General features: G+C 70.3%; 54 protein-coding genes and 1 pseudogene. 36 read left to right on the top strand and 19 right to left on the bottom strand.

Annotated elements, in window-relative coordinates; translation table 11 throughout:
- From TSO221_RS21830 to TSO221_RS21855, 7 genes and pseudogenes are all read left to right on the top strand, one after another.
- Window positions 1-328: pseudogene (locus TSO221_RS21830) on the top strand (hypothetical protein); the annotation flags it as partial.
- Window positions 319-477, top strand: a complete 159-nt coding sequence (locus TSO221_RS36030) for a TOBE domain-containing protein (protein ID WP_247878177.1) — start codon at window positions 319-321, stop codon at window positions 475-477. The pseudogene TSO221_RS21830 and the gene TSO221_RS36030, both read left to right, overlap by 10 nt.
- Window positions 478-511: 34 nt before the next feature.
- On the top strand, window positions 512-1,267 hold the full coding sequence (modA, locus tag TSO221_RS21835; protein ID WP_109120637.1) for a molybdate ABC transporter substrate-binding protein: 756 nt from the start codon (window positions 512-514) through the stop codon (window positions 1,265-1,267).
- Between the two features lie 8 nt (window positions 1,268-1,275).
- Window positions 1,276-2,079, top strand: a complete 804-nt coding sequence (locus TSO221_RS21840) for an ABC transporter permease (protein WP_247878178.1) — start codon at window positions 1,276-1,278, stop codon at window positions 2,077-2,079.
- Between the two features lie 201 nt (window positions 2,080-2,280).
- Complete coding sequence (locus TSO221_RS21845) at window positions 2,281-3,153, top strand: xanthine dehydrogenase (RefSeq protein WP_109120638.1); 873 nt, start codon at window positions 2,281-2,283, stop codon at window positions 3,151-3,153.
- A gap of 8 nt (window positions 3,154-3,161) precedes the next feature.
- Complete coding sequence (locus tag TSO221_RS21850) at window positions 3,162-3,707, top strand: DUF2478 domain-containing protein (protein WP_109120639.1); 546 nt, start codon at window positions 3,162-3,164, stop codon at window positions 3,705-3,707.
- Window positions 3,708-3,730: 23 nt separating this feature from the next.
- Window positions 3,731-4,177 (top strand): LysR family transcriptional regulator, encoded by a 447-nt coding sequence (locus tag TSO221_RS21855; RefSeq protein ID WP_109120640.1) that lies wholly within the window; start codon window positions 3,731-3,733, stop codon window positions 4,175-4,177.
- On the opposite strand, the gene TSO221_RS21860 is transcribed toward TSO221_RS21855, so the two are convergent.
- Window positions 4,080-4,568, bottom strand: a complete 489-nt coding sequence (locus TSO221_RS21860; protein ID WP_109120641.1) for a TOBE domain-containing protein — start codon at window positions 4,566-4,568, stop codon at window positions 4,080-4,082. The genes TSO221_RS21855 and TSO221_RS21860 overlap by 98 nt on opposite strands.
- A gap of 607 nt (window positions 4,569-5,175) precedes the next feature.
- Between TSO221_RS21860 and TSO221_RS21865 the strand changes: the two genes are divergently transcribed.
- Together TSO221_RS21865 and TSO221_RS21870 are read left to right on the top strand one after the other, a co-directional pair.
- Window positions 5,176-6,486 (top strand): sigma-54 dependent transcriptional regulator, encoded by a 1,311-nt coding sequence (locus TSO221_RS21865; protein ID WP_247878179.1) that lies wholly within the window; start codon window positions 5,176-5,178, stop codon window positions 6,484-6,486.
- Complete coding sequence (locus TSO221_RS21870) at window positions 6,474-8,546, top strand: HAMP domain-containing sensor histidine kinase (RefSeq protein WP_109120642.1); 2,073 nt, start codon at window positions 6,474-6,476, stop codon at window positions 8,544-8,546. Before TSO221_RS21865 ends, TSO221_RS21870 begins: the two co-directional genes overlap by 13 nt.
- Here the strand turns inward: TSO221_RS21870 and TSO221_RS21875 are convergent.
- On the bottom strand, window positions 8,534-9,409 hold the full coding sequence (locus TSO221_RS21875) for a formate dehydrogenase accessory protein FdhE (protein WP_109120643.1): 876 nt from the start codon (window positions 9,407-9,409) through the stop codon (window positions 8,534-8,536). The genes TSO221_RS21870 and TSO221_RS21875 overlap by 13 nt on opposite strands.
- A gap of 278 nt (window positions 9,410-9,687) precedes the next feature.
- On the opposite strand from TSO221_RS21875, the gene fdnG reads away from it, so the two are divergent.
- Genes fdnG through fdhD form a run of 4 tightly spaced genes read left to right on the top strand, consistent with a single transcriptional unit; the run spans window position 9,688 to window position 15,097 of the window.
- On the top strand, window positions 9,688-12,750 hold the full coding sequence (gene fdnG / locus TSO221_RS21880; RefSeq protein WP_109120644.1) for a formate dehydrogenase-N subunit alpha: 3,063 nt from the start codon (window positions 9,688-9,690) through the stop codon (window positions 12,748-12,750).
- Between the two features lie 4 nt (window positions 12,751-12,754).
- Complete coding sequence (fdxH, locus tag TSO221_RS21885) at window positions 12,755-13,639, top strand: formate dehydrogenase subunit beta (protein ID WP_109120645.1); 885 nt, start codon at window positions 12,755-12,757, stop codon at window positions 13,637-13,639.
- Window positions 13,636-14,256: a formate dehydrogenase subunit gamma gene (locus TSO221_RS21890; protein WP_109120646.1), complete on the top strand. Its 621-nt coding sequence runs from the start codon at window positions 13,636-13,638 to the stop codon at window positions 14,254-14,256. The genes fdxH and TSO221_RS21890 overlap by 4 nt, the downstream gene beginning before the upstream one ends.
- Before the next feature lie 16 nt (window positions 14,257-14,272).
- Window positions 14,273-15,097: a formate dehydrogenase accessory sulfurtransferase FdhD gene (gene fdhD, locus TSO221_RS21895; RefSeq protein ID WP_109120647.1), complete on the top strand. Its 825-nt coding sequence runs from the start codon at window positions 14,273-14,275 to the stop codon at window positions 15,095-15,097.
- A gap of 214 nt (window positions 15,098-15,311) precedes the next feature.
- On the opposite strand, the gene TSO221_RS35090 is transcribed toward fdhD, so the two are convergent.
- Window positions 15,312-15,614 (bottom strand): hypothetical protein, encoded by a 303-nt coding sequence (locus TSO221_RS35090; RefSeq protein ID WP_146208870.1) that lies wholly within the window; start codon window positions 15,612-15,614, stop codon window positions 15,312-15,314.
- A 339-nt stretch (window positions 15,615-15,953) separates the two neighbouring features.
- Between TSO221_RS35090 and TSO221_RS21900 the strand changes: the two genes are divergently transcribed.
- Window positions 15,954-16,730 carry a uridine kinase gene (locus TSO221_RS21900; RefSeq protein WP_247878180.1) on the top strand — a complete coding sequence of 259 codons (777 nt, stop codon included), beginning with the start codon at window positions 15,954-15,956 and terminating at the stop codon, window positions 16,728-16,730.
- Window positions 16,731-16,742: 12 nt separating this feature from the next.
- Window positions 16,743-17,576, top strand: a complete 834-nt coding sequence (locus TSO221_RS21905) for a molybdenum storage protein subunit alpha (RefSeq protein ID WP_109120649.1) — start codon at window positions 16,743-16,745, stop codon at window positions 17,574-17,576.
- 53 nt (window positions 17,577-17,629) lie between these two features.
- Here TSO221_RS21905 and TSO221_RS21910 read toward each other — a convergent pair whose 3' ends face one another.
- The 6 genes from TSO221_RS21910 to TSO221_RS21935 all read right to left on the bottom strand — a co-directional run bounded on the left by TSO221_RS21910 (window position 17,630) and on the right by TSO221_RS21935 (window position 20,956).
- Window positions 17,630-18,448 carry a molybdate ABC transporter substrate-binding protein gene (locus tag TSO221_RS21910; protein WP_247878181.1) on the bottom strand — a complete coding sequence of 273 codons (819 nt, stop codon included), beginning with the start codon at window positions 18,446-18,448 and terminating at the stop codon, window positions 17,630-17,632.
- Between the two features lie 104 nt (window positions 18,449-18,552).
- Window positions 18,553-18,900: a gamma-glutamylcyclotransferase family protein gene (locus TSO221_RS21915; RefSeq protein WP_109120651.1), complete on the bottom strand. Its 348-nt coding sequence runs from the start codon at window positions 18,898-18,900 to the stop codon at window positions 18,553-18,555.
- A 106-nt stretch (window positions 18,901-19,006) separates the two neighbouring features.
- Window positions 19,007-19,684, bottom strand: coding sequence for a nitrogen fixation protein NifQ (locus TSO221_RS21920; RefSeq protein WP_109120652.1), 678 nt, complete (start codon window positions 19,682-19,684; stop codon window positions 19,007-19,009).
- Between the two features lie 228 nt (window positions 19,685-19,912).
- Window positions 19,913-20,356: a GNAT family N-acetyltransferase gene (locus TSO221_RS21925; protein ID WP_199229573.1), complete on the bottom strand. Its 444-nt coding sequence runs from the start codon at window positions 20,354-20,356 to the stop codon at window positions 19,913-19,915.
- Between the two features lie 13 nt (window positions 20,357-20,369).
- Window positions 20,370-20,564, bottom strand: a complete 195-nt coding sequence (locus tag TSO221_RS21930; RefSeq protein ID WP_109120653.1) for a Nif11-like leader peptide family natural product precursor — start codon at window positions 20,562-20,564, stop codon at window positions 20,370-20,372.
- 23 nt (window positions 20,565-20,587) lie between these two features.
- Complete coding sequence (locus TSO221_RS21935) at window positions 20,588-20,956, bottom strand: NifB/NifX family molybdenum-iron cluster-binding protein (RefSeq protein WP_109120654.1); 369 nt, start codon at window positions 20,954-20,956, stop codon at window positions 20,588-20,590.
- Window positions 20,957-21,198: 242 nt separating this feature from the next.
- Between TSO221_RS21935 and TSO221_RS21940 the strand changes: the two genes are divergently transcribed.
- The 10 genes from TSO221_RS21940 (at window position 21,199) to TSO221_RS36850 (ending at window position 28,840) form a co-directional block, all read left to right on the top strand.
- Window positions 21,199-21,585, top strand: a complete 387-nt coding sequence (locus tag TSO221_RS21940; RefSeq protein WP_109120655.1) for a hypothetical protein — start codon at window positions 21,199-21,201, stop codon at window positions 21,583-21,585.
- Window positions 21,586-21,639: 54 nt separating this feature from the next.
- On the top strand, window positions 21,640-23,049 hold the full coding sequence (gene nifE, locus TSO221_RS21945; RefSeq protein WP_109120656.1) for a nitrogenase iron-molybdenum cofactor biosynthesis protein NifE: 1,410 nt from the start codon (window positions 21,640-21,642) through the stop codon (window positions 23,047-23,049).
- 11 nt (window positions 23,050-23,060) lie between these two features.
- Window positions 23,061-24,449, top strand: coding sequence for a nitrogenase iron-molybdenum cofactor biosynthesis protein NifN (gene nifN, locus TSO221_RS21950; RefSeq protein ID WP_109120657.1), 1,389 nt, complete (start codon window positions 23,061-23,063; stop codon window positions 24,447-24,449).
- Window positions 24,446-24,943: a NifB/NifX family molybdenum-iron cluster-binding protein gene (locus TSO221_RS21955; RefSeq protein ID WP_109120658.1), complete on the top strand. Its 498-nt coding sequence runs from the start codon at window positions 24,446-24,448 to the stop codon at window positions 24,941-24,943. The genes nifN and TSO221_RS21955 overlap by 4 nt, the downstream gene beginning before the upstream one ends.
- Before the next feature lie 6 nt (window positions 24,944-24,949).
- Window positions 24,950-25,819, top strand: a complete 870-nt coding sequence (locus TSO221_RS21960) for a sugar phosphate isomerase/epimerase (RefSeq protein WP_109120659.1) — start codon at window positions 24,950-24,952, stop codon at window positions 25,817-25,819.
- 79 nt (window positions 25,820-25,898) lie between these two features.
- Window positions 25,899-26,165, top strand: a complete 267-nt coding sequence (locus TSO221_RS21965; protein ID WP_109120660.1) for a NifU family protein — start codon at window positions 25,899-25,901, stop codon at window positions 26,163-26,165.
- A gap of 11 nt (window positions 26,166-26,176) precedes the next feature.
- On the top strand, window positions 26,177-27,760 hold the full coding sequence (locus tag TSO221_RS21970; RefSeq protein ID WP_247878182.1) for a sigma 54-interacting transcriptional regulator: 1,584 nt from the start codon (window positions 26,177-26,179) through the stop codon (window positions 27,758-27,760).
- A 40-nt stretch (window positions 27,761-27,800) separates the two neighbouring features.
- A complete protein-coding gene (locus TSO221_RS21975) occupies window positions 27,801-28,172 on the top strand; it encodes a hypothetical protein (protein ID WP_109120662.1) in 372 nt (123 codons plus the stop codon).
- A 70-nt stretch (window positions 28,173-28,242) separates the two neighbouring features.
- A complete protein-coding gene (locus TSO221_RS21980; protein ID WP_146208871.1) occupies window positions 28,243-28,605 on the top strand; it encodes a hypothetical protein in 363 nt (120 codons plus the stop codon).
- Window positions 28,606-28,717: 112 nt separating this feature from the next.
- Window positions 28,718-28,840, top strand: a complete 123-nt coding sequence (locus TSO221_RS36850; RefSeq protein ID WP_282187814.1) for a hypothetical protein — start codon at window positions 28,718-28,720, stop codon at window positions 28,838-28,840.
- A gap of 25 nt (window positions 28,841-28,865) precedes the next feature.
- Here TSO221_RS36850 and TSO221_RS21985 read toward each other — a convergent pair whose 3' ends face one another.
- Genes TSO221_RS21985 through gloA form a run of 3 tightly spaced genes read right to left on the bottom strand, consistent with a single transcriptional unit; the run spans window position 28,866 to window position 30,640 of the window.
- On the bottom strand, window positions 28,866-29,912 hold the full coding sequence (locus TSO221_RS21985; RefSeq protein ID WP_109120664.1) for a bacteriohemerythrin: 1,047 nt from the start codon (window positions 29,910-29,912) through the stop codon (window positions 28,866-28,868).
- A 3-nt stretch (window positions 29,913-29,915) separates the two neighbouring features.
- Window positions 29,916-30,218 carry a hypothetical protein gene (locus TSO221_RS21990; RefSeq protein WP_109120665.1) on the bottom strand — a complete coding sequence of 101 codons (303 nt, stop codon included), beginning with the start codon at window positions 30,216-30,218 and terminating at the stop codon, window positions 29,916-29,918.
- On the bottom strand, window positions 30,215-30,640 hold the full coding sequence (gene gloA, locus TSO221_RS21995) for a lactoylglutathione lyase (RefSeq protein WP_109120666.1): 426 nt from the start codon (window positions 30,638-30,640) through the stop codon (window positions 30,215-30,217). The genes TSO221_RS21990 and gloA overlap by 4 nt, the downstream gene beginning before the upstream one ends.
- A gap of 318 nt (window positions 30,641-30,958) precedes the next feature.
- Between gloA and vnfD the strand changes: the two genes are divergently transcribed.
- From vnfD to phnD, 9 genes are all read left to right on the top strand, one after another.
- On the top strand, window positions 30,959-32,380 hold the full coding sequence (gene vnfD, locus TSO221_RS22000; protein WP_109120667.1) for a nitrogenase vanadium-iron protein, alpha chain: 1,422 nt from the start codon (window positions 30,959-30,961) through the stop codon (window positions 32,378-32,380).
- Entirely contained in the window at window positions 32,377-32,721 is a 345-nt protein-coding gene (vnfG, locus tag TSO221_RS22005) for a V-containing nitrogenase subunit delta (RefSeq protein ID WP_109120668.1), read from the top strand. Before vnfD ends, vnfG begins: the two co-directional genes overlap by 4 nt.
- Window positions 32,722-32,744: 23 nt before the next feature.
- The gene (vnfK, locus tag TSO221_RS22010; RefSeq protein ID WP_109120669.1) at window positions 32,745-34,133 is read left to right on the top strand and encodes a V-containing nitrogenase subunit beta; all 1,389 of its coding nucleotides are present in this window, start codon (window positions 32,745-32,747) and stop codon (window positions 34,131-34,133) included.
- A gap of 86 nt (window positions 34,134-34,219) precedes the next feature.
- On the top strand, window positions 34,220-35,068 hold the full coding sequence (locus TSO221_RS22015; RefSeq protein WP_109120670.1) for a hypothetical protein: 849 nt from the start codon (window positions 34,220-34,222) through the stop codon (window positions 35,066-35,068).
- A gap of 38 nt (window positions 35,069-35,106) precedes the next feature.
- Window positions 35,107-35,577: a NifB/NifX family molybdenum-iron cluster-binding protein gene (locus TSO221_RS22020; protein ID WP_109120671.1), complete on the top strand. Its 471-nt coding sequence runs from the start codon at window positions 35,107-35,109 to the stop codon at window positions 35,575-35,577.
- Between the two features lie 16 nt (window positions 35,578-35,593).
- The gene (locus TSO221_RS22025) at window positions 35,594-36,397 is read left to right on the top strand and encodes an ATP-binding cassette domain-containing protein (RefSeq protein WP_247878183.1); all 804 of its coding nucleotides are present in this window, start codon (window positions 35,594-35,596) and stop codon (window positions 36,395-36,397) included.
- Window positions 36,398-36,407: 10 nt separating this feature from the next.
- On the top strand, window positions 36,408-37,238 hold the full coding sequence (gene phnE, locus TSO221_RS22030; RefSeq protein WP_109120672.1) for a phosphonate ABC transporter, permease protein PhnE: 831 nt from the start codon (window positions 36,408-36,410) through the stop codon (window positions 37,236-37,238).
- On the top strand, window positions 37,235-38,455 hold the full coding sequence (locus tag TSO221_RS22035; RefSeq protein WP_109120673.1) for a DUF364 domain-containing protein: 1,221 nt from the start codon (window positions 37,235-37,237) through the stop codon (window positions 38,453-38,455). Before phnE ends, TSO221_RS22035 begins: the two co-directional genes overlap by 4 nt.
- A 17-nt stretch (window positions 38,456-38,472) precedes the next feature.
- On the top strand, window positions 38,473-39,363 hold the full coding sequence (phnD, locus tag TSO221_RS22040; RefSeq protein WP_109120674.1) for a phosphate/phosphite/phosphonate ABC transporter substrate-binding protein: 891 nt from the start codon (window positions 38,473-38,475) through the stop codon (window positions 39,361-39,363).
- A 144-nt stretch (window positions 39,364-39,507) separates the two neighbouring features.
- On the opposite strand, the gene TSO221_RS22045 is transcribed toward phnD, so the two are convergent.
- Both TSO221_RS22045 and TSO221_RS22050 read right to left on the bottom strand, forming a co-directional pair.
- Window positions 39,508-39,978 (bottom strand): YbaK/EbsC family protein, encoded by a 471-nt coding sequence (locus TSO221_RS22045; RefSeq protein WP_109120675.1) that lies wholly within the window; start codon window positions 39,976-39,978, stop codon window positions 39,508-39,510.
- Window positions 39,979-40,061: 83 nt separating this feature from the next.
- On the bottom strand, window positions 40,062-40,664 hold the full coding sequence (locus TSO221_RS22050) for an ATP-dependent Clp protease proteolytic subunit (RefSeq protein WP_109120676.1): 603 nt from the start codon (window positions 40,662-40,664) through the stop codon (window positions 40,062-40,064).
- A 193-nt stretch (window positions 40,665-40,857) separates the two neighbouring features.
- On the opposite strand from TSO221_RS22050, the gene TSO221_RS22055 reads away from it, so the two are divergent.
- A complete protein-coding gene (locus tag TSO221_RS22055; RefSeq protein WP_109120677.1) occupies window positions 40,858-41,568 on the top strand; it encodes a Crp/Fnr family transcriptional regulator in 711 nt (236 codons plus the stop codon).
- A gap of 83 nt (window positions 41,569-41,651) precedes the next feature.
- A complete protein-coding gene (locus tag TSO221_RS22060) occupies window positions 41,652-42,332 on the top strand; it encodes a hypothetical protein (protein ID WP_109120678.1) in 681 nt (226 codons plus the stop codon).
- A gap of 39 nt (window positions 42,333-42,371) precedes the next feature.
- Here the strand turns inward: TSO221_RS22060 and TSO221_RS22065 are convergent, their stop codons facing one another.
- From TSO221_RS22065 to TSO221_RS22085, 5 genes are all read right to left on the bottom strand, one after another.
- Complete coding sequence (locus tag TSO221_RS22065) at window positions 42,372-45,194, bottom strand: SUMF1/EgtB/PvdO family nonheme iron enzyme (protein ID WP_109120679.1); 2,823 nt, start codon at window positions 45,192-45,194, stop codon at window positions 42,372-42,374.
- Between the two features lie 198 nt (window positions 45,195-45,392).
- Window positions 45,393-47,210, bottom strand: a complete 1,818-nt coding sequence (locus TSO221_RS22070) for an adenylate/guanylate cyclase domain-containing protein (protein ID WP_158284170.1) — start codon at window positions 47,208-47,210, stop codon at window positions 45,393-45,395.
- 119 nt (window positions 47,211-47,329) lie between these two features.
- Window positions 47,330-48,487, bottom strand: coding sequence for a DUF4384 domain-containing protein (locus tag TSO221_RS22075; RefSeq protein WP_109120681.1), 1,158 nt, complete (start codon window positions 48,485-48,487; stop codon window positions 47,330-47,332).
- Window positions 48,488-48,778: 291 nt separating this feature from the next.
- A complete protein-coding gene (locus tag TSO221_RS22080; RefSeq protein ID WP_109120682.1) occupies window positions 48,779-49,102 on the bottom strand; it encodes a hypothetical protein in 324 nt (107 codons plus the stop codon).
- Between the two features lie 17 nt (window positions 49,103-49,119).
- Window positions 49,120-49,535 (bottom strand): OmpA family protein (locus TSO221_RS22085; RefSeq protein ID WP_146208872.1); only part of this gene is annotated, 416 nt, incomplete at its 5' end.

Below are 49,535 nucleotides of genomic sequence, written 5' to 3' on the forward strand. Positions count from 1 at the left end.
GACCACGGTGCTGCGCTGCGTCGCCGGGCTGCAGCGCCTGGACGGCCGCTTCGCGCTGGACGGCGAGGTCTGGCAGGACGACACCTCCTTCCGCCCGACGCACGCGCGCCCCATCGGCTACGTCTTCCAGGAGGCCAGCCTGTTCCCGCACCTCGGCGTGCGCGCCAACCTGCTGTACGGCCAGCGCCGCACGGTGGGGCGCCGCGCCGGGTGCGCATCGCCGCCTCCGACGTCAGCTTGGCGCGGCATCCGCCCCAGGACAGCACGATCCTCAACGCGCTGCCCGGCCGGATCGCCGCCACCGAACCGCAGGACGGCGTGCAGGTGATGGCGCTGGGCGAGGACGGTGGAGGCGCGCGTCTGCTGGCGCGCGTCACCCGCAAGTCATGGGACGCCCTCGGCCTCGCACCGGGCCAGCCGGTGTCCGTGCAGATCAAGGGCGTCGCCCTGGTCAACCGGGAGGCGTCGGCCGCATAGCCATTCCTTTCCGCCCGTCCTCCAGGAGTGCCGCATGACCCTGAGATCCCTCGTGTTCGCCCTCGCCGTCCTCGTTGCACAGGCCGGCAACGCCGCTGCGCAGGACCTGTACGCCTATGTGGGCGCCGGCCTGCGCCCGCCGGTGGACGCGCTCATCGACGCGTTCGCGGCGGAAACCGGCATCACCGTGCGCGCGGAGTACGGCGGCTCCGGCCAGTTGCTGGCCCGCTTCGAAGAGACCGGCAAGGGCGATCTCTTCATCCCCGGCACCATGTTCTACACCGACAAGCTGGCGGAGAAGGGGGCGGTGGCCGCGGTCACCCGCCTCGTCGTGCATGGCCCGGTGCTGGCGGTGGCCCCCGGCAAGGCCGACCGCATCCGGAGCGTCGCCGACCTTGCCCAGCCCGGCGTGCGAGTCGGCCTGGGGGATCCGCAGGCGATGGCGCTCGGCCGCACGGCGGAGCAGATCCTCGACAAGTCCGGCCTCGGCGAGGCGGTGCGCAGGAACATCGCGGTGCGCGCCGCCACGGTGAAGCAACTCGCCCTCTATGTCCTCGACGGCAACGTCGACGCGGCGATCATCGGCAATTCGGAACTGGCGCAGAACCCCGGCAAGCTGGTGGCCATCGCCATCCCGCCCGAATGGTACGAGGCCGAATACGCCGCGGCGGCCGTGCTGAACACCGCCGCCCAGCCGGAGGCGGCCCGCCGCTTCGCCGCCTTCCTGGCGTCGGACAAGGGGCTCGCGACCTTCCAGCGTTTCGGCTTCCCGCCGGCGCCGCGGAACTGACGTGCGCCGTGCGCGGCCCCCGCACCCTCGACCTGCTGTTCGCGCCGCCGCTCGCGGTCGTCGTCATCCTGGTTCTGGGCGTGCTGCTGGCGTTGGGGGCTCGGCTGTCGCCGGAGGAGCTGTGGGCGGCGCTGCTGGCGCCGGAGACGCTGTTCGCGCTGCGGCTGTCGCTGCTCACCTCGCTGGCGGCGCTGGGCATGGCGGCGGCGCTCGGCGTGCCGGCGGGATGGCTGCTGGCACGGCGTTCCTTTCCGGGCAAGGCGGCGGTGGACACGCTGCTCGACCTGCCGCTGGTGATGCCGCCACTGGTCGCCGGCCTCGGGCTGCTGTTCCTGTTCGGCCGGCGCCTGCTGGGCGAGCCGCTGGTGCAGCTGGGACTAGAGATCCTGTTCTCGCCGCTGGGCGTGGTCGTCGCACAGGGCTTCGTCGCCACGTTGGTGCTGCTGCGCGCCGCCAAGGCGGCCTTCCTGGCGGTCGATCCGCGGATGGTCGAGGTCGCGGGAACGTTGCGGGCGGCCCCGTGGGACGTGTTCCGCTCGGTCGAACTGCCGCTGGCCGCCCCTGGCCTCGCCGCCGGCGCGGTGCTCGCCTGGGCTCGGGCGGTGGGCGAGTTCGGCGCCACGCTGATGCTGGCCGGCGCCACGCGCTTCCACACCGAGACGCTGCCGGTCGCCGTCTTCCTCAACATCGCCACGGGGGAGACCGGCGTGGCGGTGGCCTGCGCCCTGGTGCTGCTCGCGGTGGCGTTCGTGCTGCTGCTGGCGATCCGGTCCCTGGGCGCAAAGCCGCCCGGTCCGGCTCCGCGCACGTAGAGAGGCGGTCCCGTTGACGGGCTCCCCGGCCTGCCGGGGGAACGACCATGTTGTATCCGCGACAATACAGGATCACAAAGCCGACACTGGCCTGCGCACGCCGATCCTCCCACCGCCAACGCATTGATAATGATGGACGACCCCGGCTGGTCCGAGATTTGCTTGAGGACGCGGTGATCTTTATTTTGGCGGATTCCGACCATGCGCAACAGCTTGATCCCCGACTTCTACGGCTCCCCATCGACGCCGCTCGCTGTGGTCCTCGGGACCAACGAGATCGCCTCCGCCGTCACCGTCCATCTCACGTCCGCCGGGTATCCGGTCATTCTGAGCCACGACCCCTTCCCGCCGGTCATCCGGCGGGCGATGGCTTTCCACGACGCCCTGTTCGGTGAACGGCCCGTCGTCGAGGATGTCGCCGGCGAGCGGGCGGAAACGGCCTGGGAGATCGCGTCCGTGCTGGCGAAGCCCCATCATGTCGCGGTCACGCCGCTCCATCTGACCGATCTGATCGCGCTGCGGCCCCCCGAGATCCTGATCGACGCCCGCATGCAGAAGCACCGGGTCACACCGGATTACCGGCGTGTCGTCAACCTGACGATCGGGTTGGGTCCGAACTTCGCCGTGGACGTGAATTGCGACATCGCCATCGAGACGCGGCCAGCCAAGAACGGCAGCATCGTCCGGCGCGGCCGGACCGACGAGGCCGACGGCGTGGCCCGTTCACTCGGCGGGGTCGGCAAGGAGCGGTTCGTCTACTCCAGCCATGAGGGCCATTGGCACACGCCGTTCGAGATCGGGATGGGGACGACCAAGGGGGCCGTGCTCGGCCATCTGGACGGTCACCCGGTGGTGGCGCCCATCGATGGGGTGTTGCGCGGGCTCGCCCGCGACTCGTCGCTGGTCCCTGCCGGCGTGAAGCTGCTGGAGATCGACGCGCGCGGGGCTGCCGCCACATGGACGGGCATCGACGACCGCGGCCGCGCCATCGCCGAGGCCACCCTGCAGGCGATCGACCTGCATGCGCCCCACATCGACGGCGGGCATCGTGCGGCGGGCGCGTGCGTGATGTGAGAGGACACATGGACATGCGACAGGAACGGTGCCGTATCGCCGCCCTGCAGGGCGCATCGAGCGCGACCATCCAGGGCTTTCTGTCCGATTTCGCGGCACGACTGGCGGGGGAAGGCCGCAAGGTCGCCGGCGTGGTCGAGATCGCTGCGGCAGACGGACCGGCCTGCGGACAGCTTGCCCTGCGCGATCTTTCAACCGGATCCGTCTTTTCCATTTCACAGGATCTCGGCAGCGGTTCGAGTTCCTGCAACATGGACCCATCCGGGATCGCGGAGGCCTGCGCCGCGGTCGAGCGGTCGATCGCCGCGGGCGCCGACCTCATCATCATCAGCAAGTTCGGCAAGCTCGAAGCGGAGCGGGGCGGCATGCGGGACGCCTTTGCCGCCGCCGTCGCCGCGGGGTTGCCGATCCTGACCGCGGTATCGCCCGCCGTGGCGGAGGCGTGGAGCGTCTTCGCCGGGCCGCTGTCCCGGTTTCTGCCGGTCGATTCCACGTTGGTCCACGCCTGGTGGTCGGACATCCGTACGGCCCCCGACTTGCCCGCGGCCGGATGAGGGGCCACCAGGAGACGTCCACAATGCCGAAAGCTGGAAATGCGGCGGTGGCCCCGCCGGCGTCGTCGGTCGAGGTCGTCGTCCGGCTCGCCAACGGCGGTCGGGTGACTCCCGAAGATCTGGCCCTGATCGACGCCATCCGCACCGAACGGTCCATTCTCGCCGCGAGCCGGGCGACCGGCGTCTCCTACCGGAAATGCTGGCTGATGGTCGATGCGCTCAACCGGACCTTCGAGGTGCCGGTCTTTGCCACCTTTCCCGGCCGCCGTGGCGGTGGCGCGGAACTGACGGCGTTCGGCGAGCGGCTGGTCGCCCTGTACCGGTCGATTGAAAGACGCATGAGGACAGCCGCGGCGCCGTCCCTCGCCGAACTCACGGCGTCTCTCGATCCGGGCTATGAACCACGCGGCGTCGTGGTTTCGGAAGATCCGCCGTCTCGATCAGTTCCTTTCCGATCGCAACGGTCTTGATCATCACCCAGGCGCGGAGACCGACCTCCAGTCCCAACCGTTCCACCGATTCCGTGGTCACCAGGGCGTCGAGCCGCGTTGAGCCGAGATCGAAGGTGACGCGCACGAAGGGCAGGGTCAGCGATTCGATCGTGACGATGGTTCCCGGCAAGCGGTTGGTGATCGATACGTCCATCGGGCGCGACAAGGCGATCGACACGTCGCGCGCGTCGATGGTCACCCGCACCCCGGTGTCGACCGCTGCGGCGATCAGCGGCACGCGCAGTTCGCCATCGCCGAAGAACAGCGTCGACAGGCCGTAGCCCGGATCGTGCCTGAGCACCCGCGCCTCGAGCGTCGTTGCAACCGTCGGGGTTCGGGATTTCGGCCGCAAGGCACGCTGCAAGCTCATGGCTCCCCCCAACCGGGCGTCGGGCCAACGATCCCGGTCAACGCCAGCGAGGGCGGACGATGTCCGTCCGGCGCGCGGCGGAGAGCGAGCCGATTTCTTGGATTTTCCCCAGCAGTTGGATCTTGCCGGGGCCGGTCGAGCCCTTGCGGCTGAAGCCGGTGCAGCCGTCGTTTGGTCATGATCCGGGTGGTCCGCGGTTCCCTTGTCGGTTCACCGCGCATCCTACCATCGTCCATCGTTTCCCGCCGCCGATCCGTGATACCGACGGCGCTTGAAGGCTTCCATTGAGGTGCCGCCATTCCACCTGTCCGAGAATGGGAAGCAAGGTTCCACGGAACCCGATCCACCTGAGCATCCTGGCTCATCCTTGGTCGCCTTGTGAACATACGCCTCTCCGGATCGGCAGAGGCGACGTTCACGAGCGTCGGATGGTGTGCGCAAAACTCTGGAAACAGCGGACGCGATCGTTATGATCGCTTAGTCATAACCCTTTTGTCACACCCGCTTGATAGGTCCGGGCCGATCCATGATGTCAGCCGACCTTCCACTCGCAGAAGATGAGCGTGCACCTGCCGAGCAGGCCGCCACAGGCCCGGTCACGCTGGTCGTGGACGACGAGGAAGGAATCCGCAACTTCCTGTCGCGCAGCCTGGAGCGGCGCGGCTGGCGCGTTACGGCAGTAAGCAGCGCGGAAGAAGGCGCGCACCACCTGGAGCGGCATTGCGTCGACCTGATCATTCTCGACATCGCGCTGCCCGGTCGGTCGGGGCTGGAGTGGCTGAAGGATCTGCACGGCGCCGGTTTTGGCGGCGACGTCATCCTGATCACTGCCTTCGCCGATCTCGACACCGCTATCGAGGCGCTGCGTGCCGGGGCCGCCGACCTGATCCTGAAGCCGTTCCGCATCGAGCAGATCGTCACCGCCATCGGCCGCTGCGTCGAGCGGACGCGGCTCCAGCGCGAGAACTTCGTGCTGCGTCGCCAACTGGCCAAACGGCGCGGGTCCGGTGACGAGATCGTCGGTCGCTCGCCCGCCATCCTGCGTCTGCAGGCGCTCATCGAGCGGGTGGCGCCGTCGCCGTCCACCGTGCTGATCGAGGGCGAGTCCGGCGTCGGCAAGGAGCTGGTGGCGCGCGCGCTGCACACCCGCTCGCATCGGACAGAACGGCCGTTCGTGGCGCTCAACTGCGCCGCCGTGTCGGCCGACCTGATCGAGGCCGAGCTGTTCGGCCATCTGCGCGGCGCCTTCACCGGGGCCAAGGAGGCGCGCAAGGGCCTGTTCTATTACGCCCACGGCGGCACCCTCTTCCTCGACGAGATCGGCGAGCTGCCGCTGGCGCTGCAGTCGAAGCTGCTGCGCGTGCTGGAGGAGCGCCGCATCCGCCCGGTCGGCGGCGAGCAGGAGCTTCCCGTCGACGTCCGCGTGGTCGCCGCCACCAACCGCGACCTGAAGGCCGAGGTCGCCGCCGGACGCTTCCGGCAGGATCTGTTCTACCGCCTCGCCGTCATGACGCTCAGGGTGCCGCCGCTGCGCGAGCGCGGCGACGACGTGGTCGAGCTGGCGCGGCGCTTCATGGGCGTGCTGTCGCTGCGCCTCGGCGTGCCGCCGCTGGACATCGACCCGGAGCTGGAAGCGGCGCTGGTCGCGCACCCCTGGCCGGGCAACGTGCGTGAGCTGCGCAACCTCGTCGAGCGCGCGCTGCTGTTCGGCGAGTTCCCGTTGGAGGACCTCGGGCTGCCGGCCGGCGGCATCGAGACCGCGGGCGGCGGCGCGGACGGCCGGATGCTGGCTGAGGTGGAGAAGCGTCACATCCTCGCCGTGCTGGCGGAGAGCGGCGGGAACCGGGCGCGCGCCGCCCTGGCACTCGGCGTGTCGCGCAAGACGCTCGACCGGAAGTGCACGGAATGGGGCGTCTGACCACCCTGCGCGCGGTCCTTGCCGGGCATCTGACGCCGGTCACCGGGTCGGTGCGCCACAAGCTGCTGACGCTGGTCCTGGCGCCGCTGCTGCTCGGCGTGCCGGCGCTGCTGCTGATCGTCTGGGTCTGGGGCACGCACGGCTACAACCAGCTGCTGATCAACAAGGTGAGCGCCGACCTCGGCACCGCCCGACAATTCTTCGACCGGGTGCAGACCGGCGTCAGCGGCGGGCTGGAGGCGCTCGCCTCCTCGCACCGGCTGGCGCTGGCCCTCGACCGGCCGGGCGAACAGCCGGCAGACCGCGGGCTGGCGGCGCTGCTGGACGGCGCGGCCCTCCAGCAGGGGCTCGACTTCCTGCTGCTGCTCGACCCGCAGGGGCGCGTGCTGGCCGGCGGCGGCGCGGTGCGCGGCGGCGACCGCTCCGGCTGGGCGGTGGTCCGCTGGGCGCTGAACGGCGTCGGCACCCGCGGGCTGGAGGTGTTCGGACCGGAACAGCTGACGGCGGTCCACCCGGCGCTGCCGGCGCGCGCGCGCCTTCCGCTGGTGCCGACCCGCAACGCCGCCCCCACCGACCGCCGCGTCGAGGAGCGCGCGCTGGTCATCCATGCCGCGGTGCCGGTCGTCGGGCTCGACGGCGCACCGCTCGGCGTGCTGGAGGGCGGCGTGCTGCTCAACGGCAGCCAGAGCATCGTCGACCGCATCAACACGGCCGTCTACCAGGATGCGTCGCTGCCGCTCGGCAGCCAGGGCACCGCCACCCTGTTCCTCGACGATACCCGCATCGCCACCAACGTCCGTCTGTTCGAGGGGGAGCGCGCGCTCGGAACGCGCGCCTCGGCGGCGGTGCACCGGCAGGTGATCGGCGAGGGGCGGGTGTGGCTGGGCTCGGCCTTCGTGGTCGACGACACCTATGTCTCGGGCTATGAGCCGCTGGTCGACACCGAGGGGCGGCGCGTCGGCATGCTGTACGTCGGCTTCCTCGAAGCGCCGCTGCAGCAGGCGCTGTACCGCGCCATGGCGGTGCTCTTTCTGGCCTTCCTCGCGGTGTCGGGGCTCGGCACCCTGGCCGACCTGCGCTTCGCCCGCGCGATCTTCCGCCCGCTGGAGCGGATGAACCGGGTGATCGCCACCATCGAGGCCGGCGACGAGACGGCGCGCGCCGGCCCGACCGCGAGTCACGACGAACTGGGGCGGCTGTCACGGGCCTTCGACCATCTGCTGGACTCCCTGGCGGCGCGCCGGCAGGAGCTGGAACGCGCGGCCGAGAACCTCGACCGCAAGGTCGCCGAACGGACGGCCGAGCTGGAGGACGCCAACGCGACGCTCCGTCAGGCCCACCGCACCCTGATGATGAGCGAGAAGCTGGCGGCCATCGGCGAGCTGACCGCCGGCGTGGCGCACGAGATCAACAACCCGGTCGCGGTGATCCAGGGCAACCTCGACCTGCTGCGCGAAGTGCTGGGCGAGGCCGCCGATCCGGTGCGCGACGAAATCCGCCTGATCGACGAGCAGACCCACCGCATCCAGGCGCTCATCGCCAAGCTGTTGCAGTTCGCCCGGCCGGGCGACTTCGCCGGGCAGGCGGAACCCATCGACGTCAACGGTGTGGTCGTCGACGGACTCGTGCTCACCCGCCACACGCTGCGCCGCGGCCACATCCATGTGGAGACCCACCTGACCGCGACCCGCCGGGTCGAGATCAGCCGCGGCGAGCTGCAGCAGGTGCTGATCAACCTCGTGGTCAACGCCGCCCAGTCAATGCCGGATGGCGGCGCCCTGACGCTGGAGACCCGCGACGCGGAGGTGGAGGGTGAAGAGGGGATCGTGCTGTGCGTCCGCGACACCGGGCACGGCATCGCGGCGGACGTCCTGCACCGCATCTTCGATCCCTTCTTCACCACCAAGAAGACGGAAGGGACCGGCCTCGGGCTGTCGATCAGCTTCGCCATCGTCCAGCGCCAGGGCGGACGCATCACCGTCGACAGCGCCCCCGACACGGGCGCCACCTTCCGCGTCTGGCTGCGCCGGACCGCGTGCTTCGCCGATCAGCCGGCCTGAGCAAGGAAGGGATTCCGGCCGATCGGCGCGTAGCCGCCGTCGCCGACCAGCACGTCGAGCGCGAAGGACGCGAGGTCGTCGGCGATCGGATCGAGGTCGGGCGCCTTCTCGGCCAGCAGGAGCTTCAGGTGGCTCCCGCAGGCGTCGCAGGTCTCGGCGCGGGCGGGACCGTCCATGCCCTCGACGGTGCGCAGACCGATGCGGTTACCTTCGCCGCAGGCCACGCAGGCGCTGCGGACGTGGTGCCACGCCGTGTGGCACAGGCCGCAGTGCAGGTAACGCAAGCCGCTGACGTCCGATCCGGCGTGGATCACCCCGGCGACGGGAGCGCCGCCGCACACCGGGCAGGTCACGGCCGTCGCCGGTGCGGCGATGTCGGACGCTTTCAGCCCGCCGGCGTGCCGGGTCCAGGCGACCTGCAGCGCGCCGGCGACGAACGGCGCCGCCGTGAGGTCGTCCGGCAGCAGGGTGCCGGTGGTCAGGCGCGCGGCGAGCCCGTCCAGGGCGTCGGCGTCGGTCCAGGGCAAGCTGTCCAGCGCCTCCGCCGCAGGCGTGGGGAGTGCGCCGCGCAGACGGTCGCGCAACGAGTCCAGGTCGCGCCGCCATTGCGCCTCGGGCGTCGCCGGGGCGGACAGGGGAGCGGCCGCCAGCGCGTGCTGGGCCTCGCTCAGCAGCGCCACGAACTCCAGCCAGGCGGACAGCGGGTGACCGGGGGCGAGGCGGCGCAGCCGGTCGGCACGGCGCCGGAACAGGATGGCCGGATCAGGCAGGCGCACCGGGGCGGGCGAGCGGCCAGGCTGCAGCCCGGCGGCGGTGATGGCGTCGGCGATGTCGGTAGCGGGGGCAAAGGCGGGCTGGGTCATGCGGGAAAGTCTCTGGCTGGCTGGGTGCACAGCCGGATTGCAAGATCCGTACAAGAACTCTTTCCCCTTGCAGGAGTGGGAAAGGGACCTTTTGAGGATGCGGGCCATGGACAATCTGTCCCCCGGCCTCGGACAAAATGTCCACATTTATTGTCTGGCTATCCGAAATTCCTCAAGAATACGGACCCTCCTGGGCTGGCACGAAACCTGCCATGGGGCGGCGCGGCGCCCGGCTCCGCACCGGGCGCGCTCAGAACAGCGCTTCCCCGGGAGGAACCATGCAACTCAGTCGGCGGCAGTTCATGAAGGTCGGTGCTGGAGGGCTCGCCGCCTCCAGCGTGGCGGCGCTGGGCTTCCTGCCCGCGACCGCACTGGCGGAGGTGCGGCAGTTCAAGCTGGCCCACGCCAAGGAGATCCGCAACACCTGCCCCTACTGCTCGGTCGGCTGCGGCCTGCTGATGTACAGCCTGGGCGACGGCGCCAAGAACGCCAAGGCGGAGATCGTCCACATCGAGGGCGACCCCGACCATCCGGTCAGCCGCGGCTCGCTGTGCCCGAAGGGGGCCGGCCTGCTGGACTTCGTGCACAGCCCGAACCGCCTCAAGTACCCCGAGGTGCGCGAGGCCGGCAGCTCGCAGTGGAAGCGCATCTCCTGGCACGAGGCGGTCGCGCGCATCGCCCGCCACGTCAAGGACGACCGCGACGCCAACGTCGTCGCGAAGAACGACCAGGGCGTGACGGTCAACCGCTGGACGTCCACGGCGATGCTCACCGCCTCGGCCTCGTCGAACGAGACCGGCATCCTGACGCAGAAGTTCATGCGCTCGCTGGGCATCGTCGGCACCGACGCGCAGGCCCGCGTCTGCCACGGCCCCACCGTGTCGGCGCTCGCCTCGACCTTCGGGCGCGGCGCCATGACCAACACCTGGGTGGACATCTCCAACGCCGACTTCGTCCTGGTCATGGGCGGCAACCCGGCCGAGGCGCACCCGGTCGGCTTCAAGTGGGCGGTCGAGGCGAAGAAGCGCGGCGCCCGGCTGGTGGTGGTCGATCCGCGCTTCAACCGCTCGGCCGCCGTCGCCGACGAGTACGTGCCGATCCGCGCCGGCTCCGACATCGTGTTCCTCGGCGGCATCATCAACTGGCTGATCGCCAACGACAGGATCCAGTGGGAGTACGTCAAGGCGTACACCAACGCCAGCTATCTCGTGGACGAAGGCTTCGGCTTCGAGGACGGGCTGTTCTCCGGCTTCGACCAGGGCAAGGGCCAGTACGACCGCAAGACCTGGAACTACCAGTTCGACGAGGCCGGCAACGCCAGGACCGACCCGACGCTCCAGCATCCGCGCTGCGTGTGGAACCTGATGAAGGCCCATTACGCGCGCTACACGCCGGACGTCGTCACCGACCTGACCGGCAGCCCGAAGGACGGATTCCTGACGGTCTGCCGCTACCTCGGCGAGACCTCGGCGCGCGACAAGGTCGGCACCATCCTCTACGCGCTGGGCTGGACGCAGCACACGGTGGGCGCCCAGAACATCCGCACCATGGCGATGATCCAGCTTCTGCTGGGCAACATCGGCATGCCGGGCGGCGGCGTCAACGCGCTGCGCGGGCATTCCAACATCCAGGGCCTGTCCGACCTCGGCCTGCTGTCCACCAGCCTGCCCGGCTACCTGACGCTGCCCAACGAGAAGGCGCACCCGACCTTCGCCGAGTACGTCGCCAAGACGACGCCGAAGGCGCAGCAGCCGGGGCAGCTCAATTTCTGGGGCAACACGCCGAAGTTCTTCGTCAGCCTGCTGAAATGGTTCTGGGGCGACGCCGCCACCAAGGCCAACGACTGGGGCTACGACTGGCTGCCCAAGTGGGACAAGATGTACGACGTGCTGCAGGTCATGGACCTGATGCACAACGGCAAGGTCAACGGGATGATCGTCCAGGGCTTCAACCCGCTGACCTCGTTCCCCGACGCGCGCAAGACCGTCGCCTCCTTCTCCAAGCTCAAGTACATGGTGGTGATCGACCCGATCGCCACCGAGACGGCGTCGTTCTGGCGCAACCACGGCGAGTTCAACGACGTCGATCCGGCCGCCATCAAGACCGAGGTGTTCCGCCTGCCGTCCACCTGCTTCGCCGAGGAGGACGGAGCCATCGTCAACTCGGCGCGTTGGCTGCAGTGGCACTACAAGGGCGCGCAGGCGCCGGGCGAGGCCAAGACCGACCAGGAGATCATCGCCGAGCTGTTCCTGGCGATCCGCGACCTCTACCGCAAGGAGGGCGGCAAGGCGCCGGAACCGATCCTCAACCTGTCCTGGCCCTACAGGAAGCCGGAGGAGCCGACCCCGGAGGAACTGGCGAAGGAGCTGAACGGCCGCGCGCTGGCCGACATCCCCGACCCCAAGGACCCGACCAAGTTCCTGATCCGCAAGGGCGAGCAGATTCCGGGCTTCGCGCTGCTCCAGGACGACGGCTCGACCATGTCGGCGTGCTGGATCTTCGCCGGTTGCTGGACGCAGGCCGGCAACCAGATGGCGCGGCGCGACAACACCGACGCCGGCCTCGGCAACACGCCGGGCTGGGCGTGGGCGTGGCCGGCCAACCGCCGCATCATCTACAACCGCGCCTCCTGCGACCCCGCGGGCAAGCCGTGGGACCCGAAGCGCGCGCTGATCGCCTGGAACGGCGAGCGCTGGGGCGGCGCCGACGTGCCCGACTTCAAGATCGACGCCGCACCGTCGAGCGGCATGAACCCCTTCATCATGAACCCGGAGGGCGTCGGCCGGCTGTTCGCCACCGACAAGCTGGTGGACGGCCCCTTCCCCGAGCACTACGAGCCGATGGAAAGCCCGCTCGGCACCAACCCGCTGCACCCCAAGGTGGTCACCAGCCCGGCGGTGCGCATCTTCAAGGCGGATCGGGAGCGGCTGGGGACGCGCGACCAGTTCCCCTACGTCGGCACCACCTACCGCCTGACCGAGCACTTCCAGTTCTGGACCAAGAGCGTGGCGCTCAACGCCATCGCCCAGCCGGAGCAGTTCGTCGAGATCGGCGAGGCGCTGGCCGCCGAGAAGGGCATCCGCACCGGCGACAGCGTGCGGGTCAGCTCAAAGCGCGGCTTCATCAAGGCCAAGGCGGTGGTCACCAAGCGGGTCAAGGCGCTGAAGGTCAGCGGCCAGACCGTCCATCAGGTCGGCATCCCGCTGCACTGGGGCTGGGAGACGGTGGCGCGCAAGGGCTTCCTGTCCAACACCCTGCCGCCGGCGGTGGGCGACTGCAACACCCAGACGCCGGAATACAAGGCGTTCCTCGTGAACGTCGAGAAGATCGTCGGAGCCTGACGCCATGACCCTGCAATCCCTGGACATCAAACAGCGTTCGGCCAGCCCGACCACGGCCCCGGAAGCGCGCAACCCCACCGAGATCGCCCAGCTCATCGACGTGTCGGTGTGCATCGGCTGCAAGGCCTGCCAGGTCGCCTGCTCGGAGTGGAACGAGCTGCGCGCCGACGTCGGCACCTGCGTCGGCGTCTACGACAACCCCACCGACCTGTCGTCGCAGGCGTGGACCGTCATGCGCTTCGCCGAGGTGGAGGAGAACGGCAAGCTGGAGTGGCTGATCCGCAAGGACGGCTGCATGCACTGCACCGAGCCGGGCTGCCTGAAGGCCTGCCCGTCGCCGGGCGCCATCGTGCAGTTCAAGAACGGCATCGTCGATTTCCATCAGGAGAACTGCATCGGCTGCGGCTACTGCGTCTCCGGCTGCCCGTTCAACGTGCCGCGCCTCAGCCCGAAGGACGGCAAGGCGTACAAGTGCAACATGTGCTCCGACCGCGTGGCGGTCGGGCTGGAGCCGGCCTGCGTCAAGACCTGCCCGACCGGCGCCATCCAGTTCGGCTCGAAGGAGGACATGAAGGAGGTGGCCGCCGCCCGCGTCGCCGACCTGAAGAGCCGCGGCTACAGGAACGCCGGCCTCTACGACCCGCCGGGGGTGGGCGGCACGCACACCATGTACGTGCTGCACCACGCCGACACGCCCGAGCAGTATTCCGGCCTGCCCGCCGACCCGGCGATCAGCACCGCCGTCGGCCTGTGGAAGGGGCCGCTGAAGCCGCTCGCCACCGTCGGGCTGGCCGCCGCCGGCCTGTTCGGCTTCTTCCACTACACCACCGTCGGCCCGAACCGGGCGGACGGGGACACCCATGAGACCCATGAGGAGGACCGGTCATGACGGAAAAGCTGATCCAGCGCTACAGCGCCGCCGAGCGGATCAACCACTGGGTCGTCGCGGTGTGCTTCGTGCTGCTGGCGATCTCCGGGCTGGCGTTCTTCTACCCGGCCTTCTTCTGGCTGACCGGCGTGTTCGGCACGCCGGAGCTGGCGCGCATCGTCCACCCCTTCGTCGGGGTGGTGATGTTCGTCGCCTTCGCCCGCCAGTTCTTCCGCTACTGGCACCACAACCTGCTGAACCGCGAGGACGTCAAATGGATGGTCGCGGTGAAGGAGGTGCTGAAGGGCAACGAGGTCGGCGACATCGGCCGCTACAACGGCGGGCAGAAGGCGATGTTCTGGGTGATGGTGCTGTGCCTGCTGTTGCTGCTGGGCTCCGGCATCATCGCCTGGCGGCCATACTTCGCCGCCTCCTTCCCGATCCCGCTGATCCGCATCGCGCTGCTGGTCCACGCGGCGAGCGCCCTGGTGCTGATCTCCTCCATCGTCGTGCACGTCTACGCGGCGCTGTGGGTGCAGGGCACGATCCGCGCCATGGTCGAGGGCGTGGTCACCCACGGCTGGGCGAGGAAGCACCACCCGCGCTGGTTCCGCGAGAGCACCCGCGGCAAGGCCTGACCGGGAGGAGGATGCCATGCCGTTGGACATGATTGCCGAACCCGCCTTCCCGGCCGTCCACCGCACGACCGTGCTGCGCCTGGAGCACGGCCGCGCCGAATCCGCCGACGACCATCTGGTCGAGGAGGTGCCGGTGGCGCTGGTCTACAACCGCATCTCGCACGCGGTGATGCTGGCCTCGCCGGAGAACCTGGAGGACCTGGCGCTCGGCTTCAGCCTGTCGGAGGGCATCCTGGCCGACCGCGACGAGCTGTTCGGCGTCGCCGTCCGCGCGGGCTGCGACGGGCTGGAGGTCCACATGGACATCCCGTTCGAGCGGTTCGTCGCGCTGAAGGACCGCCGGCGCAGCATGACCGCCCGCACCGGCTGCGGCCTGTGCGGGGTGGAGAAGCTGGACTCGGTGGCGCGGGTCAAGGGCACGGTGGCGCGCGGCGCCCCCGTGCCCGTCGCGGCGGTCGCCCGGGCGCTCGACGCCTTCGCCGGGCAGCAGCGCCTGCACCGCCTGACCGGGGCGGTGCACGGCGTCGCCTGGGTCGACCGGACCGGCACCATCCGGGCGGTCCGCGAGGACGTCGGCCGGCACAACGCGCTCGACAAGCTGATCGGCTGGCTCGCCGCCACGGGGACCGACGTGACCGACGGCTTCGTCCTGACCTCCAGCCGCGCCAGCTTCGAGATGGTGCAGAAGGCAGCAGCGGTGGGCATCGGCTGCCTGGTGGCGATCTCCGCGCCCACCGCGCTGGCGGTGCGGCTGGCCGAGGGCTGCGGCCTGACGTTGGCCGGCTTCGCCCGCGGCCAGCGCCTCGTGGTCTACAGCCAAGCCGGCTTTCTTGTGGTTTGACGGACACGCCGATCAAGGAGGCGCCCGAAGCCGTCTGCTGCCCGGGTTCGGCCATGGCGATGCCGTTCCCCGGGGAAACTGCGCGGCCGCAAAGCCGCCGCGCTGGTGGACGAGGCGATGAAGATGACCGGTGTCCGGCGTACGGTCGGCACCGCCGTGCTCAACGCGCCTGCGCAGGCTGCGGCGGTACGGCAGTCCTGAGGTCCTGCCGCCATCAGCCATTGGCATTGACGACTGGGCGTAGCGGCGCAACCAGCGCTACGGAACGCTCATCTGCAACCTCGATCGCCACCGCACGATCGCGCCGCTCCCCAACCGCGAGCCGGCGACGCAGGACATGCTGCCCCTCACGCAACATCCCTTCTTTTTGGAAGGCCTTTGCAACCCACTTGCGCCCAATACAAATAATCAGGCCCATGTTCTTTTGACAAAAGCCGTTATAGACTATCTCACCATAACGCTTTAGAAGACAATGCTGTTTCATTTTATAATTGACGCGCGATCGCGAGGCGATCACAGTCCTGTCGGTTCATAACACTATGCAGTCCCCGATGACGCCCAACTGAGCCGATACGGTGGGAAGGCGCCCGCAGCGCTCGGCTGCCTCCCAATCCATTGGCTTTGGGAACAGTCCACCCTCAGGACCGGCGGTGGCACCAAGTACGGAGCGGCATGCGTGACTCCTCCAGTCGGCGTTCGGTGGAACCGACAAGCGAGGCACAGATGCCGGTCGGCGTTCCGGTGGGGTTATAGGCCCCGCGGGCCTGCCGATACGTCAGGGCATGTCGACATGCGTTGAAACAGCGAAAGGCAGGCACTCATGGCCAACACGACAGCGGAGCTCGAGGCGCTCCTCATGCAGCGATCGCTGACCGACGCGCAGCTTCTGGAGGCCGCCGAGGCGGCGGCGGACTTCCGGATCCTGCCGGATGCGACGGTGATCAAGATCGGCGGGCAGAGCGTCATCGACCGTGGCCGGGCCGCCGTCTATCCGCTGGTGGACGAGATCGTCGCCGCCCGCAAGGCCCACCAGCTGCTCATCGGGACCGGCGCCGGCACCCGGGCCCGGCACCTCTACTCGATCGCGGCGGGACTGAGCCTGCCGGCGGGCGTGCTCTCGCAGCTCGGCGCGTCGGTCGCCGACCAGAACGCCGTGATGCTGGGGCAGCTCCTCGCCAAGCACGGCATCTCCGCGGTCGGCGGCGCCGGGCTCTCGGCGGTGCCGCTCTACCTCGCCGAAGTGAACGCCGTCGTCTTCAGCGGCATGCCGCCCTACGCGCTGTGGATGCGCCCCGCACCCGAGGGCGTCATCCCGCCCTACCGCACCGACGCCGGGTGCTTCCTCGTCGCCGAACAGTTCGGCTGCAAGGCGATGATCTACGTGAAGGACGAGGACGGCCTCTACACCGCGAACCCGAAGACATCGAAGGACGCCACCTTCATCCCGAAGATCTCGGTCGACGAGATGAAGGCGAAGGGGCTGCACGATTCGATCCTCGAGTTCCCGGTGCTCGACCTGCTCAAGGACGCCCGCCACATCCGCCAGGTGCAGGTCGTGAACGGCCTCGTCCCCGGCAACCTGACCCGCGCGCTCGCCGGCGAGCATGTCGGCACGATCATCACCGCGAGCTGAAGGACCACCGCCATGTCTGAATCCACCACCAGCATCAAGCACGTGGCCTCTCCGCTCGCGCGTCAGACCCTGCTCGACGGCGACCTCACCCGCCCGGTCGCCGGCCGGCGCCCGATCCGGCTCCTGCCCTGGCTGCAGGTCGTGAAGATCGGCGGACGCGCCATCATGGATCGCGGCCACGAGGCGATCCTGCCGATCGTCGAGGAACTCCGGAAGCTCCTGCCCGAGCATCGCCTGCTTATCCTGACCGGTGCCGGCGTCCGCGCCCGGCACCTCTACGGCGTCGGCCTCGACCTCGGCCTGCCGGTCGGGTCGCTGGCTCCGCTCGCCGCCAGCGAGGCCGGCCAGAACGGCCACATCCTGGCCTCGTTGCTGGCGCCGGAAGGCGTCTCCTACATCGAGCACCCCACCATCGCGAGCCAGCTCGCCATCCACCTCTCCGCCGCCCGCGCGGTGGTGGGGAGCGCCTTCCCTCCGTATCACCACCACGAGTTCCCGACCTCGCGCATCCCGCTGCACCGGGCCGATACCGGCGCGTTCCTGCTCGCCGACGCCCTCGGCGCGGCCGGCCTCACCATCGTGGAGGACGTGGACGGGGTGTACACCGCCGACCCCAAGGGCCCCGGCGGGGAGCAGGCGAAGTTGCTCCGCGAGACGACCGCCGCCGACCTCGCCAAGCTCGAGGGCACGCTGCCGTTCGACCGCGCGCTCCTCGAGGTCATGGCGAACGCACGCCACCTCGAGCGCGTGCAGGTGGTGAACGGACTCGTGCCGGGCCGGCTCACCGCCGCGCTGCGCGGCGAGCACGTCGGGACGATCATCCACACCGGCGCGCGTCCAGCCTGAGCGCACGCCCTGCCCCCCTGGCCGCGCCAACCGGCCGCCAGGGGACGCAGCGGCTAACGCGTCTTCGCCGGCAGGCCGACCGGGTCGAAGCCGTAGCGCGCCAGGATGGCCTGCCCCTCGGGAGAGAGGATGTAGAAAGCGAGTCCCACGGCCGCCGGTCCGGCGTCCTTTATCACCGCCAGCCCGTACTCCGGGCCGACCCGCATGGCGGTCGGAACCTCGACGACCTGAAGCTCCGGCATCTGCGCGACGCGCAGGCGGGCGCTGGTGCAGTAGCCGATTACGAGATCGACGCGGCCGTCCGCGAGGGCCGCCACCGCCGGATCCCTGCCACCGACGTCCGCATTGCTGGTCGCACCGCCGACGATCTGCTGGGCCTTGCCCTCCAGCGTGGCGAAGCTGCCCGGCTTGAGGGCGTCGGCGATGCGGAACATCGCCCAGGTATAGTCTCCCGCCGGATCGGCCTTCGGCGTCGACGTCCCCAGCTTGACCGCCGGGTCGAGCAGGGTTTCGAGAAAGTTGCCGGGGGACAGCCCGATGGCGGGCTTCGCCACCGCGCACAAGGCGTTGCGGGTGAACATCGCGACGTGGGACGCCCGTCCCTGGTCGCGCAGGGTCAGCGGATGCCCCATGTCGGCCGAGGCGAAGACATGGACGGTCTCGCCCTTCTCGATGCGTTCGCGCATCAGCCCGGAGGGCCCGAACGCCGTCTTCACCAAAACGCCGTTGGCCTCGCCAAAGCGCCGGGTGATCTCCGTCATGACCTCCTTGAGGCTGCCCGCACCGGTCAGCACGAGATCCTCCGCGTGAGCCGGCAGGCTTGCCAGAGCGGCGACGGCGAGGGAGGAAAGGGCACGGATCAAGCGAGGCACGGGGCGTTCCATTGCAGAGCATCGATATATATGATTGGATACAGCGATACCCGTCACCGGTCAACCGTGGCCATGGAGCGCCGCCCGCCTTTGCCGGGTGTCGCTTACGCCTTCACGTAGACCCAGGCTTCGGCACCGGATTTCAGACGCACGGCAACGCGCTTGTAGTCGGAGACCTCGTAGGCGTCGGCCGCCGCAAGTTCGGCCGGCGTGATCTCGAACAGCGTGCCGGGCACCTCGTCCTGCGGATCGCCACTGGCGCTGACGACCGGATGAAAACGCTTGCCGCTGGTGCGGATCACCTCCGGGTCGGTGATCTCCAGCATCGACCGCCGGTAGCCCGGCATGGCGTCGCTCCGGCCGGACAGCCGGCGCCCGAAGGACGCCATCTGGACATCCTCCTGCTGGAGCGTCCCGTAGGAGAAGAGGAAAACGGTGCCCGCATCGCTCATGACCGTGTGAACCTCCTGGCTGCAAAGGGCGGGGTTCCGGACGTCCCGGTCCGGTGCATCCTGCCCTGAGCCGGCCCGACGATCAACCGGAGGTTTTAGGATCCGGTCAGCAGCCGGCGCCGGGCCCGTCGGCCGGGAGCGATGGCGGCCCGAGGGCGTCGCCGTAGCACTCGGCATGATGAGAACAGGCGTCGCAGATCCTGGCCCGGCCGGCGGGTCGCCCCTCGGCGTGCAGGCGCTCGTAGAAGAAGCGCTTCCAGCGCAGCTTGCGGGTGTTGGCGGCGGCCAGCGGGTGGAAGTGGCGCGCCAGCAGCTCCGCCAGGGCGCTGCGCCCCGTCAACCCCAGGGAGCGCCAGAGGTGGTCGTTCTCGACGCAGGCCCGGGCGATTATGGCGGCGAGTGCGGATGTCACCGGATGCGTCCCGCTGCGGTGGCGCAGAAGCAGATCGTGAAAGTCACGCTCCTCCCGGGCCAGCCGCTCGACGTCGCGCGCGGCCGTCTCCGCATCGGGAACGGGTATGGGGCGGCACTCGGTCTCCGCCCCGGCCAAACGATGGACGTGGCGGGAAAAGCAGCTCTCCGGGTCCCAGCCGGCCGCCGCCGCCGGGAAGTGGGTGGTCACCAGGGCGGCCAGGGCGTCCGTGGGCAGGCCCAGCGCGCGCGTGTACGCCGCACCGCCGCCGCTGCACCGGCGCAGCAAAATCCAGCCCAGGACCTGCGCATCGGCGGTGTCGCCGGAGCGCGCGCACGTCATCAGGCATTCATAGGCCGCGACCGCCGCCATTTCCGCCCCATCCGCAGTGTCATGGTGTTCCAGATACACTGGGGGCCGATCCGAGGGAAGCCGGCCGGGAGAACGCCCGGCTTCGATCGGGTTGGTTTCGATGGTCAGGCGTCGGCCTTGCCGGCGCTTTTCAGCGACAGGAGCACCGATGCCGGCGGCGGCTGCCGGACAGCGTGGCGCATCCGTCCTTGGCGCGGACCCGGCCATTTCGGCTTCCGATCTGGACGGTCACGGCAAGGCCAGGGCGTAGCGCACGAAGCCGTCCGCCGCCGCGAAGCGGTCGTACAGGCGCCGCGCCGCCGCGTTGTCGGCGCGGGTGTGCCAGTAGACCCCGCTCCAGCCGCAGGAGCGGCCCAGGTCCAGGAGATCGCGGATCATGGCCTCTCCCGCCCCCGTACGGCGCCGGACCGGATCGACGAACAGATCCTCCAGATAGCACAGCGGGGCGAGCGACCAGGTGCCGGGATGCAGGACGCAGACCGCGAACCCGATCACGCGCTCGTCCAGCATGGCAAGCCGCGCGAAGACCGGCGACGCCGGATCGAGAATGCGCCGCCAGGTGGCGGTGGTGACCTCCTCGGGCACCACCGCCTCGTAGAAGGCGTTGTAACCGCTCCACAGGACGCGCCAGACGGCCTCGTCGCCGGGCAAGGGGTCGCGGATCCGGATCATGGCCAGCGACCGGTCACAGCGGGGTGATGCCGTGTTCCTGGTAGATCGCCTCCACCGCCTGCTTGAACTCGGCCGGCGAGAAGTCGTAGCCGGCGCTGCGGACGAAGGCCCAGTTGGCGGCCTCATCCTCGGTGTCATTGACAGCGCGGCGGAACGGCTCGTCCGAGCGCATGCGCTTGATATAGGCGATGGCGGATTCGACGGACATGGGTGGGCTCCTTCGCGGCCGGGTCAGGCGGTGGCGGCCAGTTCGGCCAGCGCGGCATCAACGGGTTTCCCGGCGTAGCGGTCGCTGGCCTCGATCCCGGCCTCGGCCAGCATCTGCCGCGGCGCCGCGCCGACCTTGGCCACCAGCAGCGTCCGGCAATCCTTCAGCATGCGGATGATGGTGGCCCGGCGGTCCTCCCCGTCCTCCGCGTGGGCGTCGATCCGCCGCCGCTCCAGCAGGCGGGCACTGGCGGTGTCCACGCCGTAGATGAGGAACTCCTCGGCCTGACCGAAATGCTGGTCGATCAGTCCGCCTTCGGTGCCGCCGACCGCGACGCGAAAGCGTTCTTCCGCGCCCGCAGGCGCCGTGGTGTTTCCGGTGTCGATGGGCATGGCCGCTCCGTTCCTGTTCGCATGGATGCGCGTCTCCGGGCAGCAAGCGGCATGCCATTCCCCGCACCGGCCGACAGCGTGCGGAGCCGCCCGTGCGCCGTACGAAAACGTACGATCCCGGTCCGGTGCGACGTTTCGGTACGAAATGCCGTGCTCCAACGGGGGCCGGTCCGGCAGGCGGCAGCGGCCGGCACGCTGGCCCGCTTCTTGCGCCCGGATCCGCACCACAGCGGAGAAGTATCATGGTCGATCAACCGCCCAACCCTTCCTTGGCGACCTGCGGCATCTGCACGATCCGCCTCGAACAGCTCTGCACCCGGCGGGCTTGGTGGTTCCGCGTCTTCCGCGAGGCGCTGGCCAGCGGAATCCGCCTGTTCGCCATCGCCTACCGGATCCCGCGCGACGCCTGCACGGCACGGTCGCCGATGTGCCGGCGCTGCCTGCGCTTCCGCAAGAACGCCCTGAAGGAGCGGTCGCGGCTGTTCACCTGGCTGGACGGCCATCTCAACCCGCTGTTCAACCGCGTGCGCGACTCCCTGCTGACGCCCGCGGAGCTGGAGCAGGCGCGGACGCTGGCCCGGCGCGCCGCCGACCGGGATTTCGCGGGGGAGGACGTGCGGCGGCCTTGAGCGGCCCTGGCATGCCCCTTGCTCTGCCATCCCGGCGCAACACGGAGGCTCCGCATGAAGCCGAACGAGATCCAGGCCCTGCTGACCGAGCCGGCCTGCGCCCACAGCCGGCCGAACAAGGCGAAGGGCGGCTGCCCGAAGCCGCAGCCGGGGTCCACCCAGGGCGGCTGCGCCTTCGACGGCGCGCGCAACGCCCTGCTGCCGATCGCCGACGCCGCCCACATCGTGCACGGGCCGATCGGCTGCGCCGGCAGTTCGTGGGACGGCCGTGGCACCCGCTCCAGCGGGGCGGCGCTGTTCCGCATCGGCATGACCACCGACCTCACCGACATCGACGTCATCCTCGGACGCGGCGAGAAGCGGCTGTTCGAGGCCATCCGCCAGACCGTCGAGACGCACCGGCCGGCCGCGGTCTTCCTCTACGCCACCTGCGTGCCGGCGCTGTCCGGCGACGACCTCGCCACCGTCGCCAGGGCGGCGCAGGCGCGCTTCGGCGTGCCGGTGATCCCGGTCGACTGCGCCGGCTTCTACGGCAACAAGAACCTCGGCAACCGCATCGCCGGCGATGCGGTCATCAAGCACGTCATCGGCACCCGCGAGCCCGACCCGGTGCCCGAGGCCGCGCAGCGCCCCGGCGTCCGCACCCGCGACGTCACCCTGATCGGCGAGTGGAACGTCGGCGGCGAGTTCTGGAACGTCGCCCCGCTGTTCGACGAGCTGGGCCTGCGCGTCCTGTGCACGCTGTCCGGCGACAGCCGGTTCCGCGAGGTGCAGACCATGCACCGCGCCGAGGCCAGCATGGTGGTCTGCTCCAAGGCGATGCTGGGCGTCGCCCGCCACCTGCACGAGCGCCACGGCATCCCCTTCTTCGAAGGCAGCTTCTATGGCGTCGAGGACACCTCGGAGGCGTTGCGCGGCTTCGCCCGCCTGCTCGGCGACGACGACCTGAGCGCCCGCACCGAAGCGCTGATCGCCCGCGAGAAGGCAACGGTCGAAGCGGCCCTGGAGCCCCTGCGCGAGCGGTTGCGCGGCACGCGCGTGCTGATCTTCACCGGCGGCTACAAATCGTGGTCGGTGGTCTCGGCCATGCAGGATCTCGGCATGACCGTAGTCGCCACCGGCACCGAGAAGTCCACCGAGGAGGACAAGGCCCGCATCCGCGCCCTGATGGGGCCGGACGCGCTGATGATCTCCGACAACGACCAGATCACGCTGCTGAAGACCTTCGCCGAGTGCCGGGCCGACATCCTGATCGCCGGCGACCGCTACATCTACCCAGCGTTGAAGACGCGCGTGCCGTTCCTCGACATCGACCACGTGCGCCGCATCGGCTACGCCGGCTACACCGGCATGGTCGAGCTGGCCCGGCAGCTCGTGGCGTCGGTCGAGAACCCGGTGTGGGCGCAGGTCCGCAAGCCCGCCCCGTGGGCCGGCCGGCGCGCCGCCCCGGCGCTGTACGCGTGAGGGCCGCCCGCATGACCGACGTCCTCACCCCCGCCAAGCCGCTCAGCGTCAGCCCGCTCAAGGTCAGCCAGCCGGTCGGCGCCTCGCTGGCCTTCCTCGGGCTGGCGCGCACCATGCCGCTGGAGCACGGCGCCCGCGGCTGCACCTCGTTCAACAAGCTTTTCTTCATGCGCCACTTCCGCGAGCCGATCGCGCTGCAGACCACGGCCATGGAGCAGACCACCACCGTGCTCGGCGCCGACGGCAACGTGGTCGAGGCGCTGCGCACCATCGCCGAACGCACCCGGCCGGAGATCGTCGGCCTGATCTCCACCGGCCTGTCGGAGATGCAGGGCGCCGACATCCCGCGCACCGTCAAGGCGTTCTGCGCCGAGCACCCGCAGCACGTCGGCATGGCGGTGGTGCCGGTGGGCGCCACCGACACGCTGGGCTGCCTGGAGACCGGCTTCGCGCTCGCGGTCGAGGCGATCGTCGAGGCCCTGGTGCCGGAGGGGCGCGAATCCGGCCACCGGCCGCGGCAGGTCAACGTGCTGGCGCCCGCCATGCTCACCCCCGGCGACGTCGAGGCGCTGAAGGAGTGGGTCGAGGCGTTCGGCCTGGAGCCCATCGTCCTGCCCGACCTCGCGGATTCGCTGGACGGGCACCTGACGCCGGAAGGCTATTCGCCGCTGACCTACGGCGGCACCACCCGAGCCGCCATCGCCCGCATGGGCCAGTCGGCCGCCACGCTGGTGATCGGCCGCTCGCTGGGGCGCGCCGCCGACCGGCTGAAGGAACGCACCGGCGTGCCGGATCACCGCTTTGACGGCCTGATGGGGCTGGACGCCTGCGACGCCTTCACCGACACGCTCGCCACGCTGTCCGGCCGGCCGGTGCCGGCCCGCGTCGAGCGCTGGCGCGACCAGCTGCGCGACGCCATGGTCGATTGCCAGTTCCAGCTCGGCGCCGCCCGCGCCGCCATCGCCGCCGACGCCGATTTGCTGGCCTCGCTGGCCGCGGCGCTGGCGGCGGCGGGGGTGCAGGTGACGGCCGCCGTCGCCACGGCGCGCGCCCCGGTGCTGGACACCCTGCCCACCGACGTGGCGGTGGTCGGCGACCTGGAAGACCTGGAGACGCTGGCGCGCGAGCACGGCGCCGACGTCCTGATCGCCAACGCGCACGGGGTCGAGACGGCGGCGCGGCTGGGGGTGCCGCTGGTGCGCGCCGGCTTCCCGCTCTACGACAGCTTCGGCGCCGCCGCCCGCTGCTGGATCGGCTATCGCGGCAGCCGGAACACGCTGTTCGACCTCGCCAACACGCTGGCCGCGGCGTGGCGCGAGATCCCGCCCTACCGCTCGGTCTACTGGCAGGGCACGCCGCGCGCGGCCGAGGTGCCGAACGAAGGAGGACACCAGCGATGATCCGAGTGGCCTTCGCCTCCGACGACCAGGCGCACGTCAACCTGCACTTCGGCGGCGGCGAGCGCTTCGTCGTCTACGACGTCCGCCCCGGCGAGGCCGACCTCGTCACCGTCGCCGAGTTCGTCCGGGCCCAGCAGAAGGGCGTCAACGCCGAGCGCGCGCCCGGCGAGCCGCCGCCTTCCGCCCCCGATCCGGATGCGCCGGTGGAGGACAAGGTGGCGGTCAAGCTCGCTTTCCTGGAGGGCTGCTCGGCGGTCTACGCCGCCTCCATCGGTGCCTCGGCGATCAAGCGGCTGATGGCGGCGGGCATCCAGCCGATCATCGTCGACAAGGGCCACGACATCCTCGACCTGCTGAACGAGGTCAGCCTCGCCCAGGTGCACGGCGGCCTGCCCTGGGTGACGCGCGCCCTGCGCGCCGCGGGCGCCCCCGCCGCACCGGCCCGCGGCGCCACCGTCCACCGCCTCATCACCTCCATCGACGACATGGATTGACCCGTCATGAAACCCGCCCTCTGCGACATCGCCCTGCCCGCCGCCGACTACCGCCGGCTCCTGCCCGAGGTCCGTACCCTCGGCTTCCTCGGCCTGGAGGTGGCGCCGCAGCGCATCGCTCCCGATGGCCCGCCCACGGCGGCGCAGGTCACCGCCCATCGCCGCACAGTCGAAGGGGCTGGACTGCGGGTCGTGGGACTCAACGCCCTGCTCGCCGGCCAACCCAACCTCGGCATCTTCACCACCGGCGAGGCGCTGCGGCGGACACGCGACCATCTGGTTGGCCTCTCGGCGGTGTGCCGCGATCTGGGCGGGCGCACGCTGATCCTCGGCGCCGGCGGCCGGCAGCGCGGGGCGCTGCCGCTGAAGGACGCGTGGCTGGCCTGCCGCGCCTTCCTGGAGGATCTCCTGCCACGCATCGAGGAGCACGGCACCGTGCTGTGCTTCGCGCCGCTCGGCCGCTCGGGCGGGGACTTCGGCACCACCGCCACCGACTGCCGCATCCTCGCCGACGCGCTGGACCACAGCTCGCTCGGCCTGCAACTGAACAGCGCCGCCCAGGTCGAGAACGGCGATACCGGCCATGTGCCCTTCAACGCCTCCCGCGGGCGGCTCGACCAGTTCTGCGTCTGCGAACCGGGGCTGGCGGTGCCGGAGGCCGAAGGGGCGGGTCGCCACGCCGATTTCCGCCGCCACCTCGCCTCCATCGCCTACGCGGGCTGGCTGACGTTGCGGCAGCGGCCGACGGCGCACCCCGAGGACGGCCTTCGGCAGGGCTGGGCCCTGCTGAAGGAGGTCTACCTGCGCAGCGACAGCCGCACCTTCATGCCGCCGATCCGTCCCACCCTGCACCTGCAGCGGATCGCCGCTCCCTGAACCCGGCCGGCCGCCGTTTTGCGTTGCAATGGGTCTATCGTTGTATTTGAATGAACATAACGTCGGGAGCGACCTCACCATGACCGCACCCCCTGATACGCCCACCGACCAGGATGCGGTGCGCCGCCGCCTCATCGCCGCCGTCATCGAGGAACTGCGGCCGATGCTGCAGTACGACAGCGGCGACATCGAGCTGGCGGAGATCGTCGGCGACGTGGTGCGCGTCCGCCTGAAGGGGGCCTGCGTCGGCTGCGGCCTCGCCGGCCAGACGCTGGGCACGGTGCGCCGCCGGCTCATGGAGGTTCTGGGCGCTCCCATCCGGGTCCTGCCGGCGCCCCTGCCATGACGGTGGTTGCCATGAAGCCACGGACGTTCAAGAAGCTCTACGAGTTCACGGACTGCGAAAGCGGCGAGTGCCGGATCAACGTCCTGCCCTTCCTCTACGAGATCAGCCGCATCCTCACCGACAGCGAGGACCTGCCCGGCTCGCTGGGCGTGCTGCTGCGGCTGATGCAGGAGCGCATGCACATCCTGCGCGGCATGGTCAACCTGCACGACCGCGAGACCGGCAGCATCTTCATCCACGAGAGCTTCGGCCTGACCGGGGAGCAGAAGGCGCTCGGCCTCTACGTGCCGGGCGAGGGCATCGTCGGCCGCGTCGTGCAGACCGGCGAGGCCATCGTCGTGCCCCGGCTGGGCGACGAGCCGGCCTTCCTCAACCGCACCGGCAGCCGGCGCGAGGGGCCGGACATGGACCTCTCCTTCCTGTGCGTGCCGATCCTGCACGGACGGCGGGTGCTGGGCACCATCACGGCGGAGCGCGCCTACGCCAACCGCCGACTGCTCCAGCAGGACGCCGAGCTGCTGGCGACCATCGCCGCGATGATCGCCCCGGCGGTCGGGCTGTACCTGATGGAGAACATCGACAAGGTCCGGCTGGAGGCGGAGAACCAGCGCCTGACCAGCGCGCTGAAGGCGAAGTTCCGGCCCTCCAACATCATCGGCTCCTCCAAGCCGATGCAGGAGGTCTTCGACCTCATCCAGAAGGTGGCGGGCACCAAGGCGACGGTGCTGGTGCTGGGCGAGAGCGGCGTCGGCAAGGAGCTGATCGCCAACGCCATCCACTACCAGAGCCCGTGGGCGGACGGCCCCTTCGTCAAGTTCAACTGCGCCTCGCTGCCCGAGACCATCGTCGAGAGCGAGCTGTTCGGCCACGAGAAGGGTTCCTTCACCGGCGCCCAAGCGCAGCGCAAGGGCCGCTTCGAGCTGGCCGACGGCGGCACCGTGTTCCTCGACGAGGTGGGCGAGCTGACGCTGCCGGTGCAGGCCAAGCTGCTGCGCGTGCTGCAGGAGAAGACCTTCGAGCGGGTCGGCGGCGCGAAGCCGGTAAAGGTCGACCTGCGGGTCATCGCCGCGACCAACCGCGACCTGCGCGACATGGTGGAGAAGGGCACCTTCCGCGAGGATCTCTACTACCGACTGAACGTCTTCCCGCTGACGGTGCCGCCGCTGCGCGACCGCGGCAGCGACGTGGTGACGCTGGCCGATCACTTCGCCGCGGAGTTCTCGCACGAGGCCGGCAAGCCGGTGAAGCGCATCTCGACGCCGGCGCTCAACATGCTGATGAGCTATCACTGGCCGGGCAACGTGCGCGAGTTGGAGAACGTCATCGAACGCGCCGTCATCCTCTCCGACGACGAGGTCATCCACGGCTACAACCTGCCGCCGTCGCTGCAGACCTCGGTGGAGACCGGGACGGCCTTCGGCTGCGGGCTGGAGGCGAAGCTGCAGGCGGTCGAATACGAGATGATCGTCGAGGCCCTGAAGACCCACAAGGGCAACATGACCGAGGCCGCCAGGGAGCTGACCCTGACGCGGCGCATGCTGGGGCTGCGGATGGAGAAGTACGGGATCAGCTACAAGACCTTCCGCAAGGGGTGATCCCGGCGGGCGGCCTTTTCAACGATGCTGGAGGATGAGGATGGACAAGCTGGCGCGCCGGATCACCCCATTGACCATTCTGCCCGACATCGGGGCGATGGCGCAGCAGTACCGGGACCTCGGTTTCGAAGCCGTCGAGACGGGCGAACCGGACTGTGTCGGCATGCTCGCCGGCGAGACCGGCGTCATCCTCGCCACGGTCGACCACATGGCCGCCGACTTCGGGGCGGCGGCGGTCGCCCCGCTCGCCGGGCGGACCATTCCCTACATCTACGTGCGCTCCGTCGCCGAGGCGGCGGCAGGCTTTACGCCCCCGGCCTCCGTTCTGGCCCAGGTCACGACGCGCGGTGGAACCTTCGAAGCGCTCATCGAGCGGGAGGGCCAGCACTTCATTCTGGCCGAGAAGCGCTGATGCGACCTGGATAGGGCGGTGAACTCCGACGGTGGGAAAGGAGTGCATCGATGAGGACGGGAGCGCCGTCGTGAAGGGGCTGGCCGGGATCGCCCTGTGCGCGCTGACGTCGCTGCTGCCGTTTCGCGTCGCGCACGCGGATGGACACCGTCTGCAAGGACACTGGCGAACCGACTGCCTGCCGATGGGAGCCGGCGGCCGCCACGGCGCCATCACGACGGTGACCTTCCGGGGCGACGAGATCCGCGCCGTGCTGGTGATGCACACCGGGGCCGGCTGCGAACTCCCGAGCGTCACCGCCGAATACACGGGGCGCTTCCGGATCGTGGGCGAGCCGGAGGGCGCACTGGCCATCGATCATGTCGTCTCCTCCCTGACCATGACCGTCGGACGGGCCGACGTCGCCGAACATTACAACCGCGGCCGGAGGTGACGGTTGCGGCTTCAGCGCGTGGCAGGCCGGGGTGGCGGTCGATGTCGCCGGACGGCACTGCCGGCCGGTGTCTTTTCCCTATCGTGGGGCAACCCTCTACGACCGCATTGAGATGAGCGGCGACGGCCTGTCTTTCGGCAGCCTGCCGATGTCCTGGACCAACGCGGTACCGACGCTCCGGCCGGCGGTGTCGAACGCCATCCGCTTCCACAGGGTGACTCCGTTCCCGGAGTGATCGCCGGGCGCGGGTGGGCGGACTTTCATCCCCCGTGCTCAGCCAGCAGATACGGCACGTAGGTCTGATCCTCGCCGAGGATGTGGCTGGTCAGCCAGTGGCCGAGGAAGCGGTGCAGTTCGTTTCCGAGCCCGGGCGTAAAGGCGACCATCCGGCGCTGCAGATCGCGGGTCTCCTCCAGCAGGGTGCGGTGGACGCGGCGGTGCTCCTCCAGGTCCGGATAGCCGGCGCGCGCCAGCAACTCCTCCTCCCGCGCGAAGTGGACGGCGGCGTAGCCGACCAGTTCATCCAGCACGAACTCCACCGCGGTGCGGTCGCCCTGGTTGTCGGGGTCGGCGATCTGGTTGACCAGCGCCAGCAGCATGCGGTGGTCGCCGTCGATGACCGGAATGCCGGTCTCCATCTCGGCCGTCCACTCGATGGTGCGGGCGGCGGCGCGCGCCTCCACCACCTCCAGCAGCGCCTCGACGACGGCAGGGTCGAAGTGCCGGCCGGCCTGCCCGCGCATGTGGGCGAGCACGCGTTCGGACGGCCACGGCGCCTTGTAGGGGCGGCGCGAGGACAGCGCGTCGTACACGTCGGCCGCCGCAACGATGCGCGCCGCCAGCGGGATCGCCTCGCCGGCCAGCCCGGCGGGATAGCCGGTGCCGTCCCAGCGCTCGTGGTGGTGCGCGGCGATGATGGCGGCGTGGCGGAACTGCGCGCTCCCGGCCAGCATGGCGTTGGCCTTGTGCAGGATCGCCGCCCCCGCGGCGGCGTGCGTCTCCATGACAACGCGCTCCCCGGCGGTCAGCGGCCCGGGCTTCAGCAGGACGGCGTCGGGAATGCTGACCTTGCCGACATCGTGCAGGATGCTGGCGACGCCGACGTAGCGCAGGAACTCGTCGTTGATCTCGCCGGGGCAGCGCCCCCTCGTCCACAGCCGGCGGGCGATCTCATGGGTCAGGCGGGCGACGCGCAGGACGTGCTTCCCCGTCTCGTTGTCGCGGTGCTCGGCGAGGTCGGCCAGCGCCACCAGCGCGATCTTCTGCGACCGTTCGGCCCTGCGCGCGTCGCGGCGCTGCGCCGTCACGTCCTAGGCGGACAGCACCCAGCCGCCGCCCTGCACCGGCATCAGGGCGAAGGCGGCAACGACGCCGGTCGGGCCGGCGAAGTCGTGGAACACCCCCGGCGGCCCGCCGACCCGCGGCAGCCCGAGGAAGGCGGTAACGGCGCCCACCCCCTCGAACCGCCAGCGGTCGGCGGGATCCACCAAGCTCGCCCAGAGGTCGCGGAAGCGCTGGTTGGCGTGCGCCAGACGGCCGGCCGGCCCGTAGACGGCGGTCGGATGGGCCAGCGCATCGATCAGGGCGGGCGGCAGCGCCGCCGCCTCGGTCATGCCGCCGCACGCTGGACGAGTTCGATCCGGTAGCCGTCCGGATCCTCGACGAAGGCGACGATGTGGTCGCCGTGCTTCTGCGGCTTGGGCGGGCGCGGCACCGGCACGCCCTCGGCGGCCAGCCGGTCGCACAGCGCGGTGATGCCGGTCACGCCGATGGCGATGTGGCCGAATGCCGAGCCGTGGCTGTACGGCTCCTCCTGCGTCCAGTTGGCCACCAGCTCGACGACCATCGACGCCGATGCTAGCGGGTCGTCGCCCTCCGCGCCGTAGCCGAGGTAGGCCTGGGTGAACTGGTTCTTCTTGTGCTCGCGCTGCTGCAGCACGCGCATGCCCAGAAGGCGCGTGTAGAAGTCGAGCGAGCGCTCCATGTCGCTGACCCGCAGCATGGCGTGCAGCAGCCGGAAGTTCGTGGCGGTCATCGTCCGCTCCTTGCCGTGTGTCCTGTCCCGTCGTGGAGCAACCGCCATGCCAGGGCCTCCGCGGCGGCGTTCCGGGCCGGGCCGGCGATGGCGCGCACGGAAACGAACGATCTCATCCCGCCCGTCCCCCGGTTCGTACCGATCCGAACGAACCCGCCTCCCCGGGTTTCGGCCCTCCACACCGGCGAAACCAGCGATTCCAAGGCGAAATGCGGAGTGGCACGGACCATGCATTTACCTGGACATTCAGCCGCCCCGCCAAATGGACGGCGACCACCGCTCAAGCACAAAACCCGCCACCGTGAGGAGCCCCTCCCCATGCCCATGGTCCTGCTGAAATGCGACAAGGACATTCCCGAACGGGAAAAGCACATCTACTTGAAGGCGCCGGACGAGGACACGCGTGACTTCCTGCCGCTGTCGAACGCGGCGACGATTCCCGGCACCCTGTCGGAGCGCGGCTGCGCGTTCTGCGGCGCCAAGTTGGTCATCGGAGGCGTCCTCAAGGACACCATCCAGATGATCCACGGCCCCTTGGGCTGCGCCTACGACACTTGGCACACCAAGCGCTACCCCTCCGACAACGGCCACTTCCAGATGAAGTACGTCTGGTCGACCGACATGAAGGAGAGCCACATCGTCTTCGGCGGCGAGAAGCGGCTCGAAAAGAGCATGCACGAAGCCTTCGACGCCATGCCCGACGTCAAGCGCATGATCGTCTACACCACCTGCCCGACGGCGCTGATCGGCGACGACATCAAGGCGGTGGCGAAGAAGGTGATGGCGGCGCGCCCAGACGTCGACATCTTCACCGTCGAGTGCCCCGGCTTCTCCGGCGTCAGCCAGTCGAAGGGCCACCACGTCCTCAACATCGGCTGGGTCAACGAGAAGGTCGGCACCGTCGAGCCGGAGATCACCTCCGAGTACACCATCAACTTCATCGGCGACTACAACATCCAGGGCGACACCCAGCTCCTGCAGCAGTACTGGGACAAGCTGGGCATCCAGGTGATCGCGCACTTCACCGGCAACGCCAACTACGACGACCTGCGCGGCATGCACCGCGCCAAGCTGAACGTGGTGAACTGCGCCCGCTCGGCCGGCTACATCGCCAACGAGCTGAAGAAGCAGTACGGCATCCCGCGCCTGGACATCGATTCCTGGGGCTTCAACTACATGGCCGAAGGCATCCGCAAGATCTGCGCCTTCTTCGGCATCGAGGAGAAGGGCGAGGCGCTGATCGCCGAGGAATACGCCAAGTGGAAGCCCAAGCTCGACTGGTACAAGGAGCGCCTGAAGGGCACCAAGATGGCGATCTGGACCGGCGGCCCGCGGCTGTGGCACTGGACCAAGTCGGTCGAGGACGACCTCGGCGTGCAGGTCGTCGCGATGTCCTCGAAGTTCGGCCATGAGGAGGACTTCGAGAAGGTGATCGCCCGCGGCCAGGAGGGCACCTACTATATCGACGACGGCAACGAGCTGGAGTTCTTCGAGATCATCGACCTCGTCAAGCCGGACGTCATCTTCACCGGCCCGCGCGTCGGCGAGCTGGTGAAGAAGCTGCACATCCCCTACGTCAACGGCCACGCCTACCACAACGGCCCGTACATGGGGTTCGAGGGCTTCGTGAACCTCGCCCGCGACATGCACAACGCGGTGCACAACCCGCTGCTCAAGCTCGCCGCCACCGACATCCGCGGCACCACCACCCCCGCCCAGTTCAAGGAGGCCGCGGAATGACCAGCGAAGCCAAGGTCGACCAGCTCTACGGCTACGTGCAGAAGCGCTGCCTGTGGCAGTTCTTCTCGCGCTCGTGGGACCGCCAGGAGAACATCGACGGCGTGCTGGGCATCGCCGCCGACCTGCTGACCGGCAAGGAGCTGACGCTGGAGACGCCGCAGCAGCGCCTGTTCTACGCCGACGCCAAGATCATGGTGCGCGACTTCAAGGAGCGCTTCCCCTGGATCGACGAGGCCGGGCCGGCGCAGGTCCGCGACATGCTGAACGGGCTCAAGGCGCGGCTGGTGGACATCGCCATCACCGGCTCCAAGAACCGCGAACTGCACCACTCCCTCTATTGACCGGTCTCGGAAAGGTATTAGCCATGGGTTGCGAAATCACAGCGAAGGACCGGGCCGGGATCATCAACCCGATGTTCGACTGCCAGCCGGCCGGCGCGCAGTACGCGGGCATCGGCGTGAAGGACAGCATTCCGCTGGTCCACGGCGGCCAGGGCTGCAGCATGTTCGTGCGCCTGCTGTTCGCCCAGCACTTCAAGGAGAACTTCGACATCGCCTCGACCTCGCTGCACGAGGAATCGGCGGTGTTCGGCGGCAACAAGCGCATCGAGGAAGGCGTCGAGGTTCTCGCCCGCCGCTACCCGAACCTGCGCATGATCCAGATCATCACCACCTGCTCGACCGAGGTGATCGGCGACGACGTCGAGGGCTCGATCAACGTCTGCAACCGCAAGCTCAAGGAGATCTTCCCCGACCGCAAGATCCACCTCGTCCCGGTCCATACGCCGAGCTTCAAGGGCAGCCACGTCAGCGGCTACGACGAGTGCGTCAAGGCCATGGTCAAGACGCTGGCCACCCACAAGGCCAAGCCGAACGGCAAGCTCAACGTCTTCCCCGGCTGGGTGAACCCCGGCGACGTGGCGCTGCTCAAGTCCTACCTGAAGGAGATGGGCATCGACGCCACGGTGCTGATGGACACCGAGGACTTCGACAGCCCGATGATGCCCGACAAGAGCATCCAGACGCACGGGCTGACCACCGTCGAGGACCTCGCCGGCACGCCCAACGCGGTGGGTTCCATCGCGCTGGCCCGCTACGAGGGTGGCAGCGCCGCGGAGTACCTGCGCGACGAGTTCGAGGTGCCCTGCGTCGTCGGCCCGACGCCGTACGGCATCGCCAACACCGACGCCATGCTGCAGAACATCAGCCGCCTGACCGGCAAGCCGATCCCGGAATCGCTGGTGCGCGAACGCGGCATTGCCCTGGATGCCCTCCAGGACCTGGCGCACATGTTCTTTGCCGACAAGAAGGTCGCCATCTTCGGCCACGCCGACCTGGTGATCGGGCTGGCGGAGTTCTGCCGCGAGGTGCAGCTGAAGCCGGTGCTCCTCCTGCTCGGCGACGACAACAGCAAGTACAAGAAGGACCCGCGCATCCTCGCGCTGAAGAACTCCGTGGACCACGACATGGAGGTCGTCTGCAACGCCGACCTCTGGGAGCTGGAGCGCCGCATCCGCGACAAGGAGATCGAGCTGGACCTGATCATGGGCCACTCGAAGGGGCGCTACATCGCCATCGACGCCAACATCCCGATGGTGCGCGTCGGCTTCCCGAGCTTCGACCGGGCCGGCCTCTACCGCAAGCCGACCATCGGCTACAAGGGCGCCATGGAGCTGGGCGAGTCCATCGCCAACGCCCTCTTCACGCACATGGAATACACCAGGGACCGCGAGTGGATCCTCAACACCTGGTAGCCGCCTGACGGCCCGGCCGACCTCCCCGCAGGCCGGCCGGGCTCCCTTTCTCACACCCGAACACCACCCTCACCCAGGGGCGTTCCGTGTCGATCCTGCTCCCCGAACACCGCCAGATCGAGCTGTACACGAAGAAGAAGGTTCTCGCCGTCGTCGAGGATCCCGAGGGCGAGTTGGCCGCCGCCGGGGAGATCATCGAGGGCCTGGCCCGCACCTTCACCACCCTCGACGCCGCGCTGGGCGATCCCGTCGATCCCGCCGATCCGATGGCCGGCTGGAGGAAGTACCTGGCGCTGCCGCGCAAATCCGGCGTCGACAAGCTGACCGCCGAGATCTACCGGACGCTGCGCATCTTTCAGGTCGCCACCGCGCACCCGACCGGGCGGATCGATTCCCGCAACGGGCTGGCCAAGGCGTCCTCCACCGTCGATCAGACGGCATTGTCGATCCGCGTCACGCGGGCCGGCCGGGGGCTCCTCGACGCTGCGGTCGCCTACCGGCTCGCCGCCGACACCCAGGTCTACCCCGAGGCCTACGTCGAGGCGATGCTGTGCCGCTACTGGGCCGACATCGTTGCCGAGATCCGCTGGTACTACGACGAGGACCGCGTGCTGTTCCAGTTCCGCGATGAATACCGGATGAACCGGCACTTCCGCTTCGACTGCGACAACCCACGCTTCTCGATCGGCGGCGGCAAGCTGCATTTTTCCATCGGCGAGAAGTACGCCGACCCTGCGCGCTATCCCATCGACTTCTTCGTCATCGAGGACGGGCTCTTGCACATCGTCCCCGTCGAGGCGCTGACCGGGTCCGCCATCGCGCTCGACCGGCTGCCGCGCTGGCGCGCCCGCGTCGCCGACGGCGTGACCCTGCCCGCCGCCTTCCGCCCGCGCTTCACCCGCGAGGAGATGACCCCCGGCCTGCCGATGACCTGACGGTCCCCCTCCCACCGGCCTTCCCAACGGAGCCTTCCATGAGCGACATCGGTCACATCAAGATCGCCCTGACCACCAACAGCCTGACGGACGTCGACGCCGACTTCGCCAGCGCCCGCCAGATGGTCTTTTACGACGTCAGCTACGACAGCGCCGAGTTCCTCGACGCCGTGCAGTTCGGCCCCGGCAAAGCGGCCGGAGGCAAGGGACCGGGCGGCGGCGCCGGCTGCTCGGGCCCCGGCACCGAGGAGGCGGGCGACCTGACCGACCAGAAGATCGGCGCGCTGGCCGGCTGCGCCGTGCTGTTCACCCGCCGGCTGTCCGACTTCGCCGCGGTGCGCGTGCGCGACGCCAAGGTCTTCCCGGTCAAGATGGAAACGCCGCGCGAGGTCGGCGCGGTCATTGAGCAGCTCCAGGCGATGATGAACCGCAACCCGCCGCTCTGGCTGCGCAAGGCGCTGGGCTACGGCGTCCGCAACAACGCCTTCCTGGTCGAGAAGGAAGCCTGACCCGGAAACCGGCGAGATGGAGCGCGCGATGGGCGAGCAGGTGTTGAGAAGTCTCCCGATCCAGCCGGCCGGGACCCCGCTGGTGGATCTGGACGGCGTGACTGTCCGGCGCGGCGGCGCGGTCGTGCTGCGCGACCTGTCGCTCCGCATCCGTCGGGGTCGGGTCACCGCGCTGGTCGGCCGCTCGGGCGTCGGCAAGACGACGCTGCTCGGCGTGCTCAACGGGTTGATCCGCCCGGTGGCGGGCACGGTGACGGTCGCCGGCGTCGGCGTGCTGGACGATCCGGCGGCGCTGGCCCGGCACCGGGAACGCACCGCCACGGTGTTCCAGGACCACGCCCTGATCGACCGGCTGAGCGCGCTGGACAACGTGCTGCTCGGCCTCGCCGACACCCGCCACCCGCTGTCGCCCCTGCCCTGGCCCGCGGCCCAGCGCCGCCAAGCGGCGGAGGCGCTGGACGCCGTCGGGCTGCTGGCGCACGCCGGCACGCGGACCGCGCACCTCAGCGGCGGCGAGCGCCAGCGCGTCGGCATCGCCCGCGCCCTGGTCCGCCACCCCGACCTGCTGCTCGGCGACGAGCCGTTCGCCTCGGTGGACCCCGCTCTGGTCGCCCACCTCGGCCGCACCGTCCGCCGCGCCGTGGAATCGCGCGGCATCACCGTGGTGCTGGTGCTGCACCAGATCGAGACGGCAGTGGCGCTCGCCGACCACATCGTCGGGCTGGCCGACGGGCGCGTCGTCTACGACGGCCCGGCGGGCGGGTTCGACACCGCCGCCCGCGCCGCCGTGTTCGGCGCCCGCCCGACGCTCGTGGATTGAGGGGTACGCCATGACCGCCGTTACCGCCCCCCCTTCCCTGCTCGACACGGTCGTCGCCGACGGCCGGCGCCGCTTCCGGCGCGGCGTGCTGCTCACCGCGCTCGGCATCGCGGCGGTGCTGGCGGCGTTCCTCTACACCGGCGGCCTGTCGCCGGAACGCTACCGCGGCACGCTCACCACCATCCTCACCCTGATCGGCGACTCCCTGCCGCCGGACTTCTCCCGCTGGCGCGGCTGGGGCTGGCCGCTGCTGGAGACCATGGCGATGAGCGTGGCCGGCACCGCGCTGGGCGCCGTTGCCGGGCTGGTGCTCGGCGCGCTGGCCGCCCGGACCGTGGTTCCGGGCTGGGTCGCCGGGCCGGTGCGGCTGCTGCTCAACACCGCGCGCTCAATCCCCGGTCTGGTGTGGGGGGTGCTGTTCGTCGCCGCGGTCGGCTTCGGGCCGCTGCCCGGCGTCTTCGCGCTGGCCGGCCATTCCACCGGCGTGCTCGGCAAGCTCTACGCCGAGATCATCGAGCACGTCGATCCCGCCCCCGGCCGGGCGCTGCTCAGCCACGGCGTGTCGCGGCTGGGCGTGCTGCGCTTCAGCCTGTGGCCGCAGATCCTGCCGCGCGTGGTGGACGTCACGCTGTACCGGTGGGAGCACAACGTCCGTTCCGCCACCACGCTCGGCGTCGTCGGGGCCGGTGGCCTCGGGCTGGAGGTGGTCACCGCCTTCCACCTGTTCGAGTACCGCGAGGCGTTCGCGCTGATCCTCGTCATCCTGGCGCTGGTGACCGCCATCAACGTCGCGGGAGCGCGCCTGCGCGCCCGCTTCCTCGGCGACGGAGCCGGCGCATGAACGGCATGAGCCTCGCCATCCGCGACGCCGGCGCGCCGGACGGCATGGGGGGCACGCCGCCGCTGGTCCCCTGGCTGCGCCCCGGCGTGGTGATGCACGACCCGGCCTTCCCGGTGGACGAGCTGCTGGCCGGCTTCGCGGCGGAGATCGGCCGGCGCGGCTTTTCGGTGAAGGGCTTCGTGCAGCGGAACAACGACCATGGGCGGGGCTGCGCGTCACGGATCGAGCTGCTGGACGTGGCGAACGGCCACGTCGTTGGCATCGATCGAGCCGTCGCCTCCCTGCAGCGGATCCTGGTGGGCGACGCCGATCTCGTGGTGGTCGGCCGCTTCGCCGCCTTCGAGCGGGCGGCCTGCGCCCTTGGCGGCGCCATGCGGGAAGGGATTTCCGCCGGACTGCCGGTGCTCACCTCGGTGGCCGCCAAGTGCATGGGGCGCTGGCACGGCTTCGCCGGCTGCGACGGCGCGCTGCTCACCCCCGACCCGGGCAGCCTGTGGCGCTGGTGGGGGCCGGACCGGCTCTACCGCGATCTGGCCCAGGGCGTGGAGGATGGCGAGGTCCGGCGCATCGTCATCGGCCCGCACTGGCTGCTGGTGCAGGGCGACCGGGGGGTGGGACTCGCCCATCTGCCGCGCGGCGCCCAGCACCTCCTCGCCCGTCTCAAGGCCTACCGCCGCGCCGGGCTGCGCGGGTTGGCCGGGCTGATCGGCTCCTGGGACCCGGTGGAGCGGGCGCTCGCCGTCGCCGCCATCGGGGCCGACGCGAACCGGCCGGACCTCGCCGCCGCCGCCGGCAACGGCACTGATATCTACCAGGGAGCGGCCGGCCGCGTCGTGGTGGTCGGCGGCTTCCCCGGCCTGGCCGACCGGCTGCCGAACGCCCAGGTGATCGAGACCAATCCGCGCCCCGGCGAATTGCCGGCGGCGGCGGCGGACTGCCTGCTGCCGGGCTGCGCGGCGGCGATCCTCACGGCCGCCAGTCTGGTCAACCGCACCCTGCCGCACATGCTGACGCTCGCCGCCGGGGCGCGGGTCGCGCTGGTCGGCCCGGCGACGCCGCTGACGCCGCGCCTGCACGTCTACGGCATCGAGACCCTGTCCGGCTTCATCGTCCGCGACGCGGACGGGATCGCCAGAGCCATCGCGGCCGGCGCCCGGCCAAAGGACTTCAGCGCGTTCGGACGCTTCGTCCACATGCGAGCCCCCTCCACCCCATGATCGGGAGATCCGCGACCATGCTCACCTGTTTGAAACGCACCCTGCGGCTGGCCGTCCTGCTGGGCGCCGGCGCCCTGTCCCTGGCAACGGCAGCCTCGGCGCAGGGGCGGCCCGACAAGCTGGTCATCGGGCTGCTGCCGGGGGAATCGGCGCCGACCGTCATGCGGCAGAACGAGCCGCTGCGCGCCTATCTGGAAAAGACGCTCGGGCTGCCCGTCGAGCTTCAGGTGGGCGCCAACTACGCGGCGACCGGCGAAGCGCTGCGCTTCGGCCGCCTCGACATCGCCTACCTCGGGCCGGTGACCTACATCCTCCAGGGCCGCCACGCCACGCTGGAGCCGTTCGCCCGGCCGTCGCACGAGCAGGTCGGCCCGACCTTCCAGGCGGTGGTGATCGTGCCGGCCGACAGCTCGGCCCGGACGCTGGCCGACCTGCGCGGCCGGGAGGTCGCCTTCGGCGATCCGGCCTCGACGTCGGGAACCTGGGTGCCGCGCTATATGTTCGCCGCCGCCGGGCTGGTGTCGGAGCGCGACTACACGCTGCGCGTCCTCGGCGCCCACGACGCCGTGGCGCTGGCGGTGGCCAACCGACGGGCCGACGCCGGCGGGCTGTCGCTGCCGATCTACCAGCGGCTGCTGAAGGAGGGCAAGCTCGACCCTGCGAAGGTTCGCGTCCTGGCCCACTCCCCGGCGATCCCCGAGTACATGTGGACGTTCCGCCAGGGGCTCGATCCGGCGGTCAAGGAGACGATCCGCAAGGCCTTCGTTGGTCTGACCGACCCGGAAGCACTGGGCGTGTTCCGCGCCGAGGCGTTCATCCCCGCGGTGGATTCCGACGTCGACCGCGTCCGGCTGTGGATCGAGACCATCACCCGCGACCGCCCGCTGGCGGCCTCCATCGTCAGGTAGCGCGGCGCCGATGCCGGAGGGCAATTCTCTCCGGCATTCCCGCACCCACGATTGCTGGACCACCTCTGGCAATCATGGGTGCGGGAAACAAGGCGGTGCCCGGTGGTACCCGGTGCTGCACGACGCGACGAGACACCCCGGAAATCACATGTGAACGCTGAAGTTTCCATGCGGAGCCTGAGCAGTCAGGCGCTGGAACTCGGCGCCGTCCATGTGGACCAGAGTCTCGTGGTCGCCGGCCTCGAAGTAGATGTCGGGCTGGCCGGCGAGGCTGTCGTCGACGATCATGTCCATGCCGTAGGCCGCCCCCATCACCGGCACCGAGCCGTGGGCGCAGTCGCGGAACAGCGCCTGCATCTCCTGCTCGGGCGCCAGGAGCAGATGGCGGTTGGTGCGGGCTTCCAGATCGGCCATGCGGATGTGGTGGGTGGCCGGCAGCACGGCCAGCAGGTAGCCGATCTCGTCCTTCAGGACCACCCCCTTGGCGAGGCAGCCGCCGGGGATGTGGCAGGCCTCGGCCGTGCGCAGGGACGACACCGTGGGCGCGTGCCGCACCAGGTCGTAGTGCACGGTGTTGTGGTCGAGGAACTGTTCCATCGTGATCGCGATGCCCATGGCGTGACCTCCCCAAACAGGAACTGAGCCGGTGGATCGGCTCCGTGACTCTAGGCCGGTTCGGGAAGGCGCGGAAGGACGCGTCAGTGGAGGGTCACCAGTTCGGTCACCACGTTGGCGCCGCTGCGCGCCAACTCCTCGGCGCGGACCACGAAGTCCATCCGGCCGGAAAAGCCGCCGCGCTCGGCCACCGTGTGGATCCAGGCCGGCGCGGTGCCCAGGCCGATGAGGCGCGCGATCATCTCGTTGGTGGTGCGCAGCGACAGCGCCCCGCTGCGCTCGTCACGCGGGGCGTGCACCATGAAGGTGGCGCCCGCCTCGGCCCGGCGCGGGAAGCCGGCCATGTAGACGCCGAAGCACATGCTCTCGCACGAGGCTGCGGCGCGCACCTGGGTGGTGATGCTGCGGCCGGCGGAGCGGGCGCGCAGCATGGCGTCCACCATGGCGAAGCCCGCCTTCACGTAGCCGCCGGGGCTGTCCAGCTCGACCACCACCGGGCGCGAGGCCGGGGTGGCGTCCAGCGCCTCGATGAAGTCGGCGGCGACGTCCGGGGTGATGACGCCGCTGACGCGGAGCATCGTACGGTCGGCCTCCAGGGAGTGGCGGACCGTGCCCTCCATCTCCGCCGCCTGTCCGGCGCACGGCAGCGAGGCCAGCAGGATGATGGCGGAGAGCAGGTGGCGCATCGGGAACCCCCTTGGTTGGATCGTGGGAGGATCCTAGGGGGATGCCCGTGCCGCGGCTGTGCAGCGGCCCACACTCAGGACGTGTTGCGCGAACGGAGCACGCGCGGAAGGGCGAAGTAACGCCTTTGACGGCTCGGGGCGCGGCCTCGGCCCGGTGTACTATGCGGCGTCTCATACGCTGCCGGAGGCCGCCATGACCGGGGTGCGGATCGCGTTCGACAAGGAACTCGTCCTGGCCGGGCATTTCCTGCTCAAGCACCTGGAGCGCGAGGAGCTGAAGCGGCTGGCCGCCAGCGCCCGGCTGTCGCACCATCCGAAGAACGCCACCATCTTCCAGAAGGGCGACCCCGGCGACAGCATGATGGCGGTGATCCGCGGCCGGGTGAAGATCTGCTCGCATTCGCTGGACGGCAAGGAACTGGTGCTGAGCATCGTCAACAAGGGCGGCGTGTTCGGTGAGATCGCGCTGCTGGACGGCGAGCCGCGCACGGCGGACGCGGTAGCGCTGGAGGAGACCGACCTGCTGGTGCTCGACCGCTCGCAGATCGTGCCGCTGCTGAACGGGCGGCCGGACGTGGCGTTCCGCATCATCGGCGTGCTGTGCAAGCGCCTGCGCGCCACCAGCGAGCACCTGGAGGACACGCTGTTCCTCGAGGCGTCCTCGCGCTTCGCCCGCGCGTTGAAACGGCTCGGCGCCGCCTTCGGCAAACCGGGGGCGGACGGGGTGAAGCTGGACATCAAGCTGTCGCAACAGCAGCTGGGCTGCCTCGTCGGCGTGTCGCGCGAGAGCGTGAACAAGCTGCTGAACGAGTGGCAGCGCGCCGGGGTGATCCAGATGACCAGCGGCTACATCACCATACTCGACGCCAGCGCGCTTGAAGAACTGTCGGAAACCTGCGACTGAGTGTGGCCCAGCCCACAGCCGGCCGTGGCGCCGGGCGGTAGCCTTCTCCCCGTGACGTCGATCGCCGACCGAGGGAGACCACGATGATCCGCCCGTTCCTTCTGCCCGCCGCCGCCCTGCTGCTCACCGCCGGTTCGGCCGCCGCGCAGGACATGGGCGGCATCGGCTTCGCCCCCGGCGGCCCGTCGGCCGCCAACCTGGCGCAGGCCTTCGCCCAGCCGGCCCGCCTGCCGGTCTTCGCCAACCCGCAGAAGCGCGGCGCTCCTCCGGGCGCCATGGTCACCAACCCGGCGGTCAGCCGCTCCTCGATGCACCAGCAGTCGATCACCAAGATCCGCGGCGACGCGGGCCTCCTGGCCGGCTTCGACAAGGGGCAGGCATTGGCCCCGAGCCGTCAGCCGCCGCCGCCGCAGATCGTACCGAACTTCACCTTCATCGACGCGCCGTTCATCGTGAACAACGTCAACAGCGCGCTGAACTTCACCGTCGGCGACGGCAACGTCAGCGAGCAGGGCATGGCGCAGGCCCAGACCGGCACTCCGTCGGTCCCCACCCCGCCGCCCGCGCCCACGGCCGTGCAGCAGCCGAAGGTGCCGACCGGGCCGAAACCCGACCCGCTGATGAGCAACCTGGGGCCGCTGCCGCACCTGCCCTATGCCATGCAGAACGGCGGCGTGACCTTCAACAACGTCAACAGCGCCACCAACATGGCGGTGGGCGTGGGCAACACCGCGGTGCAGAAGGTGCGGATGGTGCAGAAGTGAGGCGCGTGAAAACGCCCCCCCGCCGTGGGCGAGGGGGCGTCAATTCAAGTCCCGGGCCACCCGGAACCCATGGTTTATGTACCGCACGTCCACGTCGTAGAAGTTCCGCGCGGTGTCGGTGATCTCCGCCACGCTGTTGCGCCAGGAACCACCGCGCAGCACGCGCTTGCGGCAGCTGCCCTGGAGCCACGCGCTGCCGTCGTTGGGCGCGCCGGCGTAATCCTTGTTCCAGCAATCGGCCACCCACTCCGCCACGCCGCCGTTCATGTCGTGCAGGCCGAAGGGGTTCGGCTTGAAGCTGCCGACCGCAGCCGGGGTCAGGTGCTCGTAGGCGCCGCCGCAATTCTGGCAATTGGCGTTGGTCGCGACCTCGCCGCTCCACCAGAACGGGCCGGTGGTGCCGGCGCGCGCCGCGTACTCCCACTCCGCCTCGTTGGGCAGGCGGTAGCGCTGGCCGGTCTTCTGGCTGAGCCACTTCACGTAGGCCTGCGCGTCGTCCCAGTGGATGTTGTAGACCGGCGTGCTTTCGGTGGCGTTGGTCATCCGCGGCATGTCGGGGCAGCCGCCGCCCTGCACGCAGGCGCGCCACTCGCCGACCGTCACCTCGTAGGCGCCCAGCGCGAAGGGCTTGGCGATGGTGACGCGGTGCACCGGACGCTCCGAACTGTCGCCCCGGTCGCTGCCCATCATGAAGCCGCCCGCCGGCACCCGCACCATCACCGGGCAGCCGGGGCAGTCGAAGAAGCTGTTGCCCGGCCCGTGCGTGCGCGCCGCCCCGTTCGGTGTGCTGGCCGGCGGAGGCGGCGCGGCGGCCGCTACCTGCTGTGGCGGCGGGTCCGGTGTCGGGGTGGGTGGCGGGGCGGGCGGCGGAGCAAAAGCCGCGGCCTTCGGCGCGGGCGGCGGCTCGTGCTTCAAAAGGGAGGCGGCGACAAAGCCCTGCGTGCCGTCCTCCAGCGTCACCTGGACCCAGGCGCCGCCGGGCACCCTGCCCTGCACCTGGACGGCGGACCCGCGCCCGGCGCGGCCGACGCGGGCGGCGCTGTTCGACGGCGTGGCGCGCAGCACCGCGTCGCCGGCCATGGTGTAGCGGCCGGGCTCCATGGGGTCGAGCTTCGGCGCGCCCAGCGCCGCGACCTCGGTGCGGGCGGACGGTGGCGGCTCCCTGGGCGGCTCGGCCGCGCCGGACGAGCCGGAAACCGCCGTGTCAGGTTTCTGGGCCATCTCCGGCGCCTTCGCGCCGGGCGCGGTCTCGCCCTGCTGCTTGCGCGGGCCGAGCTTCTCCAGTTGCTGGCGGGCCAGCGCGGCGTAGCCGCTGTTGCCGAACAGACGCAGGAAGGAGTCGTAGTCGGCGTGGTCGGTGCTGGTCTGGATGCGCTTCCAGACCGTCTCGTCCATGTCGGCGACCGGGACGCTGCCCGGCTCGACCACCTCGACCGCGACCTTGGCGGTGGCGGTGCCGCCCTTGCCGTCGTCGGCGGTGTAGCCGAAGGCGCCGGCCGTGCCGGGCGGCGTGCGCTCGGGGTCGAAGACCAGGCCGGTCAGCGCTTCGATGCTCAGCTTGTCACCGACCTTCACCGTGGCGGCTCCGTTCTTCACCTTGCCGCGCTCGGGAACCGCGGTGACGGTGATGGTCAGCGGGTCGCCGTCGGGGTCGACCGGCGCCTCGATCCGCATCGGGTTGGGCGTGGCCTTCAGCGTGCGCTCGGCGACCAGGGCCGGGGGCTGGTTGCTCGGCTTGATGGTGATCGGCACGGAGCCACGGACGTTGGCGCCGTGGCCGTCCATCACCGTGAACTCGAAGGCGCCGGCCTCGCCGCGGAAGCTGGCGTCCGGCTTGAAGCTGGTGGCGGCCAACTGGTCCACCGTCAGATAGTCGCCGATCAGCACGCTGCGCTCGCCGATGCCGACCGTGCCGCCCTTGGGCAGGCCGGTGACGCGGGCGAACAGCTGGTCGTCGTCGGGGTCGGTCGGTCGGGGAATGCGCAACGGCTCGGCCGGCGCCTTGTCGAGCACGGTGAGCGGCTTCAGCTCGGCGATCACCGGCGGGCGGTTCGGCGGGCGCGGGTTGAAGTAGAACGGCGTGGCGCCCAGCGAGCCGTAGATGAACGGATCCTGCCGGCCGTCGGTGGCCTCCTTCACCGTGTCGCGCACGTTGCGGAAGAACAGGCTCAGCTCCAGCCCCGGCGTCTGCAGGTGCTTGAGCAGTGCTGCGGTGTACGGGCTGTGGTCGCCGGAGCCGTCCTCGGCAAGCTGGTCGGCGCGGGTCGCCATGGCGACCAGGGTGTCGCTGGGCGTGTCGTCCACCCGACCGAAGCCCGGCTGCGCCTGGATGCGGGTGGAGCCGGTGCGGGTCAGCCGGTCGACGAACGGGTTGTTGCGGCAGGCGTCGAGAATGAGGATGCCGAGCTTGCGCGCCTGCCCCAGCTCGCCCAGCGGCAGGTTCAGCGGGATCGCCTCGTAGACGAGGTCACGTTCGCGCTCCAGCTGGGCGTCGGAGGGCAGCAGGTAGTTGACGCCGGCCACCTGGATGCCGTGCCCGGCGTAGTACAGCACCGCCACGTCGGCCTGCGAGGCGCGAATGCCGAACTGCCGCAGCGTCGTGGCGAAACCGCGGGCATCGAGGTCGTAGGCCTCATCGACCGTAAATTCGAGCTTGCGCAGCGCCTCGCCGATGGACTGGGCGTCGTTGCGGGGGTTCACCAACTCGGGCGCCGACTGGTACTTGCTGACGCCGATGACCAGCGCGATGCGCTTCTCCGGGCCCGTGGATGGAGCGCCCTTGCCGCCCGCCGCCATGGCCGCGCCGGCTGCCACGAGCAGCACCGCCAGGACAAGGAGGCACCGTCCGCATCGTCCGATCATATCCGCCTCCGTGCGCGAGGAGACCCGCCGGGCCGTTTCCAGCGCCGATCGATCGGCTTTACGGAAAAAGCAACCGATGAATCGAAAAGAGCTGTGGAGCGGTGGCTGGACGCAAGAAACGTATCGAGATGCGCGGGACGTGCCAAGCCGTTCCTTCAGTCTAACCCCTATAACAGCGGCCACGCACCTTCCGAGGGATTAGCTCTTTTTCTTTTCAGGCGGATTCTCACAACGTTCTGGCGAAGAATAACCCGGCTCCGCATCATCGACGACCAGCCAGATGCGCACGGTCTTCGTCTTGCCCTTCAGCGCCACCTCGCCGACGGGCAGCACCGCCACGCCGTCGCGCACCGCTTGGTACGTCGGGTCGCCGATGATGATCTTGCAATGGCGGGAGGACCGGGCGTCCACCGTCTTGCCGTGCGCCTCCAGCCGCGCCGCGGTGTTCGCGGTGTCACCGAGCAGGGAATATTCGGTGTGGCGCAGCCCGCCCAGGCTGCCGGCGACCACCGGGCCGGTGTGCAGGCCGATGCGGATGCCCACCGCCGGCAGCCCCTCCGCCTGCCACTGGCGGTTCAGCGTCACCAGCTCGCGGCCCATCTGGAGGGCGCACTGCACGGCGCGTTCGGCGTCGGCGTCGATCTGCGCCTGGGTGGTGCGGGCGACCGGGGCGCCGAACACCGCCAGCACCGCGTCGCCGACGAAGCGCAGCACGACGCCGTCGTGCGCGGTGACGATGCGCACCATGGCGTCCAGGTAGCCCTCCAACCAGCGGATCAGCGGCTCCGGCTCCAGCGCCTCGCAGATGGTGGTGAAGCCCTCGATGTCGGAGAACAGAACCGTCGCCGTCAACTGCTGCGGGCGCGGGCGGTTGCCGGCCATGAAGGTGGCGCGCTCGCGCCAGATCTCTTCGGCCACCGGCTGCGAGACGTGGTTGGCGAACAGCTGCATCAGCACCCGGCGGTCGGCGCGCTCGCGCAGGGAGAGATGCGCCGTCATCGCCGCGATGCCGACCAGCCACGCCACCGACGGCGCCATCAGCGGCACCAGCGGCCCGCCCGCGGCGTACAGCGCCGTGCCGCCGGCCCAGGCGCCGGCGAGGATCAGCACGCTCGCCCCGGCCAGCAGCCACAGCGGCCACCCGGCCATGGCGAGCCCGACGCCGGCCGCGCTCATCGCCGCCACCAGCGCGACCTCGCCGCCGAGCGGCAGGCGCGGGCTGACCCGGCCGTCGAGCATCTGGGCGAGGATGTGCGCCTCGATCTCGACGCCGGGGGTGGAGGAGCTGGCCAGCGACAGCGGCGTGCGGTGCTGGTCGATGCCGGCCAGCGCGGTGCCGATCAGCACCACCTTCCCGGCCAGCCAGTCCCTGGGCAGCACCGGAACGGCTTCCACCGAATAGACCGGGAAGGGGGGCGTGGATGGGTTGGGGCGGCCGTGCCAGTCGATGCGGAACGGCTCGTCCGGCACCGCGCCGCCGCCGAGCAGCGCCAGCTGCGCCGGCAGGCTGGGCGTGCCGTCGGAGCCGTAGGGGACGTGCCAGCGCACGGTGGCGTCCAGCGGGTCCTTGGCGAGGTTGGCATGGCCACGGCGCAGTTCACCGGTAAAGGAGTCCAGGAAGGCGCGCTGCTGGTCGGTCAGCGGCGTGTGGTTCAGCGCGGTGATCGCCACCACCGGCACCGGGGAATCGCGCATTGCGGTGTGCAGACGCTCGTCCAACTCGGGAAAGGTCGGTTGGTCGAACAGGATGTCGATGCCGATGGCGCGCACCCGGGCGGCGGCGAGATGTTCGACCAGCCCCGCCAGGAAGCCGCGGTCGACCGGCGAGCGGCAGGCCAGCGTGGCGAAGCTGTCCTCGCCCAGCACCACCAGGGCAACGCCGGGGTGCTGCGCCTCGGGCGGGCTGGCGTGGGCGATCAGCAGGTCGCCGAAGGTCTCGTCGGCCGAGCGCAGCGGCGGCACCAGCCGCGTCATCGCCAACGACAACGCCGCCGTGCCGAGGATGATGGCCGCCACCAGCCATGCCCCGGCCCGGCCGCGCCCCCGCGGGTCCGGAGCCTCGTCCGGAACGGGTGGCGCGGCCGGCCGTGGGTGGGCTGCTGGTCCGCCGTCCATGCGTGGCGCTCGCCTCCCCCTCAGCGGATCCGGACGACGACCTGCGAGGACGCCAGGTCGGCGTCGCGCAGCCGCGACAGCGTGCGGTCGAGCGCCGCCACCGTGGCGTCGTCCAATGGCCGGAACGCCTCGCTGCGGCCCGGCAGCTCGGCGTCCAGATCGCGGCTGGAGGCGACGCACCGCACCTCGGCGTCACCGGGGGAGTCGGCGGCCCGCAGCGGCAGGGTGCGGGGCGCGCTGCCCTCCACCGCGGCGCTGGCCGACCCGGCCGGGAAGACCGGGATCAGTTGGGCGCGGGCGTTGCGCAGCCAGCAATAGACGTGCGCGTCACGGTTGGTCTGCAGCAGCAGCCGGACGTCCTCCCCGGTCCGGACGCTGGTCCGTTCCGCAGACAGGTAGAGGTCGAGCGGCACCGTGGCGTCGCGCAGCGACGACAGCACGAGGCCGGCCTGACTGGTGCAGCCAGCCGCCGCCATGCGCACCGCCAGCGCGGCGCTGCCGCCCGCCGCGGCGTCGACTTGCCGGAAGCGCAGCGTGCGCGGAGCGCCGCCGGCGCCGCTGACGCGGATCTCGGTGCCGTCGGACAGCGCCAGCTCGCGCGGCCAGGGAACGGCGGCGCCGGCCCAGGTCACGTTGGCGCTGACGCCGCGGCCGACGTCCTGCAGCACGATGGGTTCGGGATTCGCCTGCGTGGGCCGGCGCAGCGCCGGCGGGCTGCCGGCCTTGACGCAGTAGGTGCCGGACACCGCGGGGTCGATGGTGAAGGCGCGCTCCACCGCCTTGTCCAGCGGGTTGCCCAGCGTGCGGGCGGCGCCGAGGTCGCTCTGCACGAAGCGGTCGTTCGCCTTGACGCTGGATCCGGCGCGCGCGTCGCGCTCCGGCGCCTTGTCGAGGTCGCCCTCGTAGGGGCCACGCACACGGACGGTGCGGCCGCTGGAGAACAGGAAAACGGCGCTGGCGCCGTCCGGCACCTGCACGGCGCTGCCGTCGGACACCACTTGCCCGAGCTTGTAGGCGGGGGCGGTGGAGGCGACCACCACCGCCTCGGCGCGGGCGGCGGTGGCGCAACCCAGCGCCACGGCGGCGATGGCAGTGGCGGAAAGCAGGCGGATCAGGACGGCGTCCAGCGGCGGCGCGTGGGCGGACCGGACGGCCGGTCGGCGGTGATGAACAGGCATGATCGGCACCTCTTGGCGTTGGGGACGGCCGGCGGCCGTCGGTGCCCTCGAGTTTAAGCTGCGAATAAAGTGGGTGCTGTGAGACGGACGACAGTTCCCTTGAACGGCACGCCCCGTTTTTCTTTATCCGTCATTCCCGCGAAAGCGGGAATCCAGGGAACGTCGCCGCGTTGAAGCTTCGCCCCATGCACTGGATCCCCGCTTTCGCGGGGATGACGGACAAGGACGGGAATGAACGACGCAAGGGCCCGGCCGTCGAACCGGACCCTCACATCACCATATCCCCCGTTCTCACTCATGCGGCGCCAGCAGGCAAGTGGTGCGCGACTGCGTGAGCAGTGTGACCGGCCCGTCCGAGCCGCCGAGCCGACGCAGCCGCATCCCGTTCACCTGGTTGGCAATGCTCAGCGAGGTGACCGCCAGTTCGGTCTCGTCGATGATCTTGCGGCCGTCCTGCCAGCACTGCACCCGCACCTTCTTGTCCGACGGAGCGACCGCCTGGCCGCCGCTGGTCGGTCCGGTGGCTTTGCCGTCCTTGCGTTTGTCCACCGTGGCGCCAGCCTCGCCGGCCGCCAGCAGGCCCAGCGCGGCGACGGCGAGGATCCAGCGTCTCATGGCGCTCCCCTCCCCGCTCAGCGCGCCGGCTTGAATTCGACGCGCCGGTTGCGGCCGTCGTAGGGGTCGGCGGCGATCGGCTCGGACGGGCCCTTGCCGTCCACGGCGATGCGCTGCGGATCGACGCCGTGCACGCGCACCAGGTACTCGCCCACCGAGATCGCCCGGCGCTGCGAAAGCGTCTGGTTGTAGGCGAGGGTACCGACCGCGTCGGTGTGGCCCTCGACCACCAGCTTCAGCGACGGATCCTCCTTCATCAGGCCACCGACGGCGTCGATGTAGGAGCGGGACTCCGTCGGGATCTCGGCCGAGTTGAAGGCGAAGTTGATGCGGAAGCCGAAGGCCTGGGGCTGCTCCGCGGGGTTGGGCATGGCCGCGGCCGGGGCGGCGGCGGGGGTGGCGGCGACCTGCGGGGCGGGCTGCGGCGCCGGGC

The organism is Azospirillum sp. TSO22-1 (genome assembly GCF_003116015.1).
GTDB lineage: Bacteria > Pseudomonadota > Alphaproteobacteria > Azospirillales > Azospirillaceae > Azospirillum.

Excerpts from the sequence above, each read along its gene's own strand:
- fdxH (WP_109120645.1), top strand. The coding sequence starts at position 12,755 with ATGACCCTGCAATCCCTGGACATCAAACAGCGTTCGGCCAGCCCGACC.
- TSO221_RS21850 (WP_109120639.1), top strand. The coding sequence starts at position 3,162 with ATGGACATGCGACAGGAACGGTGCCGTATCGCCGCCCTGCAGGGCGCA.
- TSO221_RS21870 (WP_109120642.1), top strand. The coding sequence starts at position 6,474 with ATGGGGCGTCTGACCACCCTGCGCGCGGTCCTTGCCGGGCATCTGACG.
- nifE (WP_109120656.1), top strand. The coding sequence starts at position 21,640 with ATGAAGCCGAACGAGATCCAGGCCCTGCTGACCGAGCCGGCCTGCGCC.
- TSO221_RS22025 (WP_247878183.1), top strand. The coding sequence starts at position 35,594 with ATGGAGCGCGCGATGGGCGAGCAGGTGTTGAGAAGTCTCCCGATCCAG.
- TSO221_RS22080 (WP_109120682.1), bottom strand. The coding sequence starts at position 49,102 with ATGAGACGCTGGATCCTCGCCGTCGCCGCGCTGGGCCTGCTGGCGGCC.
- TSO221_RS22050 (WP_109120676.1), bottom strand. The coding sequence starts at position 40,664 with ATGCGCCACCTGCTCTCCGCCATCATCCTGCTGGCCTCGCTGCCGTGC.
- TSO221_RS21940 (WP_109120655.1), top strand. The coding sequence starts at position 21,199 with ATGGTCGATCAACCGCCCAACCCTTCCTTGGCGACCTGCGGCATCTGC.
- TSO221_RS21890 (WP_109120646.1), top strand. The coding sequence starts at position 13,636 with ATGACGGAAAAGCTGATCCAGCGCTACAGCGCCGCCGAGCGGATCAAC.
- TSO221_RS22045 (WP_109120675.1), bottom strand. The coding sequence starts at position 39,978 with ATGGGCATCGCGATCACGATGGAACAGTTCCTCGACCACAACACCGTG.
- TSO221_RS21905 (WP_109120649.1), top strand. The coding sequence starts at position 16,743 with ATGTCTGAATCCACCACCAGCATCAAGCACGTGGCCTCTCCGCTCGCG.
- TSO221_RS21955 (WP_109120658.1), top strand. The coding sequence starts at position 24,446 with ATGATCCGAGTGGCCTTCGCCTCCGACGACCAGGCGCACGTCAACCTG.
- TSO221_RS22075 (WP_109120681.1), bottom strand. The coding sequence starts at position 48,487 with ATGCCTGTTCATCACCGCCGACCGGCCGTCCGGTCCGCCCACGCGCCG.
- TSO221_RS21920 (WP_109120652.1), bottom strand. The coding sequence starts at position 19,684 with ATGGCGGCGGTCGCGGCCTATGAATGCCTGATGACGTGCGCGCGCTCC.
- modA (WP_109120637.1), top strand. The coding sequence starts at position 512 with ATGACCCTGAGATCCCTCGTGTTCGCCCTCGCCGTCCTCGTTGCACAG.
- TSO221_RS21990 (WP_109120665.1), bottom strand. The coding sequence starts at position 30,218 with ATGACCGAGGCGGCGGCGCTGCCGCCCGCCCTGATCGATGCGCTGGCC.
- TSO221_RS21965 (WP_109120660.1), top strand. The coding sequence starts at position 25,899 with ATGACCGCACCCCCTGATACGCCCACCGACCAGGATGCGGTGCGCCGC.
- TSO221_RS21900 (WP_247878180.1), top strand. The coding sequence starts at position 15,954 with ATGCAGCGATCGCTGACCGACGCGCAGCTTCTGGAGGCCGCCGAGGCG.
- TSO221_RS21975 (WP_109120662.1), top strand. The coding sequence starts at position 27,801 with ATGGACAAGCTGGCGCGCCGGATCACCCCATTGACCATTCTGCCCGAC.
- TSO221_RS21970 (WP_247878182.1), top strand. The coding sequence starts at position 26,177 with ATGAAGCCACGGACGTTCAAGAAGCTCTACGAGTTCACGGACTGCGAA.
- vnfG (WP_109120668.1), top strand. The coding sequence starts at position 32,377 with ATGACCAGCGAAGCCAAGGTCGACCAGCTCTACGGCTACGTGCAGAAG.
- TSO221_RS21860 (WP_109120641.1), bottom strand. The coding sequence starts at position 4,568 with ATGAGCTTGCAGCGTGCCTTGCGGCCGAAATCCCGAACCCCGACGGTT.
- vnfK (WP_109120669.1), top strand. The coding sequence starts at position 32,745 with ATGGGTTGCGAAATCACAGCGAAGGACCGGGCCGGGATCATCAACCCG.
- TSO221_RS22065 (WP_109120679.1), bottom strand. The coding sequence starts at position 45,194 with ATGATCGGACGATGCGGACGGTGCCTCCTTGTCCTGGCGGTGCTGCTC.
- TSO221_RS21935 (WP_109120654.1), bottom strand. The coding sequence starts at position 20,956 with ATGCCCATCGACACCGGAAACACCACGGCGCCTGCGGGCGCGGAAGAA.
- fdhD (WP_109120647.1), top strand. The coding sequence starts at position 14,273 with ATGCCGTTGGACATGATTGCCGAACCCGCCTTCCCGGCCGTCCACCGC.
- TSO221_RS21875 (WP_109120643.1), bottom strand. The coding sequence starts at position 9,409 with ATGACCCAGCCCGCCTTTGCCCCCGCTACCGACATCGCCGACGCCATC.
- fdnG (WP_109120644.1), top strand. The coding sequence starts at position 9,688 with ATGCAACTCAGTCGGCGGCAGTTCATGAAGGTCGGTGCTGGAGGGCTC.
- TSO221_RS36850 (WP_282187814.1), top strand. The coding sequence starts at position 28,718 with ATGAGCGGCGACGGCCTGTCTTTCGGCAGCCTGCCGATGTCCTGGACC.
- TSO221_RS22060 (WP_109120678.1), top strand. The coding sequence starts at position 41,652 with ATGATCCGCCCGTTCCTTCTGCCCGCCGCCGCCCTGCTGCTCACCGCC.
- phnD (WP_109120674.1), top strand. The coding sequence starts at position 38,473 with ATGCTCACCTGTTTGAAACGCACCCTGCGGCTGGCCGTCCTGCTGGGC.
- phnE (WP_109120672.1), top strand. The coding sequence starts at position 36,408 with ATGACCGCCGTTACCGCCCCCCCTTCCCTGCTCGACACGGTCGTCGCC.
- TSO221_RS22055 (WP_109120677.1), top strand. The coding sequence starts at position 40,858 with ATGACCGGGGTGCGGATCGCGTTCGACAAGGAACTCGTCCTGGCCGGG.
- vnfD (WP_109120667.1), top strand. The coding sequence starts at position 30,959 with ATGCCCATGGTCCTGCTGAAATGCGACAAGGACATTCCCGAACGGGAA.
- TSO221_RS21930 (WP_109120653.1), bottom strand. The coding sequence starts at position 20,564 with ATGTCCGTCGAATCCGCCATCGCCTATATCAAGCGCATGCGCTCGGAC.
- TSO221_RS21925 (WP_199229573.1), bottom strand. The coding sequence starts at position 20,356 with ATGATCCGGATCCGCGACCCCTTGCCCGGCGACGAGGCCGTCTGGCGC.
- TSO221_RS21960 (WP_109120659.1), top strand. The coding sequence starts at position 24,950 with ATGAAACCCGCCCTCTGCGACATCGCCCTGCCCGCCGCCGACTACCGC.
- TSO221_RS22020 (WP_109120671.1), top strand. The coding sequence starts at position 35,107 with ATGAGCGACATCGGTCACATCAAGATCGCCCTGACCACCAACAGCCTG.
- TSO221_RS21855 (WP_109120640.1), top strand. The coding sequence starts at position 3,731 with ATGCCGAAAGCTGGAAATGCGGCGGTGGCCCCGCCGGCGTCGTCGGTC.
- TSO221_RS21915 (WP_109120651.1), bottom strand. The coding sequence starts at position 18,900 with ATGAGCGATGCGGGCACCGTTTTCCTCTTCTCCTACGGGACGCTCCAG.
- nifN (WP_109120657.1), top strand. The coding sequence starts at position 23,061 with ATGACCGACGTCCTCACCCCCGCCAAGCCGCTCAGCGTCAGCCCGCTC.
- gloA (WP_109120666.1), bottom strand. The coding sequence starts at position 30,640 with ATGACCGCCACGAACTTCCGGCTGCTGCACGCCATGCTGCGGGTCAGC.
- TSO221_RS22035 (WP_109120673.1), top strand. The coding sequence starts at position 37,235 with ATGAACGGCATGAGCCTCGCCATCCGCGACGCCGGCGCGCCGGACGGC.
- TSO221_RS21845 (WP_109120638.1), top strand. The coding sequence starts at position 2,281 with ATGCGCAACAGCTTGATCCCCGACTTCTACGGCTCCCCATCGACGCCG.